We start from the raw sequence: 42801 nt of genomic DNA, 5'->3' as shown, positions 1-42801 counted from the left end.
GCCGTGTTCAGCATCTCGTTGCAGGCGGTGGCGATCAACTTGGGCAAGCCCTGGCCGCCAAATTCCTGCGGATGCAGCACGCCCTGCCAGCCACCTTCGCCAAACTGGCGGAACGCGTCCTTGAAACCGGGCGTGGTGGTAACCACGCCATCCTTCCAGCTGCTGGGATCGGTGTCGCCAATGCGGTTGAGCGGCGCCACCACTTGTTCGTTGAATTTGGCTGCCTCGTCGAGCACCGCCTGCGCCGTCTCCGGCGTGGCGTCCTCGAAGCCGGGCAGCTTGCTGACTGCGTCAAGATCAGCCAGTTCGTTCATCACGAACAGCATGTCCTTGAGCGGGGCACGGTAGGTCATCGATGTCTCCGGTATGTATAAAAAAGCCGTTCTCGGGCGGGCCCGGAACGGCTAGTACTTCTTGATCGAGCCCGGCGCGTCAAACGCCGTGCCGGGCAGTGGGGATCAGCCCAGCGCCGCCACCAGTTCGGGCACGACGGTGTTCAGATCGCCAACCAGGCCGTAGTCGGCCACCGAGAAAATCGGGGCTTCGGCATCCTTGTTGATCGCGACGATCACCTTGGAGTCCTTCATACCGGCCAGATGCTGGATCGCGCCGGAGATGCCAACGGCGATGTACAGCTGCGGCGCAACGATCTTGCCGGTCTGGCCGACCTGGTAATCGTTGGGCACGAAGCCGGCGTCGACAGCAGCGCGGGACGCGCCCATCGCGGCGTTCAGCTTGTCGGCCAGCGGCGTCAGCACCTTGGTGTAGTTCTCGCCGGAACCCACGCCACGGCCACCGGACACGATGATCTTGGCGGCGGTCAGCTCGGGGCGGTCGCTCTTGGTGACTTCGCGCGAAACGAATTGCGAGATGCCAGCGTCGGCCACGGCGGGCAGGTTTTCCACGGCGGCCGAACCACCTTCGGCTGCGGCAGCGTCAAAGCCGGTACCGCGCACGGTGATGACCTTGACCTTGTCCGACGATTGAACGATCGAGATCGCATTGCCGGCGTAGATCGGGCGCTCGAACGTGTCCGGGCTGTCGACCTTGGTGATGTCCGACAGCTGGGCTACGTCCAGCTTGGCCGCGACGCGCGGCAGGATGTTCTTGCCGTAGGCCGATGCGGGCGCCAGGATGTGGCTGTAGTCGCTGGCGATGGCCAGCACTTGCTCGGCCACGTTTTCAGCCAGGCCGTCGGCGAACTGCGGCGCGTCGGCCAGCAGCACCTTGGACACGCCGGCGATCTTCGCGGCCGCAGCGGCAGCAGCGGCGGCATTGGCGCCGGCCACCAGCACGTGGACATCGCCGCCGCACTGGGCGGCTGCCGTCACGGTATTCAGCGTGGCGGCCTTGATGGATTGGTTGTCGTGTTCAGCAATGACGAGTGCAGTCATGTTTTATCTCCTGGCGCGCTCAGATGACCTTGGCTTCGTTCTTCAGCTTTTGCACCAGCGTCGCAACGTCCGGCACCATCACACCCGCGCTACGCTTGGGCGGCTCAACGACCTTGACGGTCTTCAGACGCGGCGCCACATCCACGCCGAGATCTTCTGGCTTGACGATGTCGAGCGGCTTCTTCTTGGCCTTCATGATGTTSGGCARSGTGACATAACGCGGCTCGTTCAGGCGCAGGTCGGTGGTCACCACCGCCGGCAGCTTGAGCGACAGGGTCTCCAGGCCGCCATCCACTTCACGCGTCACCGATGCGCGGCCATCGGCCACCACCACCTTCGAGGCGAAGGTAGCTTGCGGCAGGCCCGCCAGCGCAGCCAGCATCTGGCCGGTCTGGTTGGAGTCGTCGTCGATGGCTTGCTTGCCCAGGATCACCAGTTGCGGCTGTTCCTTGTCGACCAGGGCCTTGAGCAGCTTGGCCACGGCCAGCGGCTGGAGGTCTTCGTTCGATTCCACCAGGATGCCGCGGTCGGCACCGATGGCCATCGCCGTACGCAGGGTTTCCTGGCACTGGGTCACGCCGCAGGACACGGCGATCACCTCGGTGACCACCCCGGCTTCCCGCAGGCGCACCGCTTCTTCCACGGCGATTTCGTCAAACGGGTTCATGCTCATCTTGACGTTAGCCAGATCCACGCCCGTGCCGTCCGACTTCACCCGGACCTTGACGTTGTAATCCACCACGCGCTTGACTGCGACGAGTACTTTCATGCGCTCACTCCACTGATAGTCGATAGTCAGAAATTTGGTTCGCCCGTCATTATAACCACCGGGTGGGTGGCACTCTTATTTTTCGAACGGTCGTACTATTTTATCGGTAAAGAATTGCCGGGCATAGCCCGGCAATGTGAAAACCTCGCCGTATTGTGCCGCAGGATGCCCTGCGGCACACGGTTTTTGAGGGTTTTTTCAAACTTACCAGGCGGTAATCACCGAATCCTTGAAGGTGCTCTGGACGTACTGCTTGATCTCCGGCGAATGATATGCCTTGACCAGCTTGGCTACCCAGGGCTTGTTCTTGTCGGCTTCGCGGATGGCGATCAGGTTGGCATAGGGCCCCTTCGGGCCTTCCATGGCAATCGCGTCCTTGGTGGGCGACAGGCCGGCGGATTCAGCGTAGTTGCCATTGATGGCGGCGGCGTCCAGGTCATCCAGCGAACGCGGGAGTTGCGCGGCGTCAAGTTCGACGATTCGGATCTTTTTCGGATTGGAGACGATGTCCAGCGGCGTGGCCCTCAGGCCAGCATCCGGGCGCAGCTTGATCAAGCCCTTGCTTTGCAGCAACAGCAGGCCACGGCCGCCATTGGTGGGGTCATTCGGCACGCCAACGCGCGCGCCGTCCTTGATCTGGTCGAGCGACTTGATCTTCTTGGAGTACACACCCATCGGGAATGTCACAGTGAAGGCGACGTGGGTGAACTTGTAGCCACGGTCCTTGATCTGCGCTTCCAGGTACGGCAGGTGCTGGTAGCTGTTGGCGTCCAGGTCGCCAGCGGCCAGCGCGGCATTCGGCTGGACGTAGTCACTGAACTCCACCAGCTGGATATTCAGGCCGTCCTTGGCCGCGACCTTCTTCACCTGCTCCATGATCTGGGCGTGCGGGCCGCCGGTGACGCCGATCTTGATCGGCTTTTCCTGCGCGACGGCGCCAGTGGCCAGCGTGGCACCCAGGGCGGCGCCGACAATCCATTGCAGCAAGTTACGACGTTGCATGTTGACTTCCTTTTTCTCGATGGCTCTATGTCTTTGCAGATAGCCGGGCGGATCGCCGGGCTGACTTGTTACTTATGGCTGATGCGCCGCACCAGCCAGTCTCCGAAGCTTTGCACCGCTTGTACGAAGACGATCAGGATCAGCACCACCGCCACCATCACCTCGGTGATGTAGCGCTGATAGCCGTAGCGGATGCCGAGGTCGCCCAGGCCGCCGCCGCCAATGGCGCCGGCCATGGCCGAATAGCCCACCAGGCTGACGAAGGTGATGGTCAGGCCGGCCACGATGCCGGGCATGGCCTCGGGCAGCAGCACCTTCATCACGATCTGGCCGGTGCTCGCACCCATCGACTGGGCGGCCTCGACCAGGCCTTTGTCGACTTCGCGCAGCGCGCTTTCCACCAGGCGCGCGATAAACGGAATCGCGGCGATGGTCAGCGGCACCACGGCTGCGGTCGTGCCGATCGACGAGCCCACGATAAAGCGCGTGAACGGAATCACCACCACCAGCAGGATGATGAAGGGGATCGAGCGCACGGCATTGACCACCACGCCGATGGTGCGGTTGAACAGCGGGTGCGACAGCACGCCGCCGCGGTTGGTCAGGTGCAGCAGCACGCCCAGCGGCACGCCAAACAGCGCGCCGACCACGCCCGAGATGCTCACCATCAGCAGCGTCTCGTTGAACGAGGTCAGGAACAGGTCAAACATTTCAGACCACATGCTCGATCTCCTCCACCACCACGCCTTCTTGTTGCAGATACTCCATTGCCGCCTTCACGTCGGCCAGGTCGCCGGTGGCCATGATGGCCAGCGAGCCGAAGGCCTGGCCCTGGATTTCGTCGATATGCCCGTGCAGGATGTTGAAGTCCAGCCCGTAGCGGCGAATCGCCTGGGCCAGCACCGGCTGGTCCACGCCCGCGCCGGTGAAGGCCAGGCGATAGACGTGGTCGCGCCCATTGCCGAGGCGGCTCTCCACGCGCTTGAGCACGCTTTGCGGCAGCTCCTGCGCGATCACGTCGCCGATCATGGCGCGCGTGACCGCATGCTGCGGACGCAGGAAGACGTCGATCACCCGGCCGGTTTCCACCACCTGGCCAGCTTCGAGCACGGCCACGCGGTCGCAAACCTGTTTGATCACTTCCATCTGGTGCGTGATCATGACAATGGTCAGACCCAACTCGCGATTGATCTGCTTGAGCAATTCCAGGATGGAGCGAGTGGTCTCCGGATCGAGGGCGGAAGTGGCCTCGTCCGACAGCAGCACCTTGGGCTTGCTGGCCAATGCACGTGCAATCCCCACGCGCTGCTTCTGCCCGCCGCTGATCTGGGCGGGATAGCGATCCTTGAGCGCCGTCAGGCCGACCAGTTCCAGCAGCGGCAGCACCGTGTCGGAGATCTCGCTACGGGATTTTCCGGCCAGCTCCAGCGGCAGCGCCACGTTGTCAAAAACGGTACGCGACGACAACAGGTTGAAATGCTGGAAGATCATGCCGATGTCGCGGCGTGCCCGGCGCAACGCGCCGCTGTCGAGCGCGGTCAGCTCCTGGCCGGCAACGAAGACGCGGCCGGCGCTGGGGCGGTTAAGCAGGTTGATAGCGCGCACCAGCGTGCTCTTGCCAGCGCCGCTGCGGCCGATGATGCCGAAGACCTCACCTGCCGCAATCGACAGGTTGACGTCCCGCAGCGCATGCACCTCACCCGACCCGCCGGGGAAGCGCTGCGAAAGACCTTGCAGTTCGATCATGTGAAAAGAAAACGGCAACAGGCGAGTTTGTCTCTAGCACTGTTGCCGCATTTTATTTTTTTGGGCGAAGCGCGCATTTTAAGCGATCCGCTTCATACCAGAAACGACTTTTTGCCGATGTCTTTATACGCCAAGGGCATATAGCCCAACAAAAACCACCAAAAAGCGATTTATGCATCACTCCACGAGGGCGAACGCTTGTCGAGGAAGGCCTGGACGCCTTCCAGCGCCGTCGGATCCATCATGTTGCAAGCCATGGTCTGCCCGGCGAGCTGGTAGGCTGCTTCGATGCCCATCTCCAGCTGGCGGTAGAACAGGCCCTTGCCGGCGGCCACGGCGGCAGCCGGCTTGGCGCAGATGCTGGCCGCCAGGCGTGCAACCTCGGCATCAAGGGCATCGGCGGGCACCACGCGGTTGACCAGCCCGCGCTCGCGGGCTTGCAACGCGTCGATCATGTCGCCGGTCAGCAGCATCTCCATGGCATGCTTGCGCGACAGGTTGCGCGACAGCGCCACGCCCGGAGTGGCGCAGAACAGGCCAAGGTTGACGCCCGATACCGCAAAGCGAGCCACATCGGCGGCCACCGCCAGGTCGCACATCGCCACCAGCTGGCAGCCGGCCGCCGTGGCAATGCCCTGCACGCGCGCAATCACCGGCTGCGGCATCTTCTGCATCGCCATCATCATGCGGGTGCAGCGGTCGAACAGGCGGCGATAGTAGTCGTGCGACGGGCTGGCGCGCATCTCGCGCAGATCATGTCCCGCGCAGAACGCGCGGCCGGCGGCGGCCAGCACCACCACGCGGACCGAGGCATCGGCGCCGGCGCGGGCAAACGCCGCGGACAGCGCATCCAGCAGGTCCTCTGACAGCGCGTTGAACGCTTCCGGGCGGTTCATCGTCAGGCGCAGCACGCCCGGGGCGTCGAGGCTTTCGCTCACCAGCGAGGTCATGGGGCGGTTATCGGTTTCAGCCATGCCAGGGCCTCCTATCGTTCTAGCAGCACCTTGAGGTGCGCATACACGCTACGGCTCAGCGCGCTCAGGTTATAGCCGCCTTCCAGGCAACTGACGATGCGTCCCTTTGCATGGGCGCGCGCGACGTCGACCAGTTGGGCGGTGATCCAGGCATAGTCCTGCTCGACCAGCCCCATCTGCCCGAGATCATCCTCGCGATGGGCGTCGAAGCCGGCCGAGATAAACAGCATCTGCGGCTTGAACTCGTTCAGGCGCGGCAGCCAGATCGTCTCCACCACTTCGCGCACCGCCAGGCCGTTGGTATAGGCCGGCAGCGGGATGTTCGACATATTGGTGGCAATGTGCTCGGTGCCGCTGTAGGGATAAAACGGATGCTGAAAGAAGCTGCACATCAGCACCTGGGCGTCGCCACGGAAAGCGGCTTCGGTGCCATTGCCGTGGTGCACGTCGAAATCGACGATGGCCACGCGCTCCAGCCCGTGCGCGGCGAGCGCATGACGCGCGGCGATCGCCACGTTGTTGTAGAAGCAGAAACCCATGGCCCGGTCCGGCTCGGCATGGTGGCCCGGCGGGCGCACGCAGCAGAACGCATTCTCGATCTCGCCCGCCATCACCGCATCGGTGGCAGCCACCGCGGCGCCTGCCGCATGGGCGGCGGCGGCGAGCGTGTGCGGGTTCATCAGGGTATCGGGATCGATCGGGTGGTAGCCGCTGGCTGGGCTGGCCGCGGCCAGCGAGGCGGTGTACTGCGGAAGATGCACGCGCCCGATCTGCTCGGCGGTGGCGGCGCTCGCCTCGCGCCGGTCAAGCAGGCCATCCATGCCGTGCGAGATCAGGTGATCCTCAATGGCCTGCAGGCGCTCAGGGCACTCCGGATGGAAAGGCCCCATCTCATGCAGCAGGAACTCGGGATGCGTGTAATAGCCTGTGGGCATGTCTTATTGCTTTAATCGTGGTCTCCATTCGTTACGTTAGCACATGCCGCGCCAGCCACCCAGCGAGCTGCCGCGCGGGCACCATCCGCTATACTCGCAGCGACTTGCAAAGGACACCATGACCGACTCCCAGCGCTCCCTGCGTCGCCCGCTTCTGGGCGCCGCGCTTTCCGCTGCCGCATTGAGCTTGTGCGGCATCTCCCCCGCCCTGCTTGCCGCCGGCAAGCGCCGCGTGAGCATGCGCGAAGAAGAAATCGAGCCGGGCCGCTACCGTGACAATCCCAAGAGCCGCGCCTTCATCGACGAGATGGTGGCACGCCACGGCTTTGCCCGCCAGACGCTGGAGAGCTGGTTCGGCCAGGCCGTGTATTCATCCACGGTGGTGCGCCTGATCATGCCGCCCGCCACGCCGGGACGCAAAAGCTGGCGCACCTACCGCTCGCGCTTCATCGAGCCGATCCGCATCAACGCGGGCGTGCGCTTCTGGCAGCAAAATCGCGAAACACTGCGCCGTGCGGAAGCCGAGTTCGGCGTGCCGGCCTCGGTGATTGTCGGCATCATCGGTGTCGAGACCATCTATGGCCGCGACATGGGTACCTTCCGCGTCATCGACTCGCTCTCCACGCTGGCCTTCGATTATCCCGACGTGCCCAACCGCGAAGCGCGCACCACGCTGTTCCGCAACCAGCTGGCCGACTACCTGCTGTGGTGCCGCGACACCAACACCGATGTGTTCTCGGTGCTGGGCTCCTTCGCGGGCGCCGTGGGCATTCCGCAGTTCATGCCCACAAGCCTGCGCGAATACGCCATCGACTACGACGGCGACGGCCGCATCGACCTGCGCGGCAGCGCCACCGACGCGATCGGCAGCGTGGCGCGTTTCCTGCAGCTGCACGGCTGGGAACCGGGCCGCCCGGTGGTCTGGCGCATCGCCGCCGATGAGGGCAGCCGAGGCATCGCCGCCGCAGCAGCGGATGGCGAGCCATGGCCTACCCGCACGCTCAACCAGTTGCTCAAGGCCGGCCTGCGCGTGGACGAGCCGATCGACCCGGCACGCGAAGGCGAAACCGGCGTGCTGGTGGTGGACCTGCCCACGCCCGGCGAAACCACCGACTACATGCTCGGCCTGCGCAACTTCTATGTACTGACGCGCTACAACCGCAGCTTCTTCTACGCGCTGGCTGTGTACCAGTTGGGCGAGGCGGTCAAGGCAGCGATGGGCTGAGCCGGTATCCGCAGCGCGATAAGCAAAAAGCCCCCGCAAGACTGAGCTCGCGGGGGCTTTTTCAATGCGCGTGGGCAAGGCAGCATCAGGCCGGGAACACTCCGGTCGAAAGGTAACGATCACCGCGATCGCACACCACGAACACGAGGGTGGCATTCTCCACTTCCTCGGCGATACGCAGCGCGACGCACAGCGCGCCGGCAGCCGAGATGCCGCAGAAGATCCCTTCCTCGCGCGCCATGCGACGTGCCATGTGCTCGGCATCGCCCTGGCTGACAGGCTCGGTACGGTCAATGAATTTCGGATTGTAGATCTTCGGCATGTACGCCTCGGGCCACTTGCGGATGCCGGGAATACGCGAGCCTTCGGCCGGCTGCGCACCCACGATCTGGATCCCTGCGTTCTGTTCCTTCAGGTAGCGCGAGACACCGGTGATGGTGCCCGTGGTGCCCATGGCAGAGACGAAGTGAGTAATGCGCCCTTCGGTGTCGCGCCAGATTTCCGGGCCGGTGGTCTCGTAATGCGCCAGCGGATTGTCCGGGTTGGCGAACTGATCCAGGATCACGCCGCGGCCGTCGCGCTCCATGGAGTCCGCGAGGTCACGCGCGTATTCCATGCCGCCCTTGACCGGTGTCAGGATGATCTCCGCGCCGTAGGCAGCCATGCTCTGGCGGCGCTCCATGCTCAGGTCTTCCGGCATGATCAGCACCATCTTGTAGCCGCGGATGGCGGCTGCCATGGCCAGCGCGATGCCGGTATTGCCCGAGGTAGCCTCGATCAGCGTATCGCCCGGCTTGATGCGCCCGCGCGATTCGGCCCGGGCAATCATCGAGACCGCCGGCCGGTCCTTGACCGAGCCSGCCGGGTTRTTGCCYTCGAGCTTGCCGAGRATYACRTTKCCGCGCGSSKCGMYGGCGGCGCCGGGGATGCGCTGSAGTYKSACCAGCGGCGTATTGCCGATGGTGTCTTCRATCGTCTTGTAGGCCATGGTGAGCGGGATTCCAATGTCGGCGGACATTGTAATCCAGTCGCAAATCCCGCGTTGCCGACGCGGCGTGTCAGGCCTCGGCTTCGGCTTCGGCTTCGGCTTCGGCCTTGCCGCTGCCCAGCACGTGGTACAGCAGAATCGCGCCAAACGTAGCGGTACCAATGCCGCCCAGCGTCATGCCGCCCAGCTTCAGCGTCAGGTCGCCAGCCGCCACGGTCAGCGTGGCTCCGACCGTGATCAGGTTGCGCGAACTGGAGAAGTCGACCTTGTTCTGCACCCAGATACGCCCGGCAGTGGCGGCGATCAGGCCGAACACCACAATGGTCAGGCCACCGATCACCGGGCCCGGGATGGTCAGGATCAACGCACCGAACTTGGGTGAGAAGCCCAGCACCAGCGCCACCGCCGCCGCCACCACGAAGATCAGCGTGGAGTAGATCTTGGTCACCGCCATCACGCCCATGTTCTCGGCATAAGTGGTCACGCCCGTGCCGCCGCCGCCGGCGGAAATGATGGTGGCAATGCCGTCGCCGATGAAGGCGCGGCCGATATAGGGATCGAGATTGCGGCCGGTCATCACGCTGATGGCCTTGATGTGCCCGAGGTTCTCCGCCACCAGCACGATGGCCACCGGCGCGATCAGCAGCATGGCGCTGGYCTGGAACACCGGCGTGGAGAAGACCGGCAGCCCGAACCAGGCCGCGGCGGCCACGCCGGAGAAGTCGATACCTTTGCCCATGCCCAGCCCGTTGGTGCAAACGTAGTACAGCACGTAGCCGAACAGCCCGCCCACCAGTACCGGCAGCCGACGCAGCATGCCCGGCGCATGCACCGCCACCACGCCCACGGCCAGCACGGTCGCCAGGCCAACCCAGGTATCCAAGGCCGCACCGCTCACGGCCTTGACCGCCACCGGCGCGAGGTTCAGGCCGATGGCCGCGACGATGGCACCCGTCACCACCGGCGGCATCAGCCGCTCCACCCAGCGATACCCCACCGCCTGCACCACCAGCCCGATCAGCAGGTACAACACGCCCGCGGCGATGATGCCGCCGAGCGCCACCGGGATATTCGGGTTGGGGCCGCTGCCGGCGTAGCCGGTCGCCGCGATCACCACCGCGATGAAGGCAAAGCTGGAGCCCAGGTAGCTGGGCACCCTGCCGCGCACGCACAGGAAGAAGATCAGCGTGCCGATGCCGGAAAACAGGATGGCGATATTGGGATTGAAGCCCATCAGGATCGGTGCGATCGCGGTCGAGCCGAACATCGCCACCACGTGCTGGATACCTGCCAGCAGGGTCTGGCCGGCGGGCAGGCGCTCATCGGGCGCAATCACGCCGTGGGTCTTTAGCCGCCACTTGGGCAGGAATCCCGCGCCCTCGTTATTTCCCATTGTCCAGCTCCCTTTTTATTGGCCTGGCCGTCCCGTATGCGGGCAGGTCCGGCGCGATCTTGGATTTTGTTGGCCACGCGGCCGGCTCGGGCCGCAACAGCGTCCGCATGATACCGCGCGGCCGCATTCGTGATAAGCCACACGGCATTAGCACGAGCCATACCAGCGCCGAAGCCTCGTGCTGGTGCACGAGCGGCAAAAAGCCCCGGGCTCGGCCGGGGCTTCGACGATCGGATAGCCTGGATGCGAGCGCCGCGCAGCACGCCCGCGGCAGCCTTAGCGAACGGCCTTGGCCGGCGGCTTCTCCGTCTTGGCGTCCTTCTTGGCCGGGGCCGCCGCAGCCACCGTGGCCTTCGGCGCCGCGGCGCCGCCGGCGCCGATGGTCATGCCGGCCTCCTGCAAGCGCACGACGGATTTCTGCCCCAGGCCCTTGACCCGATCGGCGAGATCCGCGGCATCCTTGAAGGGACCACCCCGGCTGCGTTCGCTGACAATGGTGCTGGCCGTGGCCGGTCCGATGCCCTTGAGCGACACCAGCGCGGCCTCATCGGCGGTATTCACATCGACCGCCGCAAACGCGGCGCCCGAGAGCGAGAACCAGACGGCGGCGGCCAGCAGGACCTGCCTGGACGCGCGCGTCAAAGTTGGCTTGAACATGGGAGTTTCTCCTATCCGTTGATGAAGGTCGCTTCGCCCTGGCTGGACGAAGCAACACGCAGGATAGGAGCGCGCGGCCGGCTTGGCGCACCCTGCAACAAAAGTTCACCTCAACGCTACCGAGGTGTCTCCACAACGCGCGAAAGGCGTACAAAAGGCGCCTTGACGCGCGTGTTTTTGCGACCTCAGCCCTTGTTCTGCAGCAGCCAGCGGCAGTAGCGCGACACGCCTTCTTCCACGGTGTAGAACGCATCCTTGTACCCGGCGCCACGCAGGCGCGAGACATCGGACTGGGTGTAGCACTGGTACTTGCCGCGCAGCGCGTCGGGGAACTTGATGTATTCGACCAGCCCCTCCTGCACCATCTCGTCGAGCGTCAGAGGGGGCCGGCCATCGGCCTCGCGCAGCGTGTTGACGACGGTCGCGGCGATGTCGTTGAACGGTTGCGCGCGGCCGGTGCCGAGGTTGAAAATGCCCGACTTGTCCGGATGCTCCAGGAAGAACAGGTTGACCTTCACCACGTCTTCCACCGAGATGAAGTCGCGGGTGTGGCCACCCGGCACATAGCCGCCATACTCGCCAAACAGCTTCACCGTGCCATCGGCGCGGAACTGGTTGAAATTGTGGAACGCCACCGAGGCCATGCGGCCCTTGTGCGCTTCGCGCGGGCCGTACACGTTGAAGTAGCGAAAGCCCACGATCTGCGACAACGCGGACGGCAGCTTGCGCCGCACCACCTGGTCGAACAGGAACTTCGAGTAGCCGTAGACGTTCAGCGGCTTCTCGTATTGGCGCTCTTCCTTGAACACCTGCGAGGCGCCATAGGTGGCCGCCGACGAGGCGTAGAGGAACTGCGTGCCCTGCTCCAGGCAGGCATCCATCAGCGCCTGCGTGTAGCGGAAATTGTTCTCCATCATGTAGCGGCCGTCGGTCTCCATGGTGTCGGAGCAGGCTCCCTCATGGAACACCGCACGTACCTTGCCGAACTCCCCACGCTTGAAGCGCTCGAGAAACTCGCTCTTGTCGAGGTAGTCGCGGATCTCGCAGTCGACGAGGTTGTGGAACTTGTCGGCGCGCGTCAGGTTGTCGACGGCGACGACATTGTCGTCGCCACGCTCGTTCAGGCCCTTGACGAGGTTGCTGCCGATAAAGCCGGCAGCGCCGGTTACGATGATGGTCATGGTCGTGTGGGCTCAAACGAGCCAGGAGGCAGCGCGGCCATTACGCCGGCGCGCCGAACAATTCAGGATAGGTGACAACCGCGGTGCCCAGCTTGCCCACCACGATGCTGCCAGCGCGATTGGCGTGCTGCACGGCCTCCTTGAGCGGCACGCCCGCGCCCAGCATGGTCGCCAGCGTGGCGATCACCGTGTCGCCGGCGCCGGACACGTCATAGACTTCGCGCGCCTGCGCCGACACGTGCAGCACCTCGGCTTCGGTGTAGAGCGTCATGCCCTCTTCCGAGCGCGTCAGCAGCAGCGCTTCGAGATGCAGCTCGCGCCGCAGGTTCTGGGCCCGGATGGTGAGATCGGACTCGGTCTTCCAGGCGCCCACCACGTGCCGCATTTCGGCACGGTTGGGGGTGATCAGCGTGGCGCCGCTATAGCGTGAGTAATCGTCGCCCTTAGGGTCGACTAGCACCAGGCAGCCCGCGGCGCGGCCCGCCTCGACCATGCGGCCCACGTGGGCGAGGCCGCCCTTGCCGTAGTCGGAGAGCACCAGGACCTTGTACTCCTTGACCAAGGCCAGGAATCGATCCTGCACCGCAGCCAGCACTTCATGTCCCGGTGCGTTCTCGAAGTCCACGCGCAGCAACTGCTGCTGGTGCGCCACCACGCGCAGCTTGATGGTGGTGTTGACGCTGGGGTCGCGATGCAGGTAGGGCTGCACGTGGCTGGCGCTGAGCAGCGCCTCCAGCGTGCGGCCGGGCTCGTCATCGCCGACCACGCCCAGCATGCCCACCTGGGCGCCCAGCGCGGCGGCATTGCGAGCCACGTTGGCAGCGCCGCCAAGGCGTTCGTCGCTGCGCTTGATCTGCACCACCGGCACCGGGGCTTCCGGGGAGATGCGCTCGACATCGCCGAACCAATAGCGGTCGAGCATCATGTCGCCCGCCACCAGGATGCGCGATTGATTGATCTGTTGCTGCGGAATATGGTTCTTGCTCATGGACATCCTTGGCAACACAGCCCGGTCCGTCAGCCGGGGCGTTGGCTTTTCGTTCCCGTTGGGTTGCGTTTCAGCGCGTCGTGGTCGGCCGCCCGATCGCATGATATTCGATGCCCGCTTCCTGCATGGCTTCGGGCTCGTACAGATTGCGTCCGTCGAAGATGACGGGAGCCTTCAGGCGGCGCTTGATCTGGTTGAAATCCGGGCTGCGGAACACCTTCCATTCTGTGACGATGACCAGGGCATCGGCACCGTCGAGCGTGTCCATCTGCGCGTCGCTGAAATGCACGCGTGCAAAACCACCGTCGATGTGTGCGAGATCGAGGGCCAGCGCATGCTTGGCCTCGGCCATCGAGATCGGATCATGCACGTGCAGCGAGGCGCCGCGCGACACCAGCGCTTGCGCCAGCACCCGCGACGGCGCTTCGCGCATGTCGTCGGTATTGGGCTTGAATGCCAAGCCCCAGATCGCAAAGGTGCGCCCGGTGAGATCCTCGCCGAAGCGGCGCACGACCTTGTCGGCCAGCACCTGCTTTTGCGCGTCGTTGACCGCTTCCACCGCTTCCAGCACGCGCATGGGCTTGCCATGCGCGCTGGCGGTGCGCATCAGCGCCTGCACATCCTTGGGGAAACACGAGCCGCCGTAGCCAGCACCGGCGTACAGGAAACTATAGCCGATGCGCGGATCGGAACCGATGCCCATGCGGACCAGCTCGATATCGGCACCGACTTCATCGGCCAGGTTCGCCAGCTCGTTCATGAACGAGATGCGCGTGGCCAACATCGAGTTGGCCGCGTATTTGGTGAACTCGGCCGAGCGCACGTCCATATAGAACGTACGCTCGTGATTGCGGTTGAAGGGCGCGTAGAGCTGGCGCATGATCGCCTTGGCATGCCGGCCTGCCACGTCGGCGTTGCAGCCCAGCACGATACGGTCGGGACGCATGAAGTCCTCCACCGCGGCGCCTTCCTTCAGGAATTCCGGATTAGAGACCACCGAGAACTGCAGGTCCTCGAGGCCGCGCGCGGCCAGCTCTTCACGAATGGCTTCGGCGACACGATCGCCGGTGCCGACCGGCACGGTGGACTTGTCCACCACCACCTTGAAGCCGGTCATGTACTTGCCGATATTGCGGGCAGCCGCCAGTACATATTGCAGGTCGGCAGAGCCATCCTCGTCGGGCGGCGTGCCGACGGCGATGAACTGCACATCGGCATGCTCCACGCTGGCCGCCACATCGGTGGAAAACGTCAGCCGGCCAGCCTCGCGATTACGCTGGATCAGCTCTTTCAAGCCCGGTTCATAGATTGGCACGCCGCCGGCATTGAGCATCGCGATCTTGCGTTCGTCGACGTCCAGGCAGAACACATCGTTGCCCAGTTCGGCCAGGCAGGCCCCGGTCACTAGACCGACGTAGCCGCTGCCGATAATGGTGACTTTCATAACTTGTACTCCAGATAGGGATTGGCGTGCGACGCTAAAGCAACAACATCGACATCGGCGCCAGCATCAGCCGAGCGCCTCGGAACGGCGCGGTGCGTAGGTTTCCCAGCGGTTGCAGCCAGGGCACTGCCAATAGAACAACCGGGCGCGGAAACCGCACTCGCGGCAGGTATAGCGCGCCAGGTTACGTGTGCGGTGCTGCAGCAGGTCGCGAATCGCCGACACCTCCTGCTCATGTTCGATATCTTGGGCGGAGCCCGCCGGATCGCCATCAGCCGCGTCAGCCACATCGGCCGCATCGGCCGTGACAGCCACGCTGGCTTGCGCAACCTCGGCGGCCTGCGCCTCAAAATACTTGGTCAAGGCCTGCAACGACGGCTGCCGGCGCAATTGCTCGCGCATCAGCACGGCCGCGGCATGCGCGCCATGCTGTTCCAGCTCGGCGCGATAGGCACTATCGAGCAACTCGGCAGCCAGGTTCGTCTTCAGCAGGCCGCGCAGCCACTCCAGCGCCCGGCCATTGTCGCCGAGCTGGCGGTACGCCTTGACCACGCGATCCGCCACCAGCGGCAGGTAAGACGCATCCTGCTTCTCGATGCCCAGCCAGTGGCCAAGCGCGCCTTGCGCGTCGCCCGCGGCCATGGCCACATCGCCCAGCAGCATCGGCGCACGCACATTGGCGGGGTTTTCCTTGGCGGCCTGCTGCAGCCAGCCGATGGCGTCATCGGGCTGCTTGCGCTGCAGCGCGTCCTGCGCCAGTTCGCAGCAGAACTGCGCGATCTGCACACTGTAGTCCTTCTGCTCCAGCGGCTGCAGCTCGCGTGCCGCGTCGATGGCTTTCTTCCACTCTTTCTCGACTTCGTAGAGCTCCAGAAGCACATGCTTGGCCGGGGCCGCATACGGCCCTGACATCAGCCGGCGCAGCGATTCCTCCGCGCGGTCAAGCAGGCCGGCGCGCAGGAAATCCTGGCCCAGTTCATAAAGCGCGTGCTCGCGCTCGGCATCGGGAAGATCCTGGCGGCTAGCCAGGTTCTGGTGCACGCGGATGGCGCGTTCGGTTTCACCACGCCGGCGGAACAAAGCGCCGAGTGCAAAGTGCAGCTCTGTGGTCTCGGGGTCCAGGCGCACCACCTCGATAAACGCGTCGATGGCTTGGTCGGGCTGCTCGTTGAGCAGGAAATTCAGCCCCTTGAAATAGGAGCGCGGCAGCGCGCCCTGCTCGCTCATCAGCTGGCGCGCATCGAAGCGGGCAGCCATCCAGCCGAGGCCGAAGATGAGCGGCAGCGCCAGCAGCCACCAGGTTTCAAAAATCATGGGTCAGACTTTCGGGCCAACTACGTTGTAAGGAATGCCGGAACCTGCCGCGGCCTGTGGGTCGCGCGCACTTTCCGCCGACTGGCTGCGCGCCTCGCCCAGCGCACGCCGCAGCCGGCCCGCCTCCATGCGCTGTCGCATCAGCACAGGCGCCAGCGCGGCGAGCGCGGCGAGGATGCCCAGCCCGAACGCGGCCAGCAAGATCAGGATCAGCGGCGCGCGCCATACGGCATCAAAAAAGAGCTGCAGCGAGACGTCGGCGGTATTGCGCAGCGCCAGCACGAACAGCAGCGCGAACAGGACGATGCGTATGATCCAGGCGACAAGTTTCATGCGGGCTTCATGCGGCAGATGGGATGAATCGGACTCCGGTGATGCGGACGCCGGCGGGCGGCGCCCCCTCGGTGGATTCCCGGCATTGTAGCGGAATCGCCTCGCGCCAACGGTAACGTCTTGTATGCTCGCACAATGAAAAAGCGCCCCGATAAGGGGCGCTTTTTTGACTATCCAGGCACATCACGAGCCAGACGCAGCGGATTCAGGACTGGGCCAGCTTCAGCCCGCCATCATCATGCAAGGCGTTGCCGGCAGCGGCTGCCGGCTTCGCCTGGCCAGGCGCGGTCACATGACCCGCACCAGCGGCAGCGCCATGGCCATTACTGCCACCATGGGTGCTGCCATTCGCATTGCCGTTGCCAACGTGACTTCCGTTGGCATTGGCGCCAGTGCCGCCGCTTCCTGCCTGCGGCAGCGCCGGGCTGCGATCGACTCGTTCACGCAACTCCTTGCCCGCCTTGAAGTGCGGCACCCGTTTCTCGGGCACCAGCACACGTTCGCCGGACTTGGGGTTGCGTCCCACGCGCGGCGGACGCCGGTTCAGACCAAAACTGCCGAATCCGCGAATCTCGATGCGGTGGCCATCAGCCAGCGCTTCGGACATTGCGTCGAGGATCGTCTTCACCGAGATGTCCGCATCCCGCAGCAACAGCTGCGGGAACCGGGCAGCCAGTTTTTCGACAAGCTCGGACTTGGTCATGGGCATCCGCTAGCAGGCGTAAGAACCAATGCTTACTGGTTGTCCTGGCCGAGCTTGGCCTTCAGCAGCGCGCCCAGGTTGGTCGTGCCAGCCGTGCCGGTGTCGGCAGCGAACTTTTGCATGGCTTCTTGCTGCTCGACGTTGTCCTTGGCCTTGATCGACAGGTTGATGTTGCGCGACTTGCGGTCGACGTTCACCACCAGGGCGGTGATTTGTTCGCCTTCCTTCAGCACGTTGCGAGCATCTTCCACGCGGTCAGCCGAGATTTCGGATGCGCGCAGGTAGCCTTCGACGTCATCAGCCAGTTGCACGACAGCGCCCTTGGCATCAACAGTCTTGATCGTGCCGTTGACCAGGGAACCCTTGTCGTTAGCCGAGATGAAGTTGTTGAACGGGTCGCCCGACAGCTGCTTGATACCCAGCGAGATGCGTTCCTTGTCGACGTCGATGCCCAGAACCACGGCTTCCACTTCGTCGCCCTTCTTGTACTTGCGCACGGCTTCTTCGCCGGTTTCTTGCCAGGACAGGTCGGACAGGTGCACCAGGCCGTCGATGCCACCGGGCAGGCCGATGAACACGCCGAAGTCGGTGATCGACTTGATCTGGCCGCCCAGCTTGTCGCCCTTCTTGTGGTTACGGCTGAAATCGTCCCACGGATTGGCCTTGCATTGCTTCATGCCCAGGCTGATACGACGCTTGTCTTCGTCGATATCCAGGACCATGACTTCGACTTCGTCGCCCAGCTGGACAACCTTCGACGGAGCGACGTTCTTGTTGGTCCAGTCCATTTCGGAAACGTGGACCAGGCCTTCGATGCCGGCTTCGATTTCAACGAATGCGCCGTAGTCGGTCAGGTTGGTCACCTTGCCGAACAGGCGGGTGCTTTGCGGGTAACGACGCGAGATGCCGACCCACGGATCTTCGCCCAGTTGCTTCACGCCCAGCGAGACGCGGTTCTTCTCTTGGTCGAACTTGAGGATCTTGGCGGTGATTTCCTGGCCAACCGACAGCACTTCGCTCGGGTGACGCACACGACGCCATGCCAGGTCGGTGATGTGCAGCAGGCCGTCGATGCCACCCAGGTCCACGAATGCGCCGTAGTCCGTGATGTTCTTGACGATACCGTTGACGATGGCGCCTTCCTTCAGGGTTTCCATCAGCTTCTGGCGCTCTTCGCCCAGGGTCGCTTCCACAACGGCGCGGCGCGACAGCACCACGTTGTTGCGCTTGCGGTCCAGCTTGATGACCTTGAATTCCAGGGTCTTGCCTTCGTACGGCGTGGTGTCCTTGATCGGACGCACGTCGACCAGCGAGCCCGGCAGGAACGCGCGGATGCCGTTGACCATGACGGTCAGGCCGCCCTTGACCTTGCCCGTGACCGTGCCCGAGATGATTTCGCCGTCTTCCAGCGCCTTCTCGAGGTTCAGCCACGATGCCAGGCGCTTGGCCTTGTCGCGGGAGAGGATGGTGTCGCCATAGCCGTTCTCGAGCGCGTCGATGGCCACGGAGACGTAGTCGCCGGCCTGCACTTCGAGTTCGCCCTGGTCGTTCAGGAACTCCTCCACCGGCACAAAGGCTTCCGATTTGAGGCCGGCGTTGACGACCACGAAATTGTGGTCGATGCGCACGACTTCAGCGGAAATCACTTCGCCAGCCTTCATATTGGAGCGGGCGACGGATTCCTCGAACAGTGCGGCAAAGGATTCGTTAGTTTGCAGGTCGGACATAAACTTGAGTATCAATCCGCAGTACTCGGGCCGGCGCGTGGATCGCGCTCAGTCTGCACCGGGCAGCGGGGTCAGGTTGAACAACACCGGCGGATCTGCGCTTGCAGGCTCTGCCGGCACTTCGGTGTTGCGGCGGCTGGACTGGCGCGGGTCAGGAACCCGGCGCGCCATACCATTGCAGCACCTGCGCCACCGCCTGATCCACCGTCATGTCGGAGGTATCGAGCAAGTGCGCATCCTCTGCGGGACGCAGCGGCGCGGCCGCGCGGGAGCGATCCCGCTGGTCGCGCGACTCAAGGTCTCGCAAAAGGTCTTCGATATTAGCAGAAATTCCCTTATCAATCAATTGTTTATAGCGCCTGCGAGCGCGCGCCTCGACACTTGCCGTCAGGAACACCTTCAGCCGGGCGTCCGGGAAAATCACGGTGCCCATGTCGCGGCCGTCGGCAACCAGGCCCGGCAGCTTGCGAAAACCGCGCTGCAGCGCCGTCAGGGCGTCGCGCACCGGCTGGTGGACGGCGATCGCAGAAGCACGGTTGCCGGTGGCTTCCGCGCGGATGGCCAGGCTGACCTCCTCGCCGCGCAGCCAGACACGGTCGGGCCCGAACTTCACATCGAGGCGGGTAGCCAGGCTGGCCAACCCCTCCACATCCTGCATGTCGATGCCCGCACGCTCGCTGGCGAGCGCCACCAGGCGGTACAACGCACCGCTGTCCAGTAAATGGAAGCTGAGCGCGTCGGCCACCTTGTGCGCTACGGTGCCCTTCCCCGATGCGGTGGGCCCGTCGATGGTGATGACGTCGACGATAGTCATTGTTTATTAAGACAGAACAAAATATTGATTTCTTAAATCAATTGAGAATCATTAGCATGGGGTTCATGACGGGCACCCGACAAAATCGCAGGCCCATACAGCAAACAACCGACATCTTCGCGAGGCAATCTACCATGGCCAAGACCCTGTCGTTCGGCATCATGCACGTTATCATCGCCTTTGGCGTCACTTACGCGCTGACCGGCAATCTGGCGGTCAGCGGCGCCGTGACGTTCATCGAGCCGGCAGTCAACACTGTGGCGCATTACTTCTTCGACCGCTACTGGGAACGGCGCGAACCCGGGGCGAAGCACGAGCCCTTGCCCCAAACCGGGCGCGGCGGCAATGGCCTGCCACTGGCCACGTGATCAGCGCGCCACCGTGCCGAACACCTCGAAGTAATCCGGGAACGTCTTCGCAACACAGCCAGGCTCGTTGATGCGCACCGGCAGCGGACCGAACGCGGCCAGCGAAAAGCACATTGCCATGCGGTGGTCATCGTAAGTATCGATGCCGGCGGCCGGGGTCTGCCAGGCGGATTGGGCCGGCGGCGTCACCTTCAGGTAATCCGCACCCTCCTCCACCTCGACGCCCAGCTTGCGCAACTCGGTAGCCATGGCGCTGATGCGGTCGGTTTCCTTGACCCGCCAGCTGGCGATATTGGTCAGCGTGGTGGGCCCCTCGGCGAACAGGGCCGCCACCGCCAGGGTCATGGCAGCGTCCGGAATATGGTTGCAGTCCAGCTCGATGCCATGCAAGCGGCCATCGTCGCGCTCGGTGCCGCGGACCTCGATCCAGTTGGCGCCGGCCATCACGTTGGCGCCCATGCGGTTAAGCGCCTCGGCAAACTTGACGTCGCCCTGGATGCTGGCCATGCCCACGCCCTCCACCCGCAGCGGGCCGCCGCCGATGGCGCCCGCAGCCAGGAAGTAGGAGGCCGAGGACGCGTCGCCCTCGACAAAAATCTCGCCCGGCGAGCGGTATGCCGCGCGAGCCGGCAGGATGAAGCGTGACCAGCCCTCGCGCCGGATCTCGATGCCAAAGCGCGCCAGCAGGTTGAGCGTGATCTCCACGTAGGGCTTGGAAATCAGCTCGCCCACCACTTCGATCTCGATGGTGTCGCCAGGCGCATCGGCCAGCGGCAAGGCCATCAGCAGCGCCGTCAGGAACTGGCTGGACACGTCGCCGCGCACGCGGATCGGCGCATCGATGCGAATCCGCGCGGGAGAAATCTGCAAGGGCGGATAGCCCTCGGTGCCAAGGTAGGCGACGCTCGCGCCAATCTGGCGCAGACCATCGACCAGATCGCCGATCGGCCGCTCATGCATGCGCGGCACGCCGGACAGCTTGTAGCTTCCGCCCTGCAGCGCCAGTGCCGCGGTCAGCGGGCGGATGGCCGTGCCCGCATTGCCCATGAACAGCTCGGCGGCCTTATTGGGGAATTTGCCGCCCACGCCGCGCACCACGCAAGCGCCATCCTCATGGCGCCATTCCACGCCCAGCGTACGCAGCGCCTGCAGCATCACGCGCGTGTCGTCCGAGTCGAGCAGGTCGCACACGCGGGTCTCGCCCTCGGCCAGCGCCGCCAGCAACAGGACCCGGTTCGAGATGCTCTTGGAACCCGGCAGGCGAACCGTGCCAGAAGCGCGAGTGAAGGGGCCGAGCGTGAGATGTTCCATGGTTTGCATGCTAGTTGGCGGGCAGCTTTCGATGAAAGGCGCACCGCTTTCGTTGGTGACGTGGCGTTCGTGTTGCGCCGGGTTGCGCGGCGATCAGGGCTCGGCGTTGACAGCCGGCGCGCGCTGCGCGCCCCATTGCTGCCGCACCTGGCTAGCGCGCTGGAAAATACGCTCCAGGCCTTCGCCGTTGCTGTTTTCGATCAGGGTCTTCAGATGCGCCAGCATGGCCTGGTAGGTGTTGAGCTCGCTCAACATCGCCTCGCGGTTGCCAACGCAGATATCGCGCCACATCTCCGGCGACGACGCCGCGATCCGGGTGAAATCCCGGAAGCCGCCGCCGGCGAAATCGAGCTTGAGCGCCGCGTCTTCGGCATTGGCCACCTGGGCCACCAGCGCATAGGACAGCAGGTGCGGCAAATGGCTGACGGCGGCAAATACGGCATCGTGCTGCACGGCCGACATCACGCTGCACTGGGCGCCCGCGGTCTCCCACATGGCGCGCACGGCCACTACATCAATGCGGGAATTTTCCTGCAGCGGGCACAGCACGACTTTCTTGCCAACATAGAGATCGTCCAGCGCCGCTTCCACGCCATGCAGCTCGCGCCCGGCAATTGGATGGGCTGGCACGAACTGGGCCGCCTTGTCGCCCAGCGCAGTCTTGGCCGCCATGATGACGTCGGCCTTGGTGCTGCCGGCATCCGTGATGATCGTAGCTGGCTCCAGATGCGGCTCAAGTGCATGGAGCAGCGCAAAGGTCTGCGCCACCGGCGCGCACAGCACGATCATGCTGGCGCCCTTGGCGGCGTCTTCCAGCGTGGCCGCCTCGTCGATCACCCCCAGCTTGAGCGCACGCTCGAGCGAAGCTTGCGAGCGGCCGACGCCGACCACCGTGCCGACCGCACCCGCGCGCTTGAGCGCGAGTGCCAGCGAGCCGCCGATCAGGCCGACGCCGACAATGACGACACGGGGAAAAAATGGAGCGGACGCAGGAACGGTCACGGGGATACGCTGCCAGGCGAGGAAGTTCGGGAATCCGATATTGTAACTTCTCCGCCGGGGGGCGGCGCCGGCATTGCGCCTTTGCGCAAGCTTGCATGGCGCCGGCCCGCGAAGGGCCGGGGCATTGCTTGCAGCAGCGCTTACTTGAGGGCCTTTTCCAGCGCCACGATAAACGCCGCGTTTTCCTCAGGCAGGCCGATAGTGATGCGCAGCCATTGCGGCAGGTTGTAATTGCCCACCGGCCGCACGATCACGCCCTGCTTGAGCAGCGCCAGGTTGACGCGCGCGCCGGCGCCATCGTCCTGGCCCACGCGCACCAGCACGAAATTGCCCGAGGACGGCACGTACTGCAGGCCGAGCCGCTCGAACGCCGCCACCAGTTGCGCCTTGCCGGCACGGTTTAGCTCGGCGCTACGCTGCAGGAAGGCCACATCGCCCAGCGCCGCCACTGCCGCTGCCTGGGCCAGGCTGTTGACATTGAAGGGCTGGCGGATGCGGTTGAGCAGATCGGTCAGCGCGGGCTGCGCCACGGCGTAGCCAATGCGCAGCCCGGCCAGGCCGTAGGCCTTGGAGAAGGTGCGAGATACCAGCAGGTTGGGATACTTGCGGACCCACGCGATCGAATCGTACTGCTGCGCGTCGTCCAGGTATTCGTTGTAGGCCTCGTCCAGCACCACCACGACATCGGCCGGCACCTTGGCCAGGAAGGCCTCGATCCCTGCGGCCGGCAGGAAGGTGCCGGTCGGGTTGTTGGGGTTGGCGATAAAGACCAGGCGCGTGTCCAGAGCGATGGCCGCGGCCATGGCGTCGAGATCGTGGCCGTAGTCGTGCGCCCTGACCTCGAGGGCGCGTGCGCCGACTTCCTGCGTGGCCAGCGCGTACACCGCGAAAGAGTGCTCGGCATAGACGATCGACTCGCCCGGCTTGACCAGCGCATGCGCCGCGATTTCCAGGATGTCGTTGCTGCCGTTGCCCAACGTGAGCCAGTCGGCCGGCACGTCGAAGCGGGCCGACAGCGCGCCCTTCAAAGCGAAGCCATTTGCGTCCGGATAACGGCCCAGGTCAGCCACGGCGGCAGCGATGGCGGTCCGGGCCGATTCGGGCATGCCGAGCGGATTCTCGTTCGACGCCAGCTTGACGATGGTGGACTCGTCCAGGCCAAACTCGCGCGCCACTTCGGAAATCGGCTTGCCAGCCACGTACGGGGAAATCGCCCGCACATACTCGGGACCGAACTGCTTGCCCTGCTCTGCCATGTTCATTCCTTCTCTGAGACGTTGTTAGCGGATCGCCGATCCTGTTACCGGCTGGACGGATACGAGCCCAGCACCTTGAAGTAAGCCGCGTTGCGGCGCAGCTCTTCCAGCGCACGCGCCACTGAAGCATCGTTCTGGTGGCCTTCGACGTCGACGTAGAAGTAGTACTCCCACGCGCCGCTGCGCGCGGGGCGCGACTCGAACCGGCACATCGACACGCCGTTGTCGGCCAGCGGCGCAAGCAGTTGGTAGACCGCGCCGGCCTTGTTGGGCACCGAGAGGATCATCGAGGTCTGGTCGCTGCCGGAGGGCTCGGTCTCGTAGCGGCCGATCACGGCGAAGCGCGTGCGGTTGTGCGGATCATCCTGGATGTGCGTGCGCACCAGATGCAGGTGGTAGCGATTGGCCGCCGACTCGCCGGCGATGGCCGCAACAGTGGGATCCTCGCTGGCCATGCGTGCCGCTTCCGCATTGCTCGACACCGCCTGGCGCTCCAGGTGCGGGTAGTTGGCCGTGAGCCAGTGCTGGCACTGCGCCAGCGCCTGCGCGTGCGCGCGCACCACGGTCACGCCCTTCATATCGGGCGACGACGCCATCAGGTTGTGGTGCACCTTCAGCGCGATCTCGCCACTGATCTTCAGCGAGGTCTGCAGGAACAGGTCCAGCGTGCGCGAGACCGCGCCCTCGGTGGAATTCTCCACCGGCACCACGCCGTACTCAACAGTACCGGCTTCCACCGCGCGGAACACCTCGTCAATGCTGGGGCAGGGTACGCCGCTGACTTCGTGGCCAAAGTGCGCGTACAGCGCCTGCTCGGAGAAGGTGCCCGCCGGGCCGAGGAAGGCCACCTCGAGCGGCTTCTCCAGCCCGCGGCAGGCCGACATCACTTCACGCCAGATTGCCGCCACGCTGTCGTCTAGCAGGGGGCCGGGGTTGGCCCCCTGCACCTTGCGAATGACCTGCAGCTCGCGCTCGGGACGGAACACCGGCGCGCCGTACTTCTTCTTGACCTCGCCCACATCGAGGGCGAGTTGCGCGCGGCGGTTCAGCATCGCCAGCAGTTCGCGGTCGAGCGTGTCGATCTGCTCGCGCAGCGGCGTCAGCTCGACGCCCAGCGCCTTTTCGGCCGCGCCATTGTCCTGCAGCGCCTCCCCCTGCGCACCTTGCTTGTCTTGATTTGTCATTGTATGAATCCGCTACGCCACACCATTGCGCAGTGCCAACGGCAGTGGAAATGGCCCTGGAAAAAAACCGAATCGGCACCGCCAAACGATGCCGCGGCGAACAAAGGATCAGGCCGCGGTCCGCTCGAACTCGCGCATGTACTCGATCAGGGCGGCAACGCCCTCGATCGGCATGGCGTTGTAGAGGCTGGCGCGCATGCCGCCGACCGACTTATGGCCCTTCAACTGCACCAGGCCATTGGCGCGCGCACCTGCCAGGAAGGCGTCGTTGCGGGATTCGTCGGCCAGGAAGAACGGCACGTTCATGCGCGAGCGGCTGCCAGGATCGATCTCGTTGCGGTAGAACGCGCTCTGGTCGAGGAACTCGTACAGCGCGTGCGACTTGGCGATATTGCGTTGCTCGATGGCGCCTACCCCACCCTGCGCCTTGAGCCACTTGAAGACCAGCCCGGCGATATAGATCGAATAGGTCGGCGGCGTGTTGTACATCGAGTCATGCTCGGCCACCAGGCGCCAGTTGAAGGCGGACGGGCACAGGGGATGCGCATGGCCCAGCAGGTCTTCGCGCACGATCACGATGGTCAGGCCAGCCGGCCCGATGTTCTTTTGCGCGCCGCCGTAGGCTACCTGCACGCGCGACCAGTCAACCGGGCGCGACAGGATGTGGCTGGAGACGTCGGCGACCACGACCGGCCCGCCGTCGCGGTGCTGGCCGATGTCGGGCACGTCCTGGAACTCCACGCCAACGATGGTTTCGTTGGTGCACAGGTGCACGTAGGCAGCATCGTCCGACAGCTTCCAGTCAGCCACATCCGGGATGCGGGCGAACTTTTGCGCGGTGCTGGTGGCAGCGATATTCACCTCGCCGTAGCGGCGCGCTTCCTGCTCGGACTTGACTGACCAGGTGCCGGTGACGACGAAATCCGCCTTGGGACGATCCGCGTCCACGCGGCGTATCAGGTTCAGCGGCACGATGCCGTTCTCGCCGATGGCACCGCCCTGCAGGAACAAGATGCGGAAGTTCTTCGGCACCTGCAGCAGCTCGCGCAGATTGGCCAGCGCCTCGGCCTGGATGCTCTCGAACTCGCGGCTGCGGTGGCTCATTTCCATCACCGAGACGCCGGATCCGTGCCATGACAGCATCTCGTCGGCTGCCTGCAGCAGCACTTCGGTCGGCAGGGCCGCCGGGCCGGGCGAGAAGTTATAGACACGCTCTGCCACGGCGCGCTGCATCATGGCGGCAAGTGCTGGATTCTGGGGTTCGTTCATGGATCGGGATGGAAATGAAAAATGGCTGCCGGTATTACCCAAGCAGCCATTATCCATCAAACCCGCGCCAGATTGGGGCGGCGAGGACAGCGCCCCGCCCGCCCAGCCTGCCCGCCGGCGAATTACTTCGCCGCGGCGGCGATTTCCTTCTCGGCGGCGTCGCGCATCGACTTGCCGACTTGCGGGCCGTACTTTTGCATCATCGAGCCCCAGATTTCCTGGGTCGCCTTGCCTTGGTTAGCCATGAACTTCTGCCCGGTCGGCGACTTCAGGAACGTGGTCAGGTCCTTGATTTCCTGGGCGCTGTAGTACTTGCCGAAGGCGTCGTAGTGGGCCTTCATGGCATCGCTCTTGAAGCCATCGGTGGTGAACGCCGTGCCGGCGCCATCGACCATGCGCTGCACCGCGCCATTCTTCTTGAGCTTCTCGACAGCAGCCTGCTTTTGCTTGTCGTTGAGCGTCTTGTTCTCGACCAGCACCTGCTCCAGGACCATGGGCGCTTCCTGCTTGGCGCCTTGCTGCCAGTTCTCGGCCTGGCCCTTGACGGCCTGGTCGGCTTGCATCACGGTCAGCAGTTCCTTGATGGCAGAGGTCTTGTCGGCGTCCTGGGCATGCGCCGCGTTGGCCAACATCATGGCCGGTACGAAGGCAGCCAGAACAGCGATACGTCGATAGGTTTTGAGCATTGTGACTCCCTTGTAAATATGTCCGTTTTAGTCCCGCAGCCGGCAATCGAGTTCCGGATAACGGGTCAATGTTGCAACAACTTACGAATTTGACCCTGTATCAGGCGTGCCGGCACCGGTGCCGTCCTGCGCACCTGCCTGCTCACCGTCGGCAGCCGGAGCCGCCGCATCCACCGCGTCAGCCCCTTCTTCGAGTTCGTCGCCCGCCACACCGTTGTCGGCGTCGCTTTCGACGATTCGCTGCAGGCCGGACAGCTTGGTGCCCTCGTCCACGTTGATCAGGGTCACGCCTTGCGTGGCACGCCCCATCTCGCGGATTTCAGACACACGTGTACGGATCAGCACGCCGCCGGTCGTGATCAACATGATCTCGTCCTCCGGCGACACCAGCGCGGCAGCCACTACCCGGCCGTTGCGCTCGCTCGTCTGGATCGCAATCATGCCCTTGGTGCCACGACCGTGTCGAGTGTACTCGGCGATCGGGGTGCGCTTGCCGTAGCCGTTTTCGGTGGCGGTCAGCACACTGCCCACTGCGACGGCCTGCTCGCTGGTCTCGGCCGGGGCCACCAGCATGGCGATCACCGTCTGGCTTTCTTCCAGATTCATGCCGCGCACGCCGCGGGCCTGGCGGCCCATCGGACGCACGTCGTTTTCGTCAAAGCGCACGGCCTTGCCAGAATCCGAGAACAGCATCACGTCGTGCTGGCCGTCGGTGACGGCAGCGCCGATCAGGTAGTCGCCCTCATCGAGGTCGACAGCGATGATGCCGGCCTTGCGCGGGTTCGAGAACTCGGTCAGCGCCGTCTTCTTGACGGTGCCGCGCGCGGTGCTCATGAAGATGAAGTGCTCGGCGTCGAACTGGCGCACTGGCAGGATGACGTTGATCTTCTCGCCATCGGACAGCGGGAACATATTGACGATCGGCCTGCCGCGCGAGTTGCGAGACCCCTGCGGCACCTCGTACACCTTCAGCCAGTACAGCCGGCCGCGGTTCGAGAAGCACAGGATGTAGTCGTGCGTGTTGGCGACGAACAGCGTGTCGATCCAGTCGTCTTCCTTGGTGGTGGTCGCCAGCTTGCCGCGGCCGCCGCGCTTTTGTGCGCGGTACTCGGAAATCGGCTGGCTCTTCATATAGCCACTGTGCGACAGGGTCACCACCATGTCCTGCGGGGTGATCAGGTCCTCGGTATCGAGCTCGGTCGCGTTGAGCTCGATGTGCGAGCGGCGCAGGTCGCCGAACTCGGCGCGGATGGCGGTCAGCTCGTCGGTGATGATGGTGCTGATGCGCTCCGGGCGCGACAGGATGTCGAGCAGGTCGGAGATGACCGCCATGACATCGCGGTATTCCTGGACGATTTTGTCCTGCTCCAGGCCCGTGAGGCGCTGCAGGCGCATCTGCAGGATTTCCTGGGCTTGCGAGTCGGACAGGCGGTACAGCCCGTCGGCTTGCATGCCGAAGATGGCCGGCAGGCCGTCCGGGCGGTAGGACGCCCGGCCGCCCGCGGTGTCGCCTTCAGCGCGTGCCAGCATTTCGCGCACCAAGCTGGAATCCCAGGCCTTGGCCATCAGCCCTTGCTTGGCGATGGGGGGCGTGGGCGCCGCCTTGATGATCGCAATGAACTCATCGATGTTGGCGAGAGCCACCGCCAGGCCCTCCAGCACGTGGCCGCGCTCGCGCGCCTTGCGCAGCTCGAACACGGTACGGCGGGTGACGACCTCGCGCCGGTGCGACAGGAAGCAATCCAGCATCTGGCGCAGGTTCAGCAGGCGCGGCTGGCCATCGACCAGCGCCACCATGTTCATGCCGAAGGTGTCCTGCAGCTGGGTGTGCTTATATAGATTGTTAAGCACGACTTCCGGCACTTCGTTGCGCTTGAGCTCGATCACCACGCGCATGCCGGATTTGTCGGACTCGTCGCGGATATCGGAGATGCCCTCGACCTTCTTGTCCGTCACCAGCTCGGCGATGCGCTCGAGCAGGGTGCGCTTGTTGACCTGGTAGGGCAGCTCGTCGACGATGATCGCCTGGCGCTGGCCACGGTCGATATCCTCGAAGTGCGTCTTGGCGCGCATGACGACGCGGCCGCGTCCGGTGCGGTAGCCTTCGCGCACGCCCTGGATGCCATAGATAATGCCGGCGGTCGGGAAGTCCGGCGCCGGAATCAGCTCGATCAGCTCGTCAATCGTAGCTTGCGGATTACGCAGCAGATGCAGGCAGCCATCGACCACTTCGTTAAGGTTATGCGGCGGGATATTGGTGGCCATACCCACTGCGATACCCGACGAACCATTAATCAGCAGATTCGGAATGCGTGCCGGCAGAATCAGCGGCTCATGTTCGGAGCCGTCATAATTCGGCCCGAAATCGACAGTTTCCTTATCGATATCGAGCAGCATCTCGTGGGCAATCTTGGACAGGCGGATTTCGGTATAACGCATGGCTGCCGCGTTATCCCCGTCCACCGAACCGAAGTTACCCTGGCCATCGACCAGCATGTAGCGCAGCGAGAAATTCTGCGCCATCCGCACGATCGTATCGTATACAGCAGTGTCGCCGTGGGGGTGATACTTACCAATCACATCCCCTACGATACGGGCCGATTTCTTGTATGGCCGGTTCCAGTCGTTGTTAAGCTCATGCATCGCATAGAGCACACGCCGGTGTACCGGCTTCAAGCCATCCCGCACATCGGGAAGCGCGCGCCCGACGATCACGCTCATGGCGTAATCGAGATAGGAACGGCGCATTTCCTCTTCGAGGGAGACCGGAAGGGTTTCTTTGGCGAATTGATCCATTGCGGCGTGGGTTATCCGGCGAATTTAAACAGAAGGCACCCAGGTGAATCGCCATTCGCCGAAGCGGCGTCTGACAGGTGGGCAACGTGACATTCTAACATGCGCGGCTGCCCTCTCCCGCAGCCGCGGCGCCCCCCTTGGCAGGGGCTTCGGCAGCGCCCGGAAAGCACCCACAAGGCCGAGTCGAAAATCCTGCAAGCACGGCCTRACAAGGGTTTGCGGGCATCGCAAGGGCCATGTTGCACAAACACCACAGGCCTAAAACCCATTGATGGAATCGAATATATTTACTTCTTAGGAAACGACCCTTGTGGCACAATTCCCCAGCGAAGAGCCAGACATTGTTCGAAGTGGAGCATACACCGCATCGAGAATGTTATACTCCGAAGAATGTATGACTAGTTTCCGTCCATTTGCTCGCAGTAACCCTGCGGTGATCTCATCCTGAGAGGAGAAATATGAAAAAATTTGCCAAGCTCGCGCTCGTTGCAGCTACCGCAGTAATGGCTGCATCCGCTCAAGCCCAGTCCGTCCCCTACGAAAAGAAGGCTGTGAACGATAACTGGGGCAACGGTACGAGCGAGTACGTGTGGAAGAATGGCACGAACGAGCTCTGCTGGCGCGACAGCTCGTGGACCCCGGCCACCGCCAACGCCCTGTGCGACGGCGCCCTGGCTCCGGCGGTCGCTCCGGCTGCCCCCTCGGTGGCACCGGTTGCTCCTCCGGTTGTTTCCAGCGAAAAGGTCACTTTCGCTGCTGACACCCTGTTCGATTTCGACAAGGCTGTGCTGAAGCCGGAAGGCAAGGCCAAGCTGGACGACCTGAGCTCCAAGCTGTCGGGTATCACCCTGGAAGTGATTATCGCAGTTGGTCACACCGACTCGTTCGGTTCGGACAAGTACAACGATCGCCTGTCGATCCGTCGTGCTGAAGCCGTCAAGGCCTATCTGGTCAGCAAGGGCGTGGAAGCCAACCGTGTCTACACGGAAGGCAAGGGCAAGCGTCAGCTGAAGGTTGACCCGAAGTCGTGCAAGGGCAATCGCAAGGCACAAATCTCCTGCCAGCAGCCGAATCGTCGCGTGGAAGTCGAAGTGGTCGGCACCCGCAGCGCACGTTAATCGGAACCTTTCCGATGAAAGAAAGCCCAGCGCAAGCTGGGCTTTTTTTTTGATACAGTCGCAGCATACCCTCCGCCTTCACGCTGCCGCCCTGGTGGCGCGCCAAACTCCATGACGCAGATATCCTCCCCGCTCCATCCGACCGTTGAAACCACCTTGATCGGCAAGAACGCCGACGCGCGCGAAATCGACAAGTTCAGCGAGCTGGCCCATCGCTGGTGGGATCCGGAAAGCGAGTTCAAGCCGCTGCACGAGCTCAACCCCCTGCGGCTCGGCTGGATCGACGGCATCGCCAGCCTCAAGGGCAAGGACGTGGTCGACATCGGCTGCGGCGGCGGCATCCTGGCGGAGAGCATGGCGCGTACCGGCGCCACGGTGCGCGGCATCGACCTGTCCACCAAGGCACTGAAGGTCGCCGACCTGCACAGCCTGGAGTCCGGCGTGACCGTGACCTACGAAGAAATCGCCGCCGAAGCGCTGGCGGCGCGCATGCCCGCCAGCGTCGATGTGGTGACCTGCATGGAAATGCTGGAGCACGTGCCCGACCCGCAATCGATCCTGCGCGCCTGTGCCACGCTGGTACGCCCGGGCGGCCATGTGTTCTGCTCCACGATCAACCGCAACCTCAAGGCCTATCTGCTGGCCGTGGTCGGCGCCGAATACGTGCTCAAGATGCTGCCGCGCGGCACGCATGACTACGACAAGTTCATCACGCCGTCCGAACTTGCCCGCTACGCCCGCAACACCGGACTCGAGCTGGTCGAGATGCGCGGCATGACCTACAACCCGCTGACCCAGGTCTACTCGCTGGGCCGGGACACCGATGTGAACTATATGATGGCATTTCGCCGGCCCGCCTGAACATGCGCACCTACGACGCAGTCTTCTTTGATCTCGACGGCACGCTCGCCGACACCGCCCCCGACCTGGCCGCAGCCGCGAACCGGCTCGTCACCGAGCATGGCCGGCCGCCCGTGGACTACGAGAAACTCCGCCCGGTGGCCTCGCACGGCGCGCGCGGCCTGATTGGCGCCGCCTTCGGCAAGAGCCCGGCCGACCCTGAGTTCCCCGCCCTGCGCGACACCTTCCTCGATTACTACGAGGCCGACATCGCAGTGCATACTCGCCTGTTCGACGGCATGGCCGAGGTGCTGGACGCGCTGGAAACCGCCGGCATCCGGTGGGGTATCGTCACCAACAAGATCACGCGCTTCACCGCGCCGCTGGTCGCCGCCATCGGGCTGGCGCCGCGCGCCTCGGCCGTGGTTAGCGGCGACACCACGGCGCATGCCAAGCCCCATCCCGCGCCGCTGCTGCATGCCGCCGAAGTCAGCGGCGTGGCGCCCGGGCGCTGCGTGTACGTTGGCGATGACGTGCGCGATATCCAGGCCGGCAAGGCTGCCGGCATGATCACCATCACCGCTGCCTACGGCTACTGCGGCGATGGCGAACCGCCCGAGGCATGGGGCGCCGACTACCTGGTGCGCCATCCCAGCGAGCTGATCGCGCTGCTGGCCCCCGGCGCACGGCGCTGACGCGCGAGGCGGCACGGCAGGCATTTACACCTGGAGCCGCCAACGGGGTACAATCTGTCTTCTTGACACTGTTCACACAGTTCACGCAGGGGCCGACCTGGTTTCGACGTGGGTTACAAAGCAGTGGAGGGCATACCGAGGACCCGTCACCTCGTTAATCAATGGGAATGCAATAACTGCTAACGACGAACGTTACGCACTGGCCGCTTAATTGCGGCCGTCCTCGCACTGGCTCGCTGGCGGGCTAGAGTCGCAAGACTACGCGAGGTCATTAACGCCAGATAAGCCCTGAGTTTGTCACGGACCTAGGGACGAAAATTTAGTGACTCGCCGTTGTAGAGCGTGTCCGTCCGCGATGCACCGGTTAAATCAAATGGCAGGACTAAGTATGTAGAACTCTCTGTGGAGGGCTTGCGGACGCGGGTTCGATTCCCGCCGGCTCCACCAATATTCAGGCCCGGTTACTTCCGGGACTACCGAAACCCCGAGGATAAGCATCCTCGGGGTTTTCTTTTTTCCGGCTTTGATAATGAGGGCGGCGCAAAGCCCCCCACTACCAAAAAAAATTGCTGGAAAGGCAGGCAATTTCCACCGAATTAAGATTTGTCCGATTCACATAACACCCCCAAGCCTGCATCATGTACATAAGCTGCCTCTGCGGAGGCAGACTTCCCGACGCGGGCCTTCATGCTTCACGTCCGGAGTTGCCCTCCAGCGCCCGCCCAGTCCTGTGTGGGCGTCTTTTTTTTGCGCGCGCGAACACGCTCAGCCCGGTCGCCAGGCGCAGGGTCATCAGCAATTTGTAATCATCTGTTACAGTCGAGATTTTTTCGGCAACCGAAAAGCGGCGCCAGAGGCGCCCATGCGCATCGGAACAGGCAAAGTACAAATGAAGAAACTGATTGGGGCTGCAAGCATTGCGCTGGCCCTCACGGGCTGTGGCGGATCGGGCGACAACAGTGACGGACTTGCGATTGTGCGCACCCCTCCCACCGCCACACCCACGACACCCGCGGCCCCGACGACCCCAACGACCCCAGTGATCCCCGCGGCACCCGACACCATCGCGCTTGGCTCTGGCTTCTACATCGGCACTTCTGCCGCCAACGAGCGCTTCAACATCCTGGTCCTGGACGAGAACGTCTATTACGCCTTCTACGCGATGGCGGGCATACCGGACGTATCGACCGGGGTCCTGACCGGCAACTACAGTTCGGGCAGCGGCGCGCTCACCACCAATAACAACGGGCTGGATTTCAATCAGGAAGCGGCGGGCTACAGCCTGACCGCAGCGAACCTGATGGCGGCCTACGTGCCGGGCAAGTCGATCCAGGCGCAGGTCACCTACCGTAACGGCAAGAGCGCGGTCGTCAATGCAACCTACAGCACCGACTACAACTTCATCGCGGCCACCGACGGCCTGAAGGGGACTTACTACGGAACGTCGAACGTCGTCGACACGACCGGGATCACAGCGGGTGCTGTAAGGCTGACCATCGACGCCAGCGGCAACTTCACGCTCGACGGCAGCGGCTCGGGCTGCAGCTTTACCGGGACCGCCACGCCACGGCGCCAGGGCAAGGTCTACAACGTCGCCTTGCAGCTGATTGGGCCGAGCTGCCGCTACGCGAACACCCCCATGACCGGCATCGCCTACTACGACCCCACCACCACGCATAGCTTGCCCACGCCCGGCCAGATCTACCTGTTTGCGATGCGCCCCGACCGCCAGGTCGGGGTGATCTTCACCGGCAAGCTCTGAAGCGCAGCCTAGAGAAAGCGATCGAGGATCTTGCGGCTGCCCTTGTCCAGGCTGGCCAGGTTGCGCACCAGGTAGTGGATGCCGTGGCTGTCGGAGATCAGCAGTGTGGAGCCGGCGAGGCGGCGGATGTCTTCCTCGCCACGCAGCACCAGCGATGTGAGGCCGCGATCCGTCTCCACCTCCCAGGTGCTGGGGGTGGCGTAGGTCGACACCGAACGGATGCGGCGGATCTCCGGCATGAATTCACGGCTGGCCAGCTCGGCCTCGATCATCTCGCGCACTGGGGCGGGCAAGGTATCCAGCCGGGGCAGCCAGGCCAGCTCGCGGCCATCGGCGCTGACGAGGCCGACGCCATCGTCGGGCGCGGCGATGGGGAAGGCGCGCACGGGAACGACGCCATCATGCACAACGCCATCCGACGTGGTCATCACCAGGCGGCCAAGGGCATTGCGGGAGAGCTTGAAATCGACTTGCTGCATGTGTGCTCCCATCCTTATTGCACGTTGACCGCATCGGCTGAGGCGAGATCCGCCTCGGCATCGACATTGCGGGCCTGCGCCTGGTAGAGCTTGTAATAAGCGCCTTCGCGCGCCAGCAACTCATCGTGGTTGCCAACTTCCACGATCTGTCCGCGATCCATTACCACCAGGCGGTCCGCCTTGCGCAGCGTGGACAGGCGGTGGGCGATCGCGATGGTGGTGCGGCCTTGCACCAGGTTGTCCAGCGCCTTCTGGATTTCCTTCTCCGTCGTCGTATCCACCGACGAGGTGGCCTCGTCCATGATCAGGATGCGCGGATTGATCAGCAGCGCGCGAGCGATGGAGATACGCTGGCGCTCGCCGCCGGACAGCGCTTGCCCGCGCTCGCCCACGAGAGAGTCGTAGCCGTGCGGCAGGCGCAGGATGAACTCGTGCGCATGGGCGGCACGCGCCGCGGCGATGATCTCTTCGCGCGAGGCACCCGGCTTGCCGTAGGCGATGTTCTCGGCGATCGTGCCGAAAAACAGGAACGGCTCCTGCAGCACCAGCCCGATATGGCTGCGGAACTCCGATACCGGCAGCGAGCGGATATCGACGCCATCCAGCCGGATCGCGCCTTCGGAGACATCGTAGAAGCGGCAGATCAGGTTGACCAGCGTGCTCTTGCCAGACCCGCTGTGTCCCACCAGGCCAATCATCTCGCCCGGTGCGATCGACAGGTTAAGCCCGCGGATCACGGCACGGTTGCCGTAGCGGAAGCCCAGGTCGCGCAGCTCGATGGCGCCCTCCACACGCTCCAGGTGCACCGGCCGCGTGGGTTCCGGCACGCTCGAGACGTGATCGAGGATATCGAAGATGCGCTTGGCGCCGGCGGCCGCCTTCTGCGTGACCGAGACGATGCGGCTCATCGAATCCAGGCGTGTATAGAAGCGGCTGATATAGGTAAGGAAGGCCACCAGCACGCCGACCGTGATCGCGTTGTGCGAGACCTGCCAGATGCCGAAGATCCACACCACCAGCAAGCCGATCTCGGTCAGCAGCGTGACGGTCGGGGTGAACAGCGACCACACCGCGTTGACGCGGTCATTGATGGCCAAGTTGTGCCGATTGGCTTCGCGGAAGCGCTCCACTTCACGCTTTTCCTGCGCGAAGGCCTTGACCACGCGGATGCCCGGAATGGTATCGGCCAGCACGTTGGTGATCTCCGACCAGATCCGGTCGATCTTCTCGAAGCCGTGGCGCAGCCGGTCGCGCACCAGGTGGATCATCCACGCGATAAAGGGCAGCGGCACCAGGGTCACCAGCGCCAGCCACGGGTTGATCGAAATCAGGATGGCCGCCGTCATGACGATCATCAGCACGTCGGTGGCGAAATCCAGCAGATGTAGCGACAGAAACACGCAGATGCGATCGCTTTCCGAGCCGATGCGGGCCATCAGGTCGCCCGTGCGCTTGCCGCCAAAGTACTCCAGCGACAACCTTAGCAGGTGCTCGTAGGTGGTGGTGCGCAGGTCCGCGCCGATGCGCTCGGACACCCGCGCCAGCAGATAGGTGCGAGCCCAGCCGAGGCTCCACGCCACCAGCGCCGCGCCCAGCAGGCCGGCCAGGTACAGCTTGACCCGGTCGTAATCGATGGGCAGCCCGTTCTGGTAGGGAATCAGCACGTTGTCCATCAACGGCATGGTCAGGTACGGCGGCACCAGCGTCGCGGCGGTGGACAGCAGCGTCAGCAGGAAACCAGCCAGCAACTGGAAGCGGTACGGCCGGGCAAACCGCCACAGGCGCAATAGCGCCCAGGTCGACGGCGGCGTTTCCAGGTCACGGCTGCATTGCGGGCATTGGTCGTCGTCCGGGGGCAGCGGGGCCTTGCAGGTCGGGCAGACCGCTTCGGCATCCAGATCCAGCTGCCCCGCCCGGCCCGAGGCCGACAGGTCGCGCTGCGCGTGAAACTGGTCGATCAGGCGCAGCGCGGCCGGGTTGTGGCCCAGCGTGTAGCGCCAACTGGCCAGCAATCGCCTGCTGTCTTGCAACTCCAGCGTGCCGACTCCCGCATGATCGGCGTGATGCAGCGATAATCCGGGCTGGATCGCCCATTCCTGCCAGTCTTTTTGCCCCGGCATGCGCGCCAGCAAGCGACGATCCGTCACAAGTACCCAGCCTTGGGTAAAATGCAGCTTTGCATCAAGGTCGACTTCGAGCCAGGCAAGCACGGCTTCGCCAGGTTGCAGGCGGGTGCCGAGTTCGTTACGCCACGGCTCGTTCTGGGCGTCGCTGTCAATCACGGGCAAGGAAGGTTGGGTCATCGTTGGTACGGCATGCTGCGTCCTTGGGCTATGGACATAACTTGAAACAATTTAGCGCGGGCGCGCCCTGGCGGCCCGCCGATTTGCCCGCAGTATACATAAGGCCAAACACACGGGCGTCCCTGATGCATTGCACAATCGCTTTTTAATCAAGAAAGTCAACCGGCTGACCGTTGTAACGTTACTGAAAGGTTAGGCTTCTATTTCTCGGGCACTCGCCCACTGCCTCAAGCTAAATCAATGAAAAAGAAGGACATTGAGATTTTCGATGTCATGTCGCTGCGCGGCCCGAATATGTGGACATATCGGCCTGTGCTGGAGGCGTGGGTCGATATCGGGGAACTGGAGGATTTTCCCTCCAACACGATTCCGGGGTTCTACGAGCGCCTGTCGGCATGGCTGCCCTCGCTGGTCGAGCATCGCTGCAGCATCGGCGAGCGCGGCGGCTTCCTGCAGCGGCTCAAGGAAGGCACGTGGCCTGGCCACATCCTGGAACACGTCACGCTTGAGCTGCAGAACCTCGCCGGCATGCCCGGTGGCTTCGGCAAGGCGCGCGAGACCCCGATCCGGGGTGTCTACAAGGTGATCGTGCGGGCCTGGCACGAGGATGTCACCCGTGCCGCCCTGTTCGCCGCCCGCGACCTGGTGATGGCCGCCATCGAGGACCGTCCCTACGACGTCCAGGAGACGGTGGATCACCTGCGACGCCTGGTGGACAAGCACTGCCTGGGTCCGAGCACAGCCTGCATCGTCGACGCAGCCGACGACCGCGACATCCCGGCGCTGCGCCTGTCCGAGGGCAACCTGGTGCAACTCGGCTATGGCAGCCGCCAGCGCCGCATCTGGACCGCCGAGACCGACCGCACCGCCGCCATCGCCGAGAGCATCTCGCGCGACAAGGACCTGACCAAGAGCCTGCTGGAATCCTGCGGCGTGCCCGTGCCCGAAGGCCGGCTGGTGGTGAGTGCCGCCGACGCCTGGGACGCCGCCGAAGACATCGGCCTGCCGGTGGTGGTCAAGCCCTATGACGGCAACCATGGCCGCGGCGTGTTCACCAACCTGACCACGCGCGAAGAAGTCGAGACCGCCTACGGCGTCGCCATCGATGAAGGCAGCGGCGTCATCGTCGAGCGCTTTGTGCTGGGCAACGAACACCGCCTGCTGGTGGTGGGCGGCCGCCTGGTGGCCGCCGCCATGGGCGAGACCGCCAGCGTGACCGGCGACGGCAAGTCGACCATCGACGAGCTGATCGAGTCGCAGATCAATTCCGACCCGCGCCGCGGCAGCACCGAAGACCACCCGCTCAACAAGGTGCGGCTGGATTCGGCCGCCCGCCTGGAACTCAAGCGCCAGGGCTTCGACGCCACGTCCGTGCCGCCCGAGGGCAAGCATGTGCTGATCCAGCGCAACGGCAACGTGGCCTTCGACGTTACCGACCGCGTGCACCCGAGCGTGGCCGCCCATGCCTCGCTCGCCGCCCGCATCGTGGGCCTGGACATCGCCGGCGTCGACCTGGTGGCGCAAGATATTTCGCGGCCGCTCGCCGAGCAGCGCGGCGCCATTGTCGAGGTCAATGCCGGCCCCGGCCTGCTGATGCACCTGAAGCCCTCCAACGGCGAAGCCCGTCCGGTGGGCCGTGCCGTGGTGGATCACCTGTTCCCGGCTGGCGAAGGCGACGACAACGGCCGCATCCCCGTGGTCGGCATCACCGGCACCAACGGCAAGACCGTGGTGGCCAAGCTGGTCGCGCGCCTGCTGCAGCTCTCGGGCAAGCACACCGGCCTGGCTTGCAGCGACGGCCTCTACCTGGACCGCCGCCAGGTGCAGGGCGGCGACCGCGCCAATTGGGACGCGGCCCGCCGCATCCTGATGAACCGCGCGGTGGATGCCGCCGTGCTCGAGAACGACAGCGGCGCCATCCTGTCCGAAGGACTCGCCTATGACCGTTGCCAGGTCGGCGTGGTGACCAATATCGATGTGCCCGACCACCTTGGCCAGTATTACGTCGAGGAAGTCGAGAAGATGTACAACGTGCTGCGCACGCAAGTCGACGTGGTGCTGGACGGCGGCGTGGCGGTGCTCAACGCGCGCGACCCGCTGGTCGTGGAGATGGCGGAGCTGTGCGATGGCGACGTGATCTTCTTCGGCATGACGGCTGACCTGCCCGCCATTGCCGCGCATCGCGCGGCGGGGCGCCGTGCGGTCTATGTGCGCGACGGCAAGGTGGTGCTCGCCACCGGCAGCCGCGAGGTGCCGCTGGCAGATGTAGCCGCGATCCCCCTCACCTATGCGGGCCGCGTGGCCTTCCAGGTCGAGAACGTGCTGGCGGCTGTGGCCACCGGCTGGGCGCTGGGCATCTCCAACGACCTGATCCGTGCTGGCGTGGTGACATTCGATGTGGGCCAGGTGGATGTGCCCGGACGCTTCACGCTGTTCGAGCGCAACGGTGCCATCGTGGTGATCGACGATGCCCACAATGCACCCGCGCTGGAAGCGCTGGTGGCATCGCTGGAACGCTTCCCGAGCGAGCGCCGCGTGGTGGTGTACGGCGCAGGCGCGCCGCGCCGCGACGAAGACATGGTCAAGCAAGGCAAGGTGCTGGGCGCCGCGTTCGACCGCGTCTTCCTGTGCGAAGACACCTCGGTCAAGCGCGCGTTGCCGGACGCCGAGGCACGCGCACTGCTCAAGCAGGGCCTGTACGAAGGCCGCCGCGTGACCAAGATCATCGACGAGGGCTCGCGCCGCCAGGCGATCGAGGCCGCGCTCGCGCAAGTGGTGGCAGGCGACCTGCTGGTCCTGCAATGCGATGAGGCGACGACCCTGCCGACGATCGACCTGGTGCACCAGTGGATGGGCCAACCGGGCCGCCGCGCCTGATCCGCAAGGAAACTGATTTCATGGAAGTCTCACGTATCCGGGCCCTGCGCGGCCCTAACCTGTGGTGCCGCCACACCGCCATCGAAGCCATCGTCTCATGCTCCGACGAGGCCCACACGCTGGCACAGCTGCCCGGTTTTGAAGAGCGCCTGCGCGCGCGCTTTCCCGAGGTCGGCCCGCTGCGGCCCGATGACAACGAAGGCGTGGTGTCGCTGGCGCACGCGCTCGAATGCGCGGCCATGCGCCTGCAAGCAGAGGCCGGCTGCCCGGTCAGCTTCAGCCGCACCGCACCCACCGTCGAACCCGGCACCTACCAGGTGGTAGTGCAGTACAGCGAGGAAGAAGTCGGCAGGCTGGCGCTGGAACTGGCCGCCGCGCTGTGCCGCGCCGCGCGCGACGACATGCCGTTCGACCTGGCCGATGCGCTGCATCGCCTGCGCGAGCTCGACGAAGACGTGCGCCTGGGGCCGAGCACCGGCTCCATCGTCTACGCGGGCGTGGCACGCGGCATTCCGTATCGCCGCCTGACGCAAGGCAGCATGGTCCAGTTCGGCTGGGGCAGCAAGCAACGCCGCATCCAGGCGGCCGAAACCGACATGACCAGCGCGGTCTCGGAATCGATCGCGCAGGACAAGGAGCTCACCAAGAAACTGCTGCACGCCGCCGGCGTGCCGGTGCCGATGGGCCGCTCCGTCTCGGACCCCGACGAAGCCTGGGCCGCCGCGCAGGAAATCGATGCGCCGGTGGTGGTCAAGCCGCGCGACGGCAACCAGGGCAAGGGCGTGGCGGTGCGCATCCGCACCCGCGAGGAAGTCATCGCCGCCTATGAAGTCGCCGCCGAGATCAGCTCCGACGTGATCGTCGAGCGCTATATTCCCGGCCACGATTTCCGCCTGCTGGTGGTGGGCAACCACCTGGTCGCCGCAGCCCGCCGCGATCCGCCCCAGGTCACCGGCGATGGCAAGCACACCGTGCGCCAACTGGTCGAGGAAGTGAATCGCGACCCGCGCCGCGGCGAGGGACACGCCACCTCGCTGACCAAGATCCGCTTTGACGATATCGCGCTGGCCACGCTGGCCAAGCAGCATCTCACCGCGGATGCGGTGCCGCCCAAGGGCACCCGCGTGGTGCTGCGCAATAACGCCAACCTGTCCACCGGCGGCAGCGCAACGGACGTCACCGACGATGTGCACCCCGACATGGCAGCCCGCGCCGTGGCGGCCGCGCGCATGGTTGGCCTGGACATCTGCGGCGTCGACGCGGTCTGCGAGACCGTGCTCAAGCCGTTCGAGGAACAAGCCGGCGGCATCGTCGAAGTCAATGCGGCGCCGGGCCTGCGCATGCACCTTCAACCCTCCTACGGCAAGGGCCGTGCGGTGGGCGAGGCCATCATCTCCACGATGTTCGGCGACGGCGACGATGGCCGCATTCCCGTGGTGGCGGTCTCCGGCACCAACGGCAAGACCACCACGGTCCGCCTGATTGCCCACCTGCTGGCCGGCAGCGGCCTGCGCATCGGCATGACCGGCACCGACGGTGTCTACGTCAAGGGCGAGCGCATCGATACCGGCGACTGCAGCGGCCCGCGCAGCGCTCGCAATGTGCTGATGCACCCCGACGTGGACGCCGCCGTGTTCGAGACCGCGCGCGGCGGCCTGCTGCGCGAAGGCCTGGCCTTCGACCGCTGCGACGTGGCGGTAGTCACCAATGTGGGCGAAGGCGATCACCTCGGGCTGTCCTACATCAGCACCGTGGAAGACCTCGCCGTGCTGAAAAGCGTCATCGTGCAGAACGTGGCGCCGCACGGCATGGCCGTGCTCAATGCCGCGGACCCCATGGTGGTACGCATGGCCGACGCCTGCCCGGGCGCCGTGACGTTCTTCGCGGCCGACCTCAACAACCCCGTGATGGCCACGCACTGCGCGCAGGGCAAGCGCGTGGTGTACGTCGAGGATGGCCATATCGTGGCCGCTGAAGGCGAGAACCAGGTGCGCATCGCGCTGTCGAGCATTCCGCTGACGCGCGGCGGCTCGATCGGCTTCCAGGTCGAGAACGCCATGTCAGCCACCGCAGCGGCTTGGGCACTGGGCATCGACTGGGAAGTGATCCGCCGCAGCCTGGCGACCTTCGTCAACGATGCAGCCACCGCCCCTGGCCGCTTCAACGTGTTCGACTACAAGGGCGCGACACTGATCGCCGACTACGGCCACAACCCGGATGCGATCCAGGCGCTGTGCAACGCCATCGAAGGCATGCCGGCCAAGCGCCGCTCGGTGGTGATCAGCGGCGCCGGCGACCGCCGCGACGTCGATATCCGCCGCCAGACGGAGATCCTTGGCGATGTGTTCGACGAAGTGATCCTGTACCAGGACCAGTGCCAGCGCGGACGCGAGGACGGCGAAGTGCTGGCCCTGCTGCGCGAAGGCCTGCAGGGCGCAAAGCGCGCCAGCGCGGTGGAAGAGATCCGTGGGGAGTTCCTTGCTATCGATACTGCGTTGTCGCATTTGCAGCCAGGGGATCTTTGCTTGATTTTGGTGGATCAGGTGGAGGAGGCGCTGGCGCATATTGAGCAGAGGATTGCTCAGGGGTGAACTGGATAGCCTCGCGGCAAACAAGAAAGCCAGCCTTATCGGCTGGCTTTCTTGCTTTCTGGATTTGATTGGCGTTGGCGTCTAGTACCGCAAAAACCGTTACGACGTCGCTCTGCGGGGTTGGTCGCTGTTTATTTCATCGGCGATGGCGTTTGCACCCAAGTGCCATACGACATCCCCCTGCGGGGGCTGCCGGTCACTCTTCTTTGCGTCGGCAAAGAAGACTAACGAGAAGAAAGCCGACCCTGCCGGGTGCAGAGCAATCGCGGGTGCTAGGGATGCTGGTTTCGTCGTATGGCCAGCGGTTCTGCTGGCATCTGCCGGTGCCGGTTTGAAGGGCTACGACGCTGCCAATTTCCGGGATTCGTGGTGCGGCCCACGGTAGCGGAATCCTTGCCCGTTCGCCAATCTGCCGTTACCGGTGCGGACCACCACGATACATCGACCGTCAATGGTTTCGTGGTGGGGCGGGCGCGGTGGTGAAGGTCTCGGGCCAATCAAGGCGGTGCCACCGCGCCCACGACGGAACGGGCCTGTCAGAAATTTTGTGTTTAGGGCATAACATGTCGCCAAGGAGCATGTATGCCACGCAAGACGAAGACCAGCCAAGCCGCAGACCGTGAACTGCCGGCCATTCCCGAAGACCTGATCGCCCATTTCGTTAAGGGTCCCATGAC

At 64.4% G+C, this 42801-nt stretch carries 36 protein-coding genes and 1 other RNA gene; 9 read left to right on the top strand and 28 right to left on the bottom strand.

From position 1 onward, the window contains the following. The 8 genes from AB4061_RS35215 to AB4061_RS35180 form a co-directional block, all read right to left on the bottom strand. Nucleotides 1-353, bottom strand: a 353-nt coding sequence (locus tag AB4061_RS35215; protein ID WP_441637212.1) for an acyl-CoA dehydrogenase family protein, incomplete at its 3' end; no start/stop codon positions are given. Nucleotides 354-458: 105 nt separating this feature from the next. Continuing rightward, nucleotides 459-1394 (bottom strand): electron transfer flavoprotein subunit alpha/FixB family protein, encoded by a 936-nt coding sequence (locus AB4061_RS35210; protein ID WP_174423155.1) that lies wholly within the window; start codon nt 1392-1394, stop codon nt 459-461. Between the two features lie 19 nt (nt 1395-1413). Further along, nucleotides 1414-2163, bottom strand: coding sequence for an electron transfer flavoprotein subunit beta/FixA family protein (locus AB4061_RS35205; RefSeq protein WP_006158397.1), 750 nt, complete (start codon nt 2161-2163; stop codon nt 1414-1416). Between the two features lie 204 nt (nt 2164-2367). Continuing rightward, the gene (locus tag AB4061_RS35200) at nt 2368-3165 is read right to left on the bottom strand and encodes a MetQ/NlpA family ABC transporter substrate-binding protein (protein WP_441640770.1); all 798 of its coding nucleotides are present in this window, start codon (nt 3163-3165) and stop codon (nt 2368-2370) included. A 68-nt stretch (nt 3166-3233) separates the two neighbouring features. After that, on the bottom strand, nt 3234-3887 hold the full coding sequence (locus AB4061_RS35195) for a methionine ABC transporter permease (protein WP_043344505.1): 654 nt from the start codon (nt 3885-3887) through the stop codon (nt 3234-3236). Continuing rightward, nucleotides 3877-4911 (bottom strand): methionine ABC transporter ATP-binding protein, encoded by a 1035-nt coding sequence (locus AB4061_RS35190; RefSeq protein WP_441640769.1) that lies wholly within the window; start codon nt 4909-4911, stop codon nt 3877-3879. The genes AB4061_RS35195 and AB4061_RS35190 overlap by 11 nt, the downstream gene beginning before the upstream one ends. Before the next feature lie 170 nt (nt 4912-5081). Beyond that, nucleotides 5082-5885: an enoyl-CoA hydratase gene (locus AB4061_RS35185; protein WP_441640768.1), complete on the bottom strand. Its 804-nt coding sequence runs from the start codon at nt 5883-5885 to the stop codon at nt 5082-5084. Between the two features lie 11 nt (nt 5886-5896). Next, nucleotides 5897-6820 carry a histone deacetylase family protein gene (locus AB4061_RS35180; protein ID WP_441640767.1) on the bottom strand — a complete coding sequence of 308 codons (924 nt, stop codon included), beginning with the start codon at nt 6818-6820 and terminating at the stop codon, nt 5897-5899. 118 nt (nt 6821-6938) lie between these two features. Here AB4061_RS35180 and mltB point away from each other — a divergent pair, with 118 nt between their 5' ends. Then, entirely contained in the window at nt 6939-8045 is a 1107-nt protein-coding gene (mltB, locus tag AB4061_RS35175; protein WP_441640766.1) for a lytic murein transglycosylase B, read from the top strand. Between the two features lie 85 nt (nt 8046-8130). On the opposite strand, the gene cysM is transcribed toward mltB, so the two are convergent. The 11 genes from cysM to cmk form a co-directional block, all read right to left on the bottom strand. Then, nucleotides 8131-9033 carry a cysteine synthase CysM gene (gene cysM, locus AB4061_RS35170; RefSeq protein WP_441640772.1) on the bottom strand — a complete coding sequence of 301 codons (903 nt, stop codon included), beginning with the start codon at nt 9031-9033 and terminating at the stop codon, nt 8131-8133. Between the two features lie 70 nt (nt 9034-9103). Beyond that, complete coding sequence (locus AB4061_RS35165; protein WP_441640765.1) at nt 9104-10426, bottom strand: solute carrier family 23 protein; 1323 nt, start codon at nt 10424-10426, stop codon at nt 9104-9106. 276 nt (nt 10427-10702) lie between these two features. Then, a complete protein-coding gene (locus tag AB4061_RS35160; protein WP_441640764.1) occupies nt 10703-11083 on the bottom strand; it encodes a ComEA family DNA-binding protein in 381 nt (126 codons plus the stop codon). 185 nt (nt 11084-11268) lie between these two features. Beyond that, a complete protein-coding gene (gene rfaD, locus AB4061_RS35155; protein ID WP_441640763.1) occupies nt 11269-12264 on the bottom strand; it encodes an ADP-glyceromanno-heptose 6-epimerase in 996 nt (331 codons plus the stop codon). A 40-nt stretch (nt 12265-12304) separates the two neighbouring features. Next, a complete protein-coding gene (gene rfaE1 / locus AB4061_RS35150; protein WP_441640762.1) occupies nt 12305-13252 on the bottom strand; it encodes a D-glycero-beta-D-manno-heptose-7-phosphate kinase in 948 nt (315 codons plus the stop codon). A 70-nt stretch (nt 13253-13322) separates the two neighbouring features. Continuing rightward, the gene (locus tag AB4061_RS35145) at nt 13323-14696 is read right to left on the bottom strand and encodes a UDP-glucose dehydrogenase family protein (RefSeq protein ID WP_441640761.1); all 1374 of its coding nucleotides are present in this window, start codon (nt 14694-14696) and stop codon (nt 13323-13325) included. 66 nt (nt 14697-14762) lie between these two features. Further along, nucleotides 14763-16010 (bottom strand): lipopolysaccharide assembly protein LapB, encoded by a 1248-nt coding sequence (lapB, locus tag AB4061_RS35140; protein WP_441640760.1) that lies wholly within the window; start codon nt 16008-16010, stop codon nt 14763-14765. A gap of 3 nt (nt 16011-16013) precedes the next feature. Continuing rightward, entirely contained in the window at nt 16014-16343 is a 330-nt protein-coding gene (locus tag AB4061_RS35135) for a lipopolysaccharide assembly protein LapA domain-containing protein (RefSeq protein ID WP_183032076.1), read from the bottom strand. A 205-nt stretch (nt 16344-16548) separates the two neighbouring features. Continuing rightward, nucleotides 16549-17046 (bottom strand): integration host factor subunit beta, encoded by a 498-nt coding sequence (locus tag AB4061_RS35130; RefSeq protein WP_441640759.1) that lies wholly within the window; start codon nt 17044-17046, stop codon nt 16549-16551. A gap of 32 nt (nt 17047-17078) precedes the next feature. Next, entirely contained in the window at nt 17079-18773 is a 1695-nt protein-coding gene (gene rpsA, locus AB4061_RS35125; protein ID WP_006158411.1) for a 30S ribosomal protein S1, read from the bottom strand. Between the two features lie 151 nt (nt 18774-18924). Next, complete coding sequence (gene cmk, locus AB4061_RS35120) at nt 18925-19587, bottom strand: (d)CMP kinase (RefSeq protein ID WP_183032074.1); 663 nt, start codon at nt 19585-19587, stop codon at nt 18925-18927. Between the two features lie 134 nt (nt 19588-19721). Here cmk and AB4061_RS35115 point away from each other — a divergent pair, with 134 nt between their 5' ends. After that, on the top strand, nt 19722-19955 hold the full coding sequence (locus AB4061_RS35115) for a DUF2061 domain-containing protein (RefSeq protein WP_441640758.1): 234 nt from the start codon (nt 19722-19724) through the stop codon (nt 19953-19955). Here the strand turns inward: AB4061_RS35115 and aroA are convergent, their stop codons facing one another. The 7 genes from aroA to gyrA form a co-directional block, all read right to left on the bottom strand. After that, nucleotides 19956-21266 carry a 3-phosphoshikimate 1-carboxyvinyltransferase gene (aroA, locus tag AB4061_RS35110; RefSeq protein WP_441640757.1) on the bottom strand — a complete coding sequence of 437 codons (1311 nt, stop codon included), beginning with the start codon at nt 21264-21266 and terminating at the stop codon, nt 19956-19958. Nucleotides 21267-21359: 93 nt separating this feature from the next. Then, nucleotides 21360-22268, bottom strand: a complete 909-nt coding sequence (locus tag AB4061_RS35105) for a prephenate dehydrogenase (RefSeq protein ID WP_441640756.1) — start codon at nt 22266-22268, stop codon at nt 21360-21362. A gap of 140 nt (nt 22269-22408) precedes the next feature. Further along, on the bottom strand, nt 22409-23524 hold the full coding sequence (gene hisC, locus AB4061_RS35100; RefSeq protein WP_441640771.1) for a histidinol-phosphate transaminase: 1116 nt from the start codon (nt 23522-23524) through the stop codon (nt 22409-22411). A 44-nt stretch (nt 23525-23568) separates the two neighbouring features. Then, nucleotides 23569-24708: a prephenate dehydratase gene (gene pheA, locus AB4061_RS35095; protein ID WP_441640755.1), complete on the bottom strand. Its 1140-nt coding sequence runs from the start codon at nt 24706-24708 to the stop codon at nt 23569-23571. Nucleotides 24709-24816: 108 nt separating this feature from the next. After that, on the bottom strand, nt 24817-25977 hold the full coding sequence (gene serC, locus AB4061_RS35090; protein ID WP_441640754.1) for a 3-phosphoserine/phosphohydroxythreonine transaminase: 1161 nt from the start codon (nt 25975-25977) through the stop codon (nt 24817-24819). A 122-nt stretch (nt 25978-26099) separates the two neighbouring features. Then, nucleotides 26100-26663: a DUF2059 domain-containing protein gene (locus AB4061_RS35085; RefSeq protein ID WP_441640753.1), complete on the bottom strand. Its 564-nt coding sequence runs from the start codon at nt 26661-26663 to the stop codon at nt 26100-26102. Between the two features lie 81 nt (nt 26664-26744). After that, on the bottom strand, nt 26745-29459 hold the full coding sequence (gene gyrA / locus AB4061_RS35080; RefSeq protein ID WP_441640752.1) for a DNA gyrase subunit A: 2715 nt from the start codon (nt 29457-29459) through the stop codon (nt 26745-26747). A 458-nt stretch (nt 29460-29917) separates the two neighbouring features. Between gyrA and ompA the strand changes: the two genes are divergently transcribed. The 5 genes from ompA to AB4061_RS35055 all read left to right on the top strand — a co-directional run bounded on the left by ompA (nt 29918) and on the right by AB4061_RS35055 (nt 33874). Next, nucleotides 29918-30577, top strand: coding sequence for an outer membrane protein OmpA (gene ompA / locus AB4061_RS35075; RefSeq protein ID WP_441640751.1), 660 nt, complete (start codon nt 29918-29920; stop codon nt 30575-30577). A 111-nt stretch (nt 30578-30688) separates the two neighbouring features. Then, a complete protein-coding gene (gene ubiG / locus AB4061_RS35070) occupies nt 30689-31438 on the top strand; it encodes a bifunctional 2-polyprenyl-6-hydroxyphenol methylase/3-demethylubiquinol 3-O-methyltransferase UbiG (RefSeq protein ID WP_441640750.1) in 750 nt (249 codons plus the stop codon). A gap of 2 nt (nt 31439-31440) precedes the next feature. After that, nucleotides 31441-32112, top strand: a complete 672-nt coding sequence (gph, locus tag AB4061_RS35065; RefSeq protein WP_441640749.1) for a phosphoglycolate phosphatase — start codon at nt 31441-31443, stop codon at nt 32110-32112. Nucleotides 32113-32200: 88 nt separating this feature from the next. Further along, nucleotides 32201-32559: a transfer-messenger RNA gene (gene ssrA, locus AB4061_RS35060) on the top strand. Between the two features lie 442 nt (nt 32560-33001). Then, entirely contained in the window at nt 33002-33874 is an 873-nt protein-coding gene (locus AB4061_RS35055) for a hypothetical protein (RefSeq protein ID WP_441640748.1), read from the top strand. A gap of 8 nt (nt 33875-33882) precedes the next feature. On the opposite strand, the gene AB4061_RS35050 is transcribed toward AB4061_RS35055, so the two are convergent. Both AB4061_RS35050 and AB4061_RS35045 read right to left on the bottom strand, forming a co-directional pair. Continuing rightward, nucleotides 33883-34353 (bottom strand): cyanophycin metabolism-associated DUF1854 family protein, encoded by a 471-nt coding sequence (locus AB4061_RS35050; RefSeq protein ID WP_441640747.1) that lies wholly within the window; start codon nt 34351-34353, stop codon nt 33883-33885. Between the two features lie 14 nt (nt 34354-34367). Continuing rightward, a complete protein-coding gene (locus tag AB4061_RS35045; RefSeq protein WP_441640746.1) occupies nt 34368-36656 on the bottom strand; it encodes a cyanophycin metabolism-associated ABC transporter in 2289 nt (762 codons plus the stop codon). Nucleotides 36657-36896: 240 nt separating this feature from the next. Between AB4061_RS35045 and cphA (AB4061_RS35040) the strand changes: the two genes are divergently transcribed. Further along, nucleotides 36897-39533 (top strand): cyanophycin synthetase, encoded by a 2637-nt coding sequence (gene cphA, locus AB4061_RS35040; RefSeq protein ID WP_441640745.1) that lies wholly within the window; start codon nt 36897-36899, stop codon nt 39531-39533. 20 nt (nt 39534-39553) lie between these two features. Then, the gene (gene cphA, locus AB4061_RS35035; RefSeq protein ID WP_441640744.1) at nt 39554-42124 is read left to right on the top strand and encodes a cyanophycin synthetase; all 2571 of its coding nucleotides are present in this window, start codon (nt 39554-39556) and stop codon (nt 42122-42124) included. Nucleotides 42125-42801 lie beyond the last annotated feature (677 nt).

Origin of the sequence: Cupriavidus sp. YAF13, from assembly GCF_052113425.1 — a bacterium.
Taxonomy (GTDB): domain Bacteria; phylum Pseudomonadota; class Gammaproteobacteria; order Burkholderiales; family Burkholderiaceae; genus Cupriavidus.
The sequence above is the reverse complement of the archived record's forward strand: the minus strand, read 5'-3'. Positions and strand labels throughout refer to the sequence as shown.

What these genes read in the sequence shown, in the direction of transcription:
- AB4061_RS35210 (WP_174423155.1), bottom strand. Translation starts at nt 1,394, where the DNA reads ATGACTGCACTCGTCATTGCTGAACACGACAACCAATCCATCAAGGCC.
- AB4061_RS35200 (WP_441640770.1), bottom strand. Translation starts at nt 3,165, where the DNA reads ATGCAACGTCGTAACTTGCTGCAATGGATTGTCGGCGCCGCCCTGGGT.
- AB4061_RS35195 (WP_043344505.1), bottom strand. Translation starts at nt 3,887, where the DNA reads ATGTGGTCTGAAATGTTTGACCTGTTCCTGACCTCGTTCAACGAGACG.
- AB4061_RS35190 (WP_441640769.1), bottom strand. Translation starts at nt 4,911, where the DNA reads ATGATCGAACTGCAAGGTCTTTCGCAGCGCTTCCCCGGCGGGTCGGGT.
- AB4061_RS35185 (WP_441640768.1), bottom strand. Translation starts at nt 5,885, where the DNA reads ATGGCTGAAACCGATAACCGCCCCATGACCTCGCTGGTGAGCGAAAGC.
- AB4061_RS35180 (WP_441640767.1), bottom strand. Translation starts at nt 6,820, where the DNA reads ATGCCCACAGGCTATTACACGCATCCCGAGTTCCTGCTGCATGAGATG.
- mltB (WP_441640766.1), top strand. Translation starts at nt 6,939, where the DNA reads ATGACCGACTCCCAGCGCTCCCTGCGTCGCCCGCTTCTGGGCGCCGCG.
- AB4061_RS35160 (WP_441640764.1), bottom strand. Translation starts at nt 11,083, where the DNA reads ATGTTCAAGCCAACTTTGACGCGCGCGTCCAGGCAGGTCCTGCTGGCC.
- rfaD (WP_441640763.1), bottom strand. Translation starts at nt 12,264, where the DNA reads ATGACCATCATCGTAACCGGCGCTGCCGGCTTTATCGGCAGCAACCTC.
- rfaE1 (WP_441640762.1), bottom strand. Translation starts at nt 13,252, where the DNA reads ATGAGCAAGAACCATATTCCGCAGCAACAGATCAATCAATCGCGCATC.
- AB4061_RS35145 (WP_441640761.1), bottom strand. Translation starts at nt 14,696, where the DNA reads ATGAAAGTCACCATTATCGGCAGCGGCTACGTCGGTCTAGTGACCGGG.
- lapB (WP_441640760.1), bottom strand. Translation starts at nt 16,010, where the DNA reads ATGATTTTTGAAACCTGGTGGCTGCTGGCGCTGCCGCTCATCTTCGGC.
- AB4061_RS35135 (WP_183032076.1), bottom strand. Translation starts at nt 16,343, where the DNA reads ATGAAACTTGTCGCCTGGATCATACGCATCGTCCTGTTCGCGCTGCTG.
- AB4061_RS35130 (WP_441640759.1), bottom strand. Translation starts at nt 17,046, where the DNA reads ATGACCAAGTCCGAGCTTGTCGAAAAACTGGCTGCCCGGTTCCCGCAG.
- rpsA (WP_006158411.1), bottom strand. Translation starts at nt 18,773, where the DNA reads ATGTCCGACCTGCAAACTAACGAATCCTTTGCCGCACTGTTCGAGGAA.
- cmk (WP_183032074.1), bottom strand. Translation starts at nt 19,587, where the DNA reads ATGACTATCGTCGACGTCATCACCATCGACGGGCCCACCGCATCGGGG.
- AB4061_RS35115 (WP_441640758.1), top strand. Translation starts at nt 19,722, where the DNA reads ATGGCCAAGACCCTGTCGTTCGGCATCATGCACGTTATCATCGCCTTT.
- aroA (WP_441640757.1), bottom strand. Translation starts at nt 21,266, where the DNA reads ATGGAACATCTCACGCTCGGCCCCTTCACTCGCGCTTCTGGCACGGTT.
- hisC (WP_441640771.1), bottom strand. Translation starts at nt 23,524, where the DNA reads ATGGCAGAGCAGGGCAAGCAGTTCGGTCCCGAGTATGTGCGGGCGATT.
- pheA (WP_441640755.1), bottom strand. Translation starts at nt 24,708, where the DNA reads ATGACAAATCAAGACAAGCAAGGTGCGCAGGGGGAGGCGCTGCAGGAC.
- serC (WP_441640754.1), bottom strand. Translation starts at nt 25,977, where the DNA reads ATGAACGAACCCCAGAATCCAGCACTTGCCGCCATGATGCAGCGCGCC.
- AB4061_RS35085 (WP_441640753.1), bottom strand. Translation starts at nt 26,663, where the DNA reads ATGCTCAAAACCTATCGACGTATCGCTGTTCTGGCTGCCTTCGTACCG.
- gyrA (WP_441640752.1), bottom strand. Translation starts at nt 29,459, where the DNA reads ATGGATCAATTCGCCAAAGAAACCCTTCCGGTCTCCCTCGAAGAGGAA.
- ompA (WP_441640751.1), top strand. Translation starts at nt 29,918, where the DNA reads ATGAAAAAATTTGCCAAGCTCGCGCTCGTTGCAGCTACCGCAGTAATG.
- ubiG (WP_441640750.1), top strand. Translation starts at nt 30,689, where the DNA reads ATGACGCAGATATCCTCCCCGCTCCATCCGACCGTTGAAACCACCTTG.
- gph (WP_441640749.1), top strand. Translation starts at nt 31,441, where the DNA reads ATGCGCACCTACGACGCAGTCTTCTTTGATCTCGACGGCACGCTCGCC.
- AB4061_RS35055 (WP_441640748.1), top strand. Translation starts at nt 33,002, where the DNA reads ATGAAGAAACTGATTGGGGCTGCAAGCATTGCGCTGGCCCTCACGGGC.
- AB4061_RS35050 (WP_441640747.1), bottom strand. Translation starts at nt 34,353, where the DNA reads ATGCAGCAAGTCGATTTCAAGCTCTCCCGCAATGCCCTTGGCCGCCTG.
- AB4061_RS35045 (WP_441640746.1), bottom strand. Translation starts at nt 36,656, where the DNA reads ATGACCCAACCTTCCTTGCCCGTGATTGACAGCGACGCCCAGAACGAG.
- cphA (WP_441640745.1), top strand. Translation starts at nt 36,897, where the DNA reads ATGAAAAAGAAGGACATTGAGATTTTCGATGTCATGTCGCTGCGCGGC.
- cphA (WP_441640744.1), top strand. Translation starts at nt 39,554, where the DNA reads ATGGAAGTCTCACGTATCCGGGCCCTGCGCGGCCCTAACCTGTGGTGC.